This is a genomic window from Ruegeria sp. AN6 (assembly GCF_056540425.1).
Genome location: NZ_JBQFWR010000024.1, coordinates 1 through 41,277, shown reverse-complemented (window position 1 = coordinate 41,277; position 41,277 = coordinate 1). Strand labels below are relative to the sequence as shown.

The following is a 41,277-nucleotide window of genomic DNA, read 5'->3' as shown; positions in this document are numbered from 1 at the left end:
AATAGATTACTCATGTTATACCCCTGAAACTCAGGGGCTTGAATCATGCAGCCGAGATGACGGCAACCAAATTAATGGGTCCAGAACCTAATAGGTGAGTAAGAAACTGAGAAAATGCGTCCGGCTGTACAGCAAAAGTGTTCCCCAGTTTGAAATTAGCTTTGTCGAAAGAGGAAGAAATGACCAACACCACGACGGACACATTGGCCTCCGGCACGCCCACAACAACAGCTACGCTTGGATCACAGTTTCTTGGCTGGGGGCTCGGTATGTTTTTGCTGGGCTTTCTGGCCGGTTTCATTCCAATTCTGCACTACATGCATGGTGCAATCGCCGGTGATGTCGGCCACGCGTTTATGAAAAACATGACGCTTTGGTGGGGATGCCCGGCGGTTCTTATGGAATACGCCATGAAAACTGGGGGCCTCGGTATGGCCGTGATCGGGCTTTGTTATCTCGTCTTACCCCGCGCTCAAAACGCTGAACCCATTTCCAACAGCGAACGACTGGCTCCAACGCTTTGCGCTATAGGGCTGATCGGTGCAGCAATCTACGCTGCTGTTGGTTATGTTGTTTGTAACATGATCTGGCCGAATTTTTACTTTGCCCACGACGAGATGGGCAAGGACGTTTGGCTTGCGGGGCAGCTCGTAGGTATCTCCGTTTATGTTTATGCGATTTACGTGGCGTTTCGGGCGATCAAGCAGAACCACATCCAAGCAGCCGAGTAAAGACAGCAGTTCGGTTGCAAACTTTGGAAGCGGCTGTGTTCTGTCCGGGCACAGCCAAACCTTCTCTTCGAACGGCAACTTTGTCCGCAGAGCAGACGTTCGTTGCAGCTTGCTCCAATGTCCGCTTTGCGGACAATCCCGCCGTTCACACGCCAGGATCCGAGGCCCAACTTGACCGAGTTCATGACGCGGTTATGCCAACCATTTTTTGCAGGTTGCGCATCGGAGCTGAGAATTTCCCGGCGTCTCCGCTAACTAGCGAAAGCGTGTGTCATGACTGTTCCCAGTCGCTTTGCGAACTCGGATGGGTCGCTTGGGGTTTCGCCTTCGACGATTCGCGCCTGATCCAGCAGGAGGTGAGCTGCGTCCCTCAGAAGGCCATCGTCGCCAGCAGCCTCTGCCTTCGCCCGTTCTGCCAAGGTGGTGATAATCGGGTGGTTTGGGTTTAGCTCGAGTACCCGCGGCATACCATGCTCCAGTTGACCATGACGTTTGAGTAGGCGTTCCAGATTGACATCCATGTCACCTTCATCAGCGATGAGGCAGACCGGGCTGTCTGTCAGGCGTTTCGACGGGCGCACGTCTTTGACTGACTCGCCCAGTTCCACTTTGATCGCGGCGATCAAGGCAGCGAGATCCGCGTCCTCCGTCTTATCTTCGTCTGGATTTGCCTCTTCGGTTTTGACATTATCCAGGTCTGCTGCGCCACGAGTGATTGACTTGAGCGGTTTGCCATCGAACTCGGTAATGTGCTGCAGCCAAAACTCGTCTACGTGGTCGGACAGGAGCAGCACCTCGACGCCCTTAGCCGTGAAGCCCTCCAAATGGGGTGATTGCGCGAGCTTAGCGGCGTTCTCTCCCGCGATGTAGAAAATTGCTTCCTGCCCTTCTTTCATTCGTGAAACGTAGTCAACGAAGCTAGTGAGAGCATCCTCCCCCGTGGAGGCGAAACGGCAAACCTCAAGAATGCGCTCGCGCAAGCTAGGATCTTCAACCAGACCCTCTTTCAACACTGCGCCAAAATTACCCCAAAACTTCGCGTAGTCTTCCGGCGCCTTGGTAGCCTTTTTCTTCAACTCACTGAGGACTTTCTTTGTGACCTGGGACTTAATCTTGGCTAGCTTCGGGTCGGTTTGAAGCATCTCGCGGGAGACGTTTAGAGAGAGGTCTTGGCTATCTACGATACCGCGCAAGAAACGGAGGTATGCTGGGACAAGATCCTTTGTCGTTTCGGAGATGAAGACGCGGTTTACATAAAGCTTCACGTGGCTTTTGCGCTCGGCGTCGAAAAGATCAAAAGGTTGGGTGGAGGGCACAAAAAGCAAGCTGGTGTGATTGAGCGTCCCCTCCACCTTATTGTGGATCACATGCCAGGGGGCGTCGTAAGCATGTGAGCTGTGGCGATAGAATTCGGTATACTGCTCTTCTGATATGTCTTTAGCCGGACGGGTCCAGAGCGCTTCCGCAGCGTTGAGCGCTTCCTCCCCCAGCTTCACAGGAAAACTGATATGCTCGGAATATGTCTTGATAATATGTCTAATGCGGGCTTCTTCAGCGAATTCCTTGGCGTCTTTTTTGAGGTGCAAGGTGACCGTGGTTCCGTTGGTGTCGCGCTGCGCCGCCTCGATCGTGAAAGACCCTTTGCCGTCGGAGGACCAGAGCCAGGCCTCATCCTCGCCGGCCCTACGGGTCAGCACTTCAACTTTGGCGGCGACCATGAAGGCCGAGTAGAAACCAACACCAAACTGACCGATTAGACCTGGGGCATCTTTTTCTTCAGCCTTTAGCGCCTCGATGAAAGCACCAGTGCCGGACTTGGCTATGGTTCCTAGTGTTTCCAACAAGTCAGCATGGTTCATGCCAATCCCGTTGTCAGAGATAGACAACGTCTTGGCTTTTGTGTCGAACTCAAGCGTTATTGCGAAATCCTGTGATGGCGCCAGCTTCGCATCCGTCAGGGCTGCGTAGCGCAGCTTGTCACAAGCATCAGAGGCGTTAGAGACGAGCTCCCGTAGAAACACTTCGCGGTTGGAATAAAGCGAGCCCGCAACAATTTCCAAAAGTTGACCGACTTCTGTCTGAAAGGAAAACGTTTCTTTCTCGATGGTCCCTGCCATTTGAACCTCCTCATTCTACAAGCGGCGCTGATGTAGGTGACTCGCGCGTTGGTTTCAACGCAACAGATACAAAGAAAACCCAACTCTCCAGTTAAGGTGGAGCAAAAGAGCGACACAAGTAGCCTAAGTACTATGTGCCCAGCTTGGTATTCTGAATTGCTGCTGCGCAGTACTTAAAGGCAACAGATGTCACATTTCGGCGCAGTGTCACCATTTATCGCGCTATTCGGATTTCCGCTTTGGGCTCAAAGCGGACATAAGCTGCACCAGGCCTGAATGTCGGCACTGCGGACAAACCTGCCGTTGGCGCACGGGGCCTGAATGTCTGGTTCAGCTTCAATTGCTGCCTTAGGCGCTCTATCGGCCTCGTGCCAAGAGTCGCCCGTACGACTGATGCGACCTGACGGCAGCTTCCTGCCCGTTTCCGGACTCTCCAGAGGGCATCAGACGGCAGCGGGTTTAGCCCTAAAACTCACCGTAAGCCAAGAGGCTGCTCTTGTGCCGAAGCGACTACACCCCGGACTCTCGCCAGAAAGCTTCACCGAAGCGATGCGTGCCAGTTGCAGCTGTGCTAGCTTTCCAACTCAGGGAGGAACGTCAAATGGCAAATCTGACTCTTTACGGACCAAGTTACAGCACATACACCCGCTCGGTACGCCTTGTTATGGAAGAAAAAGGGGTCGACTATGACCATGTCGAGGTTGATTTCATGGAAGGCATGCCAGCTGAACAGATTGCTAGACAACCGTTCGGCAAAGTTCCGGCATTTGAGCACAATGGATTTCACCTTTATGAGACCAGCGCGATTGAGCGTTACATCGACGAAGGGTTCGATGGCACAGCATTGCAGCCCGGTAGCTTGAAACAGCGCGCCCGCATGGCGCAGATGATAAGCATTGTCGACAACTATACATATGGCCCGGTCATTGGTTTGTGCGAGCAAAGAATTTTTGCACCGATGATGGGTGGCGAGACCGACGAAGCTGCCTGCCAAGCCCTTATGCCCGAGATCCAAAAAGCCCTCGGCACTCTTGAGGACTTGCAAGATGGAAATCCCTATTTGGTTGGGGGCGATCTGAGCCTTGCCGATCTCCACTTGGCCCCCGTGTTCTGGTACTTTGTGCAAACGCCAGATGCAGAACCCATTCTTTCGGACAAACCTGGATTGCACACATGGTGGGAAAGCATGGAGTCGAGGGAAAGCATGTCTAAGACAGAGCCGAAGTTCGAATAGTTCGCGGCATGTGCAAATATGTGTGAGCAGACAAACGCGCTGTCACTTTGAACGCGAAACTGACACCACCTCTGTCATTCCAAGCCCTCTAACTATTGTCCGACGCGTTTGCCTGGCATGTGTTCGTTGTCGGGTCGCAAGTCCAAACCGACACGTTTGCGAATCCCGAGTTGTTCCGCGGATTCCCCTTTGCACTCGACTCCGGACGCTCAATACAGTCGAGGACAATGATCGGTCATGGCGCAAAGCGGTCATTAATGCACTACCCAGCGAATGCCCGTTTTGCGGACGAAGCTGCCGTTGCCACAAGGTCCGCTTTGCGAGCAAAGCCTGAGACCAATAAATTCTGATTTGATTATACATAATGTTGGAGTATCTTCCGATGGAGAAACAATATATAGATTGAAGGTGGCGGAGCGGATGATGAAAGGTCTTAAATCAGTAGTTGCAACTGCACTGACTGCAACGCTGATGACATGCCCCAATTTAGGCGCAGCAGACCAAGTCTCGGAACAGATAGAAGCGCTTCTACGGTCAAATACGAATGCGAGTACTACACTTTCAAACAGCAAGAGTTTGGACGCAGAAATCCTTGTACCTCGTTTCTATGCGGCTAGAAAATTTAGGCCAGCTTGGACCAGTATTGAATTGGTTGACGAGCTTTTTGAGGAGTTGGGTGGAGCAATTGATCAGGGCTTAACGCCGAGTGACTTCAAACTAGAGGAGCTTCGATCCGCGTTCAAAGCTTCACAGGGTGGCGATGCCTCCAGTCGAGCATTATTCGATATTCTGGCGACTGACGCGGCCGTGAAACTCGTACACCATTTGGTGTTTGGAAAAGTCGATCCAAATGCGCTAGACGACGATTGGAATTTCTCAAAGCCAGTAATTCAACAAGACCCTTCCGTTGTATTGAGCCAATATCTTCAGGGTGAAGGCTTCAGCGCTTTGATTGAACGCATCGATATCGACAATGCGCAATATACTATGCTCGTTGATGCATTGAGCAAATACAGAGCTATCGCATCAAAGGGAGGCTGGAACACAGTCCCCGAAGAAACGGTTCTGAAGCCGGAAATCGTGGATCCTGCCGTCGCCGAACTGCGCAAAAGGCTAGCGACAGAAGGCTACGATGGAACAAATGAATTTCCAGAAATCAGCCACAACGGTATGAATCCAGCTTGGGTTTATGACGATAATTTGGTGCAACAGGTAAAAACCTTTCAAAATCGTCATGGCTTGGAAGCAGATGGCGTCGTTGGTGGTAAGACTTTCGCGTCTCTCAACAAACCTGTCGAAGATCGCATAAATAAGTTGCGCCTCAGCCTGGAGCGAGGCCGCTGGCTCATGCGGGAAATCGACGAAGAATTCGTGCTAGTAAACATTGCAGGAGCCCGTACTTACTTAGTCACGTCCGATGGGACGGTTTGGACCACTCGGTCGATCACAGGATCAGCCTACCGAAAAACCCCAGTGTTCCGGGATGAAATTGAATATATGGAATTCAATCCAACTTGGACTGTTCCCGCCTCGATTTTTCGGAAAGACAAGCTTTCGCGCATCCGCAAGGATCCAGCCTATCTTGCACGTAACAATTACGTCGTTCGAAACAAAGATGGGCAGACAATTCCTGCCAACGCTGTGAACTGGAGGGCAAAGAACCCCAGCGTTACTCTGGTTCAGCAACCGGGTCCAGACAATGCGTTAGGATTAGTCAAATTCATGTTTCCCAACAAATACGCAGTGTACTTGCATGATACCAACGACCGCAGCCTCTTCGACCGAAATGAGCGAAACCTAAGTTCAGGCTGCGTGCGTCTTGAGTATCCATTCGAATTTGCCAGCCTTTTGATGGAGGGAGTGCCGGACTGGAGCCGGCAAAAGATGCAATCCATTCTGGATAGCGGGAAGACAACGCGCGTTAACCTACCCGAGCCCATGCCGGTTCTTTTGACCTATTGGACTGCGTGGGTTGAAGATGGGGCCGTTCATTTCCGCGAAGACCCATACGAACGAGATGCTCGAATACTTGCAGCTTTGGACCGATGAACACGTCATCCTCAAAGGGATGCGCAATTTTAAGCGTGTTAAAATGCTAGTAGGATTGGTGACTTCCAATTGGCGGAAATTCGAAGCAGTGTGAGCTGCAATAGGGGAGCATATGAGGGTTTGGCTAATTAGAATAATTGGGCTTGTCGCAATTCTCGCTTTCACAACTGTCGCATTTGTTTGGTTGTTGCTTGCTGCTCCGATGTTCTCGGATATGCGGCGCGACCTTGTAGAAAGAATTCTTTCGGAACAAATCGGCCGACCACTTTTGGTCAACGATGATGTAAGCGTCGCGCTTGGCCGCAGCAGTCACATTTACGTTGGTGGAGTCGTCATCCCGAGCCTGACAATGCCGGACGCACCTCTTGTGGAATTGAACCTGCTGGAACTGGAGCTGGACATTGCCGCTTTGACCAGCGGGCGTCTGCACTTTGACAATCTGGTAGTGGAAGGCCTCCAAGCGAATATTCTTACAGCCGCAGACGGCACCACAAGTTGGCGAAAAGATAGGCCAACACCCAAGCCCGTGTCCGTGGAACCGGTATCAGCGGATGATCAAAAAGACGTCGCTAGCGCTGATAGTATCGATGAAAGCAACACCGAAAGCAGTGGGATCCTGAACTTCCTGAGCGACAAGAACGTCAGTTTCACGTCAATCGGGTTAAACATCGACGACAAGGTCTCAGGCTTCTCGTTTGTGTTTGACCTAAAATCGCTCGCTCTTGAACAAGCGGATAATGAAAAAAGAACGAAGGTCTCTGGTTCCGGCTCCGTCAACGGTCAGGGTTTCCAAATCGAAGGCGACTACCCACACGCCGCACCGTTTACGACACGCGCCAGTTTCGGGGAAATGACCGTAAGCTACGATGGCGAGCCGTTCTCGGAAAACGAAGGGGGTGGTTATCGAGCTGTATTGGAGATGGACACCGGTGAATTTGGTGATTTTCTAGATGTCATTGGATTGGAACGCGTATTGGAAGGCAATGGCCAGTTGCAGGCTGAACTCGTGTCTCAGGACGCCCTGAAGATCGAGGCGTTTACAACCACGGTAAGCCTGGAGGATGGACAGAGACTCGAAGCTGAAGGTTCAATAGATGACCTCTACACCGCTCAGGGCGTCGATCTGCTTTTCAACGCGCGGCTTCATCCCAAAGGACAGCCGCCGCCAGCAGCCAAAAGTATCCAGGATCTGAAGTTCACGGGCTTTGAAATGCATATGGTCGGATCCCTGGCTTCCTTCGAATTCGAGAAGTTGCTGTTCCAAACCAATGCATTTGACCAGGGGTTAGACGTAATCGGTCCAGCCTCTATCGAAAGCATTCGCCGCATGCCAGATGGCCGCTTGGCCATGCTGGGCATCGCGCTGCAAGCTGGGCCAACTGAGAAACCGATCCTGAAAGCCGAAGGGGAAATTCTCGATCTGCTTCAGCTTCAAGACGTAACATTCGATGGTGTGCTCGACGGGCCCGCAAAGTTGATTCTGCCCAACCTCGATGAAGACTATGTCGATCAGTTCGGCGGCATCAAAGCCGATTTCAACATAACCAATGCGGGTGGGCCGGTTTCACTCAACAGGTTTAACGCGACCACCTACGGGACCGATCTCTTGGCGCTCGATCTCGCACTATCTGTCAACGAGCTAAAAGGGCTTGCCGGTCTCGATTTCGACGTGAAATTGGACGTCGACGACAGCGCCGAGTTTCTAACCGCAGTGAATCTGCAACCTGTCGAGATCGGAGCACTAGCTATCGATGCTGAAACCTCCAAACAGGGCGAGGACTTTGATGCCGCAATCCAGTTTGAAGCCGGGTCTTCGCATCTTCTTGCGGCTTTAGACGCTGATTTCCCCGAGGGCGCTACTGTTGTTCGGGGCAACATCACGAGCGAAAGGCTCGATCTCAACGAACTGAAGAACCTGACTGCCGTGCTGGACCAACTGAAAAGCTTGGTAGGGGAGACCACAAAGGAACCTGAAGCCGAAGTTCAGCCTTTGGTTTTGCCGAAGGAGACGGACGTCCAGCCATTGGTGTTGCCAAAAGAAAAAGGGAAACCTGCCGATCTTCTGGATGTACAACGTGTACTGCGAGAAGCTGACGTCGAGGTGCAGATCGAGTTCAAAGAGATTGTAGGCCAGCAAGGTGTAACATCTGTTTCAAGCCAATTATCAGCTAAAGAAGGAAGCGTGGATTTCGGCCCCCTTCAGATGGCTTACGGTGGCGGAAACTTCAGCGTCAGAGCGGTCATGGATCTGATAGACTCTCCTGATTGGCTTTCATTATCAGGATCGACTTCAGGATGGGAATTCGGCGAAATCCTTGATGAACTGGGAATTGGTATTGATGCCTATGGGCGTTTGAGCGGTGAGTTCAACGTTTCTGGCAGTACCGCCTCGGGCAAGGCCTTCGTCAACTCGATGCGCGGCAATGCGTCTTTGTCGATGTCGCAAGGTTACATTAGTACTAGTCTACTGGAGCTGGCCGGGCTAGGTATTTTCCCTTGGCTGTTTTCAGAAGAGTTCAGACAGGGCTACACTGACATCACTTGCGTGGTTGCTCCGGTTGAAATTCAGGCCGGGCGAGTCAGTTCAAACTCCATCGTCATTGAAACGGGATCGGTTCAATTGGTGGCCAGAGGACAAGTGGACTGGCTGAACGATAGTATCGCATTAAGAGCGGAGCCCCGTCGCGTCGGCAAACCGCTATCCCGGAGTGCTTGGCCCTTTGATGTGACTGGCCAGCTTTCGTCGCCAAAGTTCAAGCTGGATGTGGGTGGGTCGAGAAACAAGGCCCCGGAAGGCGCTGATGCCATGCCTGTCGACAGGCAACCCTGTGTACCAGACATCAATCAATTGCAATAATACCTAATTCTTCAGTGGTTCTGGTTGTTCGGCCTGGCACTCCAGAACGGCCTCAATGGCTTTGGCAGACCCGCTGAGGTCAAGTTCCACCTCGGCCCCGCTTTCGCCAATAATCGTAACTCTCTCGCGTTTTCCAAACTCGGTCACAAACGCCGGGTTGTCGAAAAAGGCGTAGCCACCGGGGACGCCATTCTTGAAGACCCCAACCGCTTCGCCTTCGAATTTCGCATCACCAAAGTCGAACTTTATGATGCCTGTCGCGCCATCCTCGATTTGCGCCCAGGTCGGGTTAAACGCTGCAAAAAAGCCACCTTCCTGATTGGGTGCCGCGCCAATTTCAACGGTCATTTCATTTTCAAAGGGTTTCCAAGCTAGACAGCCGTTGCCCTTTTCGGGGTCAATCAGGATTGTCCAGTCCCCGGATTCGCCCCACCGCTCCATACCGGCGGCATGAAGTAAGCTTGCACAACACAAAGCCAGTATTGTCAGTACATACCTGTACATTTTTAACCCCGAATTAGGTTTGAAGGTTTACACATCCTACCGATCAAGGAAGATCAATCAAACGATACAAAAAGAAGCTTCATCAGGACATAAGTTATCGGGGCGCAACCGTGAAGTCTGCTTCCAGCTCAAAGCCGCATACGCTGCTATTGGAAGGAATGCCCGCTTTGAGCAGTCTACTGCACTTTGCAAAGTCCGCTTTCTGCTCAGTGCTGACATTTGTGCCGAACACAACATCGGTCACTTTGGGCTCTCCGGACACTTTCGCCGCACGATCCACTAAAGGCTTGTTCAGGAAACACTGCCGTTCGCTGTATGCTGTCCGAATTCAAAAGATGCGGACCTTTCTGCCATTGTTGCTCCCAATTCGAACAGCAGCTTAGTGTCGACGCTTCGTGACAACCCCTTCCAGCACCTCGCCTTCGTGATCCACAGCCCGCCAAAGATAATGCCGTTTGCCATTCACCTTCACAAAGACCTCTTCCAGGTGCCACTTCCATTTCGAGAACGTGCGCAGCTGCTGCACACGCTTTCTTCGGATCTCCGCAGCAAACATCGGGCCAAACCTGCTCCACCAATATCGGACAGTTTCATGGCTCACGTCGATGCCTCGCTCGTGCAGCAGATCTTCGACATTCCGAAGCAAGAGTGGGAAACGGATGTACAGCATCACCGCAAGGCGGATGATTTCGGGGCTGGTTTTGAAGTTTTTGAAGGAGGCAGGTTTGGTCATTCCTAAATGCCATGCATCCGCCCTGCCCCGCTCAAGCAAAGCTCTTCTGACAAGACCAGTCGAGACACCTTCAAGCTGACCCGCGCCGCCGCTCTTGCCGAATGGTGTCAACTTTGTTCCGGATAGGTTCGCAGTTTCCGCAGCAAACTGAGACTGGTTCGAATTAGTCTGACAGCACCCGTGATACGTCCATCAGACAATGGCCCGGAGATCATCACTCTGCTTCTCTAAGTATTGTACAGTCTTACCTCGAAGAACGTCATATGAAATGACGATGCTGCAAAGCGCAGCGAAGAAACACCACACCGAAGGTAGAACAAACAATTCATAACCGAAGAGCGTGACGAGAAACGACGCTGTAAGCGCTAGGCCAAACTTGAAAGCGGTGGGGTTCGATGAGGCTGCTAGCGCAGTACATGCAGTAAAGAAGTAAATGTATTGGATGTTTGGGATAAGGGTCATACCTTGTAGGTACAAAATATGCCCTCCCCATTCATCGCTAGAGGTGGGAAGTACGGGGTTATTGATTGCTTTTAGCATAAGGTAAGTTCCCACAGCCAAACCACCAATGATAAGTCCACCGAATAAGTGTTTACGCCACTTTCGCTTTTCGATCAGAAAACCTGCAGTTGGGCCAGCAACAGGCCAATAGAAAAACGCGAAAAAAATGAAGCCATAGTTTACTATCGTTAAAAGTCTCAAAGACAATTGGTCGGATATCCCGAGCCAGACCAAACCCTCAAGACTTTGTTGTAAACCGAAAACTAACGGAAAAGATGACAGGAATATTAGGCCACGCCCCAACTTCTGTCTGCATGCAGAAATCATGGTAGCTGCACCGGCAACGGACAATATTCCCCCCGCGACAAAACTTGCCGTAGCTGAAAAGCACATCTTTAACTCCATTCAGTACATATATCTTTAGCCAGCATCATATGTCGGTGATTGTAGCAGCCAAGCTTTTCATCTCACTATAGGCACACAAGGTCGTCTTTTTGCGGCCTTTTGACTTTGCAGATTCCGAATTTGGTATTCCGGAAACAGCGGCAGCAGGGGGAATGTCGGTTCGGACCCTGCAATCCGGGTTGCGAAATGCGGGCACAAACCTGTCGGATACTCGGCAGGAAATTAGAAGGATGCTTGCCACAGAATGGTTGCAGACCACCGATATGAAGATCGCGGAGATCGCGGCTTCGCTTGGATACACAAGCAGTTCGAACTTCACCCGAGCGTTTCGCGCTCAGACTGGCCAAACGCCAGGTGAGTTTCGAATGGCAAAAAGGGGTGATCATTGCTGATATCAACTCGAACTGACAGGGAACGCCTTGCAGTTGTTGGTTGAAGCCAATTTTGAATGAAAATTGATGCTAGCGGCACCATCGGTCATTTGGGGCAAAACCATCCAACGGTTCAGCGAAACGCGAATGCCAACAATGGGTCACAAGCCTAGCTTTGCAAAGTCGGCTTTCTGCGCATTGCCGTCCTTAGCGCGGACTGCAGCACCCGGTAACTTTGGGCTCGAAACCGCCATTCGCTGCACTTACCGCGAACGTCAGCTTTGCGGTCAAGAACGAATATCGTTTCTTTCCTAATAGGCGTTGGATAGCTATAATCCTCGCATGTCAAAGCGGGACAAACTTAAGCGTAACCGTATGAAACGGTACGAAGATTTAGCATCGCGTAGAAACTACGTTGAACCGATGCAATACTTGTTTGGGCAGCTGAAAGGCGCGGTTGATAAGGGCAATCATGACAAGGCTATCAAGATTGCGATGTTTCTCATTCCATTTGGGCATGCCAAAGCTTTGCCGCGGAAACAGGATGGTGATGAGGTGGGTCACGACCGCCTTATAGTCAACTTCACGTTGGACTGATTAAATCTGAGACATCCGATGCTTTAGATTCTTTAGGATCGAGCGGCTCATCCATCACAAATCGTATGGGGGACTAATTGGGGGACTTAGGGCTAAAAAATATCCCAATGGATTGATTATATGAAATTATTTTGGAAATAGTGGTGCCCAGGAGAGGACTCGAACCTCCACGTCCATACGGACACTAGCACCTGAAGCTAGCGCGTCTACCAATTCCGCCACCTGGGCAGGTGTCGTGGAGGGGCGTTTAAGCCGACTGGCGGTAGGCGTCAACCGGATTCGGGGCGTTTTTCGAAAGTTTTTTAGTGTCTCGCCCTGACGGGGATACACGCATTGGATTTTCGCGGATGCGCGGCGTTATTGCGCCTTGTCCGTCGGGCGGTTGGGCGGTAGATCAGATCAGAACCAGACAGCAGGAGCGCCATCATGTCCAAACTGGTCACGATTTTCGGTGGATCGGGCTTTGTCGGCCGATATATCGCTCGGCGCATGGCAGCCGAAGGCTGGCGTGTTCGTGTCGCTGTGCGGCGACCCAATGAGGCGATGTTTGTGCGACCGTATGGCGCAGTCGGGCAGGTTGAGCCCATCCTGTGCAATATCCGCGACGATGCTTCGGTCGCTTCGGTGATGCATGGTGTCGATGCTGTGGTGAACTGCGTCGGTGTCCTGAATGAGCTGGGCAAAAATGCGTTTGACGCGGTGCAGGCCGACGGGGCCGAGCGGATCGCCCGTCTGGCTGCGTCGAACGATGTCGATCGCATGATTCATATCTCAGCCATTGGCGCCGATCTGGATTCTGATAGCGAGTACGCACGCACCAAAGCCCAGGGCGAGGCGAATGTTCTGCAACATATGCCGGGGGCTGTTATTCTGCGCCCTTCGATAATCTTCGGGACCGAGGATCAGTTCTTTAACCGATTTGCAGGAATGACGCGCATGAGCCCATTCCTGCCTCTTGTCGGAGCCGACACCAAGTTTCAGCCGGTCTATGTGGATGATGTAGCACAGGCCGCTGTTCAGGGTGTTTTGGGCAAGGCCTCTGCAGGGGTTTATGAGCTTGGCGGTCCCGAGGTTAAGAGCTTTCGTGGCTTGATGCAGCAGATGCTCGAAGTGATCCATCGTCGTCGGATCATCATAGGCATGCCATTCCTCGCAGCCAAAATCATGGCGGGCGTACTGGATATCGTAAAGTTTGTTAGTTTTCAGTTGTTCCCAAACAATATCCTAACCCGCGATCAGGTCAGAAACCTGCGGCGCGATAACGTCGTGGCAGAAGATGCCAAGGGGTTTGTGGATCTTGGGATTGAGCCCGCAACACTGGATTCGATATTGCCGGAATATCTCTGGAAATTCCGCCCATCGGGTCAATATGACGATATTCAGAACTCAGCCAAGAATCTGCGTATCTGATCAGGAGTAGGCGATAACTAACAGGATCGCCCCAAGGATCACGCGATAGATTACATAAGGTGTGAAACTGACGCTGCGCAACAGGCGCATCATCAGGCTCAACGCCAGCAGTGCGGCAACAAATGCAAACGCTGCCGCGATGACTCCGTCCTTCGCCAAATCCCAGTTAGCATCCTGGATGACGTCAACCGACAAAAGGGCTCCCGAGGCTAATATAGTTGGAATAGACATCAGCATGGCAATCCGGGCCCCATCTTCCCGTGTATACCCGAGTTGTCGCGCACCGGTGATGGTAATCCCCGACCGTGAGGTCCCCGGGACCAGCGCCAGCACCTGCCATAGCCCCATTATCACAGCATCTCTTATGTCCCAATCTGAGGCATGTTTGGTTTGCGCGCCTTTCTGATCCATCCAGTACAGCAGCAATCCGAATCCCAGCATCGTCCAGCCGATGACCGCGATTGAGCGCAGGGATTGCTGAAGCCCTGACAGGTACAGAATCGCGCCGACAATTACGGTTGGAATTGTGGCTACGACTAATCCGAAGGCCAGCTGTGCCTTGGGAGTATCAAGTCGCCCGGTCAAAACTTCTGGCAGACCGGCCAACGCCTGCTTCACATCTGACCAGAAATACAGAATCACGGCACCAAGCGTGCCCAGATGAACAGCGACATCGATCGCCAGGCCTTGGTCACTTGCGCCGGACAGACCCGGAAGCAGGATCAGATGGCCCGAGGATGAGACCGGCAAGAACTCGGTGACGCCTTGGATAATCGCCACAAGAATCAAGTGAAAAAGACTCATCTGCTCTGCCGGTGTTGTGGTCTGCTTGTTGTGATCAATGGGTATAAGCGTGTTGCGAGAAAGGAAAGCGCATAGATAGGTCCGAATCGGGACTATTTTCCGGACAAAATTTCGCCCCAACACGCCAAATCGCCAAAATTTTCTAATAATAGGTCAGTACATTTGACTTTTCATCCCCAATGACTTCCCTTAAAGAGACCCAAGCAAGCCAATTCATGGAGTCTGACCCGTGGCCAAGCAACCGATGCTGAAATTTGTGCAGATCGATCGCGTCATGCCTGAAAAGCGTGCCGCTGGTGACCGCAAAGAGGACTTTGATGAAATCTATGCGGAGTTTGCCGCCGAAAAAGCGGCCGAGCAAGCGAGTCGTTGCAGCCAGTGTGGTGTGCCTTATTGCCAATCGCATTGCCCACTACACAACAACATTCCGGACTGGCTGCGCCTGACCGCTACAGGACGGCTGGAAGAGGCCTATGTGACCAGCCAGGCGACCAACACGTTCCCCGAGATCTGTGGTCGTATTTGTCCGCAGGACCGACTTTGTGAAGGTAACTGCGTAATCGAACAATCGGGTCACGGGACGGTCACCATTGGAACGATCGAGAAATACATAACCGATACCGCCTGGGACAAAGGTTGGGTGAAGCCCGTCGCACCAGCGGCGGAGCGTGGCGAAAGCGTTGGCATCATTGGTGGCGGCCCCGGCGGACTGGCCGCGGCCGATATGCTGCGTCAGGCGGGCATCCAGGTCACGGTCTATGATCGCTATGACCGCGCAGGGGGTCTGCTGATGTATGGTATTCCGGGCTTCAAACTGGAAAAAGACATTGTCCAGCGTCGCAATGACTTGCTGGCCGAAGGCGGCGTAGAATTTGTTCTGAATTGCAATGTGGATGCTGCCAAGTTCGAAGAAATCCGAGCAAAACATGATGCAGTAATTATTGCGACCGGTGTCTACAAATCCCGCGATCTGTCCATGCCGGGCAGCGGTCTGACCGGGATCGAAAAGGCAATCGATTTCCTGACCGCCTCGAACCGTAAGAGTTTTGGAGATGCCGTTGAAGATTTTGATAGTGGCCGCCTGAACGCTGAAGGTAAGAAAGTTGTCGTCATTGGCGGCGGTGACACCGCGATGGACTGTGTACGGACGTCAATCCGGCAGGGGGCAACTTCGGTCAAATGTCTCTATCGCCGTGACCGGGCGAATATGCCGGGGTCAAAGCGTGAAACCCAAAATGCCGAGGAAGAAGGTGTCATCTTTGAATGGCTCAGTGCGCCCAAAGGCTTTACCGGCGACGACAAGGTTTCAGGTGTCATGGTGCAGAAGATGCGCCTGGGTCAGCCCGACGCATCAGGCCGCCAATCGCCAGAAGTGATCGAAGGCGCAGATTATGTCGAAGACGCCGATCTTGTCATCAAGGCGCTGGGTTTTGAACCCGAAGACCTACCCACCCTGTTTGGTCAGCCCGACCTGCCGGTGACTCGGTGGGGCACTATCAAGGCCGCATTCGAGACTGGTGAGACCGAAATGGAAGGCGTTTACGCGATCGGAGACATCGTGCGCGGGGCGTCTCTTGTGGTTTGGGCAATCCGCGATGGGCGCGATTGTGCTGACGCGATTATCGGCAGGTTAAACGCCAAAGCCGCAGTCGCAGCCGAATGATACAAAAAGCGGCGGATCACCTGCTGCAATCATAATATCAACTACCCGAAGGACAGGCGTTACTAAATGAACGCCCGCAAAGGTTCAGAAACCTTGGAGTGCCGACGGAAGAAGGAGACAGCCAATGACCAAGTTTGACGCAGATTGGGTGCAGGCCGAAGAAACCAAACGTCAGTGGATGGCTGAGAATGGTCTTTATTCCGAAGAAGATGAACATTCATCCTGCGGCGTGGGTCTGGTTGTTTCTGTTGACGGCAAGAAAAGCCGCAAAGTTGTTGACGCCGGGATCGATGCGCTCAAGGCGATCTGGCACCGGGGGGCTGTGGATGCTGACGGCAAAACCGGTGATGGAGCTGGTATCCATGTGCAAATCCCCGTTCCGTTTTTCTATGACCAGATCCGTCGCACCGGGCATGAGCCCAATATGGACGAACTCATCGCAGTTGGTCAGGTGTTCTTGCCCCGGACTGATTTTGGTGCGCAGGAAAGCTGCCGGACCATCGTCGAAACCGAAGTGCTACGCATGGGGTATTATATCTACGGCTGGCGGCATGTGCCGGTCGATGTGACCTGTCTGGGTGAAAAGGCCAACGCAACCCGGCCAGAGATTGAACAAATCCTGATCTCGAACTCCAAAGGCGTGGATGAAGAGACCTTCGAGCGTGAGCTTTACGTCATCCGCCGCCGCATCGAAAAGGCCGCCGCCGCCGCGGGGATCTCAGGGTTGTATCTGGCCTCGCTGTCCTGCCGGTCGATCATTTACAAGGGTATGATGCTGGCCGAACAAGTGGCGGTGTTCTATCCCGACCTGATGGACGAACGCTTTGAATCCGCGTTCGCGATCTACCATCAGCGCTATTCGACCAACACATTCCCGCAATGGTGGCTGGCCCAGCCGTTCCGTATGCTGGCCCATAACGGTGAAATCAACACACTCAAGGGCAACGTCAATTGGATGAAAAGCCATGAGATTCGCATGGCCAGCGCGACCTTTGGTGACCATGCCGAGGACATCAAGCCGATCATCGCAGGTGGATCCTCGGATTCGGCCGCATTAGACTCGGTTTTTGAGGTTTTGGTGCGCGCCGGACGTTCAGCCCCGATGGCAAAAACCATGCTGGTGCCGGAAAGCTGGTCCAAGCAGGCAGTCGAACTGCCTCAGGCTTGGCGCGACATGTATTCTTATTGCAACTCAGTCATGGAGCCGTGGGACGGACCCGCCGCGTTGGCGATGACCGATGGACGTTGGGTATGTGCCGGACTGGACCGAAACGGCCTGCGCCCCATGCGATATGTTGTAACGGGTGACGGTCTGGTCATCGCGGGTTCCGAGGCCGGGATGGTCCCAATTGACGAGGCGTCGGTGAAGGAAAAAGGCGCGCTTGGACCGGGGCAGTTGCTGGCCGTGGATATGAAGAAGGGCAAGCTGTACCGTGACACCCAGATCAAGGACAAGCTATCGCGCGCCTTGCCGTTTGGCGATTGGGTCAGCAAGATTAACGATCTGGATACAACGCTTGCAGGCGTAACCGAAGCGCCCATGTTCTCGGGCGAAGAACTGCGTAAGCGCCAGATTGCTGCGGGATACTCGGTTGAAGACCTCGAACAGATCCTGGCCCCTATGGCGGAAGATGGCAAAGAAGCGCTTGCTTCGATGGGGGATGACACGCCTTCGGCTGTTCTGTCGAAACAGTATCGCCCGCTCAGCCATTTCTTCCGTCAGAACTTTAGCCAGGTAACAAACCCGCCAATCGACAGTTTGCGCGAGTATCGCGTCATGTCGCTGAAAACTAGATTTGGTAACCTGAAGAACGTTCTGGACGAAGATAGCAGCCAGACTGAGATTGTGGTTCTGGAAAGCCCCTTTGTCGGCAATGCGCAATGGGAGTTGCTGGTCGGGCAGTTCAACTCTCCTTTGGCCGAGATCGATTGCAGTTTTGCCCCGGGTGAGGGTCAGTTGGACTTGGCTCTGGCCCGCATCCGCGCCGAGGCGGAAGAAGCGGTGCGTTCGGGTGCAGGACATCTGGTGCTGACCGATCACCTTTCCGGGCCAGACAAGGTGGCGATGCCGATGATTCTGGCCACCAGCGCCGTACACAGTCATCTGACACGGCAAGGGCTACGGACCTTCTGCTCGCTCAACGTGCGGTCGGCAGAATGCGTCGATCCGCACTATTTCGCGGTGCTGATCGGGTGCGGTGCAACCGTTGTGAACGCGTATCTGGCCGAGGATTCTCTGGCAGACCGGATCGAACGTGGCCTGTTGGACGGCACCCTGACCGAGAATGTGGCGCGATATCGCGAAGCCATCGATCAGGGCCTGCTCAAGATCATGGCAAAGATGGGTATTTCTGTCGTGTCTTCTTATCGCGGCGGCCTGAATTTCGAGGCCGTCGGCCTCAGCCGCGCCATGGTGGCCGAGTATTTCCCCGGCATGACGAGCCGGATTTCCGGCATTGGTATCCACGGCATTCGAGTCAAGGTCGAAGAGATTCACGCCAAGGGCTGGGCAAGCGGTCTGGACGTGCTGCCCATCGGCGGTTTCTACAAGGCGCGTAAATCAGGTGAGACCCATGCCTGGGAAGCGACCTCGATGCACATGATGCAAATGGCCTGTAATAGAGCCTCATATGAGCTGTGGAAGCAGTACTCGGCCAAGATGCAGTCGAACCCGCCGATCCATTTGCGCGACCTGATGGACTTCAAACCGCTGGGCAAGCCGGTGCCAATTGAAGAGGTCGAGTCGATCACATCGATCCGCAAGCGTTTTGTCACCCCGGGTATGTCGCTGGGCGCGCTGTCACCAGAGGCACATAAGACGCTGAATGTGGCGATGAACCGGATCGGTGCGAAATCCGACTCGGGTGAGGGTGGTGAAGACCCTGCACACTTCGTGCCGGAGCCTAATGGCGATAACCCCTCGGCCAAGATCAAACAAGTGGCTTCAGGCCGGTTCGGTGTGACCGCCGAATACCTGAACCAATGCGAAGAGCTTGAAATCAAGGTCGCTCAGGGTGCGAAACCGGGTGAGGGTGGTCAGCTTCCGGGTATGAAGGTCACCGACCTGATCGCGCGTCTGCGGCACTCGACTAAGGGTGTGACACTGATCTCACCGCCGCCGCATCACGACATCTACTCGATTGAGGATCTGGCGCAGCTGATCTATGACCTCAAGCAGATCAACCCGCGTTGTAAGGTGACGGTGAAGCTTGTTGCGTCGTCGGGCGTTGGCACAATTGCTGCCGGTGTGGCCAAGGCGAAAGCGGATATAATCCTTATTTCGGGCCACAATGGCGGTACAGGTGCCTCGCCCGCGACATCAATCAAATATGCTGGTCTGCCATGGGAAATGGGCCTGACAGAAGCGCATCAGGTTTTGGCTATGAACAACCTGCGCGACCGCGTGACCCTTCGCACTGACGGGGGCCTGCGCACCGGGCGTGACATAGTCATGGCCGCCATGATGGGGGCCGAGGAATACGGTATCGGCACCGCTGCATTGATCGCGATGGGCTGTATCATGGTGCGTCAGTGCCAGTCGAACACCTGCCCAGTTGGCGTCTGTACGCAAGACGAATCCCTGCGTGCAAAGTTCACCGGCAACGCGGACAAAGTCGTAAACCTGATCACCTTCTACGCGCAGGAAGTGCGCGAACTTCTGGCCAGCCTAGGGGCGCGTTCGGTTGATGAGATTATCGGTCGCGCAGACCTGCTGGCTCAGGTAAGCCGGGGCTCTGCGCATCTGGACGATCTGGACCTCAATCCGCTGCTGATCACCGTCGATGGAGCGCATAACATCGTGTACAACCGCGATAAGGATCGAAATGCGGTGCCTGATACGCTGGACGCTGAGATCGTGCGCGATGCCGCCCGGTTCTTGAAAGACGGTGAAAAGATGCAGCTGTCATATGCCGTCCAGAACACGCATCGGACCGTGGGAACCCGTGTCTCCAGCCATATCGTCCAGAACTTTGGGATGCGGAACACGTTCCAGGACGACCACTTGCATGTCAAACTGCAAGGTTCGGCCGGTCAATCGCTTGGGGCCTTTGCTGCTCCGGGATTGAAGCTGGAAGTCTCAGGTGATGCCAATGATTATGTAGGCAAAGGCCTTTCGGGTGGCACAATCGTCGTGCGTCCACCGCAGGTCAGCCCGTTGAAGGCGGATGACAACACCATCGTTGGCAATACCGTCCTGTATGGTGCGACCGACGGACATCTGTTCGCGGCAGGTCGCGCGGGTGAGCGGTTCGCGGTTCGGAACTCGGGCGCAACTGTTGTGGTCGAAGGCTGTGGCTCGAACGGGTGTGAATACATGACCGGCGGTGTTGCGGTAATCCTGGGTGACATTGGAGCGAACTTTGGCGCGGGTATGACAGGCGGCATGGCCTATCTGTACAATCCCGAGGGCAAGGCCGAAGCGCTGTTGAACAACGAGACCCTGGTCACCTGTCCAGTCACGGTAGAGCATTGGTTGGATCAACTGAAAACGCTGATCCAACGCCATGTCGACGAAACCAATAGCCGCAAGGCTGCAGACATTTTGCAGCACTGGGAAGTCGAAAAGACGCATTTCCTGCAGGTCTGCCCCAAGGAGATGCTGAACAAGCTAAGCCACCCCCTGACCACCGAAGTCGCAGCGGTTCCTGCAGAATAGGATCTGCGATATCAAAAACGGTTTACCCGGCGTGTCGAATCCAACACGCCGGGTTCTCTTTTGCATATGCGCAGGGCTTCTAATCCTTGTGCAATTCGGTCCGGAACGCCTAGCTTTGGTCATTGTTTGTTCGGGAAATGCGGGCATGATCCTAAATCAATGATGTGAGAGAGGCGGAGTTTTGGTGTGCCGATAACCTATACAGACCAGTTTTATTCCTTCGATCCGGCAAACCCACCCCCCGTCGGATCCGCGATCACGGTCGATACATTTGATCTGGTTGATCAGGACGAAAATGGCGAGATTGAGGACTTTGGCGGTGACACTGTCGCCGGGCAAACGGTATCAGATTCCTGGCCCGGAGACACCGTGACGATAAATGTTCCCGGTGTCGGAGACGTCACCTATGTGGGTATTACATTCTATCTTTCGGACGGCGTCACGCGGGTTTTCACACCTACAGACGGTCAGGTTCTTCAGGCAGGCACGCTGGTATCGACGACATTTGTGAATGTTGAAGGCCCCCTGATTGTCCCGGGCGAACTTGGCCCACCTTGTTTTACGCCTGGAACACTGATCGATACGCCAGATGGGCCGCGTCTGGCTGAAGACCTGAAACCCGGAGATCTTGTTACAACAGCAGACAGCGGTGCAGAACCGGTGCTTTGGGTTGGCCGGACGACCGTAGCGGCAGAGGGTAATCTGGCACCGGTTCGGTTTGAGGCCGGGATGTTTGGCCTTGTCGAGCCGCTGGTTGTTTCTCCTCAACACCGAATGCTTATTGACGATTGGCGTGCGCAATACCTGTTTGGACATGATGAAGTTCTGATCGCAGCGCATTGTCTCGTGAACGGTGATACGGTGACACGGGTGGAAGGGGGCGAGGTCGACTATATCCATCTCTTGTTCCGCCGGCATGAGATCGTGTTCGCCAATGGGGCCAAAAGCGAAAGTTACTATCCGGGACATGCGCTGACCCAGGCCGAACAACGAACACAAGGTGAAGTTCTGGCGCTGTTCCCTGAGTTGAGTGTGCGCGGTGTTGCATCAGTCAATACGGCGCGCCCGGTTGTTCGTCCGCGGGACGGGCAAATGTTGTCGAATTAATCCGTTTCAAATGCGTCCTCTGCGGCGTATAGCAAAGCATGGCAAAGAAAGCAGCGCGCAAGTCACGCGGTAAGAATAAAAAGGCATCAGGCTCAAAGAAATCGCAAGGCCTCATCGCGCGGATGCGGCGGTGGGGGCTGCGAATCGTCTTAGGTATTGCTGTCGCGTTTTTTGCGTTGATCCTGGTTTATTCGGTCGTGAACCCTCCGATCACACATACGATCTGGTCGGAATGGCGCCGGTTGGGAAAGATTGACCGTGACTGGGTCGCCATCGAAGAAATTTCACCCGTCATGTCCCGATCTGCAGTGGCTGCTGAAGATGCAAATTTTTGCCTGCATTGGGGTTTCGATGTTGAGGCCATTCGGGACGCGTTGGAAGATGGGGGCAATCGAGGCGCATCGACCATAACGCAGCAAGTGGTGAAGAATGTCTTCCTTTGGCAAGGGCGCAGTTGGGTGCGCAAGGCCCTTGAGACCTCGATAACCCCGGTTGTCGAAATGGTCTGGAGCAAGCAGCGCATTCTAGAGGTCTATCTGAACGTCGCCGAAACCGGGACCGGTGTGTTTGGTGTCGAAGCGGCGGCACAGAAATACTATGGGGTGAGTGCGGCAAAGATGTCGCCGGTCCAAGCAGCGCGTATTGCAGCAATTCTGCCCTCGCCGCGAAACAGATCAGTTACCGATCCTTCGGTTCGAACCCGCAGGCGTGCAGCGTCCATTCTTGATGGAGCGGCCACCATCCGCGCAGATGGACGCGCCAAGTGTTTCGAGGATTGAATCTCAAGCCGGTCAGAGGCTAAAGCTGAGGTGTATTCTCTGGTTCGATTGGAAGCTCATGGCGCGTCTGTTTCACGTTCCCCTCTCTCCCTACTGCCGCAAAGTCCGCTTATCCCTGGCTGAAAAGAAGATCGAGGTTGAGCTGGTCGAAGAACGATATTGGGAACAAGACCCGGACTTTTTGCGCCGCAATCCGGCGGGCAAGGTCCCCGTGTTGCGATTGGATGGTCAGATCATGGCCGAGAGTGCCGCGATTTGTGAATATATCGAAGAGACTCGTCCAGAGCCGCCCCTGATGCCTAAAAAGCCCGAGGCGCGTTACGAAGTCAGGCGTCTTGTTGGCTGGTTCGATGACAAGTTTCATCACGAGGTAACCTCAAAACTGCTTTATGAACGGGTGAACAAAAAGGTCACCGGGCAGGGTTATCCGGACAGCAAGAACGTCAAGGAAGGTGCAAAAGCGATCAAGTATCATTTGGATTACATGGCCTGGCTGCTGGACCATCGCCGCTGGTTGGCCGGGGATCAGATGACACTGGCCGATTTTGCTGCTGCGGCGCATCTGTCGGCGCTGGACTATATCTCGGACGTGGATTGGAACCGGAGCGCTGCGGTGAAGGACTGGTATGCGAAGATCAAGTCTCGCCCTGCATTTCGCTCGATTCTGGCGGATCAGGTGCCTGGATTCCGGCCACCGCCTCATTACGCTGATCTGGATTTCTGATAGGTTGGGGAAGGGGGCTGTCTGCCCCCTCTTGGCCTATTGGGCCAATTCACCCCCGAAGAAAATTAGGGCCAGATGAAGAACGTATCGGAATTGAAGGCACGATTGGTGGAGCAGGCCCTTGCCGAGGGGTTTGTGGCTTGCCGGGTTTGCCGTCCTTGGGACGTGCCGCAGGTGCCAGAGCGGTTAGAGGCATTTCTGCAGGCCGGATATCATGGTCAGATGGGGTGGATGGCGGAGCGGAGCCATTGGCGCGGGGATCCGTCAGCGCTCTGGCCCGAGGCACGATCCGTGATCATGCTGGCCGAGAGTTATACGCCTGAGCATGATCCCACAGAAGTGCTGTCGTATCCCGAATTGGGTGCAATTTCGGTCTATGCACAGAACAAGGATTATCATGATTTGGTCAAGAAACGCCTGAAGCGATTGGCGCGCTGGCTGATTGCTGAGGGCGGGGGTGAAGTGAAGGTGTTTGTCGACACGGCGCCAGTGCCAGAGAAATCTTTGGGAGAGGCAGCTGGGTTAGGTTGGCAGGGTAAACACACCAATCTGGTAAGCCAGGATTGGGGCAATTGGGCCTTCTTAGGGTCTGTATTCACGACATTGGACCTGCCTTCGGACGTGGCTGAGGTCGACCATTGCGGGTCGTGCAGGGCTTGTTTGAATGCATGTCCAACAAACGCTTTTCCAGCGCCGTATCAACTGGATGCGCGTCGTTGTATTTCGTATTTAACCATCGAGCATAAGGGGCCGGTGGATGAAGAATTGCGGGGGCTACTGGGGAACCGGATATATGGCTGCGATGATTGTCTTGCAGCCTGCCCCTGGAACAAGTTCGCAGTCGCTGCCAGCGATATTAGATATGCAGCGCGTGAGGAATTGAAGGCGCCGTCGTTGGCAGAGTTGGCGATGTTGGATGACACGGCTTTCAGAGCGATGTTTTCGGGCTCACCGATCAAGCGGATCGGGCGGGACCGGTTTGTGCGGAATGTGCTTTATGCGATTGGGAACTCGGCGGTACCGGCGTTGCTGCGGGTTGCTCAGGCGCTGACCGATGATCCTGATCCGACGGTGGCTGATGCTGCGCGCTGGGCGGCGTCTAGGTTGTCGTAAACAGGCTGGACGCGCCGTAGGAAAACGCTACACCCGATGCTGGCGAACAGATGGAGGACCCGATGGCGCTGGCTTTGGGTGTGGATACGGGCGGAACCTATACAGATGCGGTGCTGGTTCGGGATGAGCGTGAGGTGATTGCCTCGGCTAAGTCTCTGACCACACGCGCAGATTTGGCGATTGGGGTTGGCCGGGCCATCTCGGCGGTGCTTGCAGAAGCTGAGATCGCGCCAGATCAGATCGGATTGGCATCGCTTTCAACGACTCTGGCCACCAATGCGCTGGTCGAAGGCCAGGGTGGGCGTATCGCGCTGATTTATGTCGGGTTTCGGGAAAGTGATCTGGAAAAGCATGGGTTGCGGGATGCGCTGAAAGGAGACCCGGCGTTGGTTCTGTCCGGTGGGCACAATCACGCAGGCGGTGAGAAAGAGCCGTTGGATACAGAGGCACTTAAGGCCTTCTTGAAGTCTCATGAAGGCATATCTGGCTACGCGGTTGCGGCACAATTTGCCACCCGAAACCCGGCGCATGAGCTTGAAGTTGCACGGGTGGTTGCGGAAAGAACCGGTATTCCGGTGACCTGCTCGCACCATTTGTCAGCCAAATTGAATGGACCAAAACGGGCTGTGACTGCGGTTTTGAACGCGCGATTGATAGGCATGATTGATCGTTTGATCGGGCGGGCGCAGGACCAACTGAAAGAACAAGGTATTTCAGCGCCTATGATGGTCGTGCGTGGGGACGGGGCTTTAATGAGTGCCGAACAGGCGCGTGAACGCCCGATCGAGACGATCCTTAGCGGTCCGGCGGCATCGATTGTGGGCGCGCGTTGGTTGACGAATGCCGATAACGCGTTGGTTTCCGATATCGGTGGAACTACGACCGACGTCGCGTTGATACGGGATGGAAAGCCCGCGATTGATCCCGCAGGTGCGCAAGTTGGTGGTTTCCGTACTATGGTCGAAGCCGTTGCGATGCGTACCCACGGTCTGGGTGGGGACAGCCAAGTACATGTTTTGACCGAAGGATTGCAGGGTGGTGTCTTTCTTGGCCCGCGGCGTGTGCTTCCGGTCTCGTTGATCGCTGCCGAAGCACCAGAGGTTGTTCACGCAGAGTTGGATGAACAATTGCGCGCTACAACGGTGGGTGAACACGATACCCGTTTTGCGCGGCGGGTGGCGGGTATCCCGGCTGAAGGCGTGGGCCCGCGTGAAGCTGTCTTGCTGGACCGGCTGGGCGATGGGGTGCAGGCGCTGAGTAAACTGCTGCAGACACGGATGGAACATGGCGCGCTGACGCGTTTGATCGATCGTGGGATTGTTCAGGTTTCCGGTGTCACGCCCTCAGACGCGAGCCATGTTCTGGGTCGTCTGGACGACTGGGATGCTAAGGCGGCACACAAGGCACTGGAGCTAATGGCACGCAAGCGGGTTGGATCTGGAGAAACGCTGGCGAGATCACCTGAGGCGCTGGCGCAGATGATCGTTGATCAATTGACCGAACAAACCTCATTGACTTTGTTAGAGGCTGCTTTTGCGGAAGAGGTCGACGGTTTTGGTCTTGCACCGCAGGAACTCGCGCGGCACGTACTAACCCATCGTGGTCTTGCCAAACACCGAGGATTGATCGCGCTGGATACCGCAATGAATGTCGATGTGGTGGGCCTAGGGGCCTCGGCACCCAGCTATTACCCTGCCGTAGGTGAGCGGTTGCATTGCAATATGATCCTGCCTGAACACGCTGGTGTTGCGAATGCTATCGGAGCGGTCGTTGGTCGGATGACCCTGCGCCGGTCAGGCACTGTCACGTCTCCCGCTGAAGGCCGCTATCGGGTGCATCTGGAAGAAGGGCCACAAGATTTCTCGGATTCAAGCGCTGCCCTGAAGGTACTTGAAACAGCTTTGCGTGGTGAGGCTGAAGGTGCTGTGCGCGAAGCAGGGGCCGAGGATATTCGAGTGACGGTCGAGCGCGACATCCGCACTGCAAAAATTGAGGCGCAGGAGGTGTTTGTCGAGGCGTTGGTCACGGTCGAGGCCAGCGGACGGCCTCGGGTCGCGGTGGGGTAGCCCCCGCAGGGGCTACCGGTATCCTTATTCTGCTGCGCTGGAGCGTTTGGGCAGCACCCAATCCGGGCGCGGGAAGTGGCAAGTGTAACCGTTCGGGATACGTTCCAGATAATCCTGGTGTTCTGGCTCGGCTTCCCAGAAATCTCCGACAGGCTCGACCTCGGTCACGACTTTGCCGGGCCAGATGCCGCTGGCATTCACATCGGCAATCGTGTCTTCTGCCACCTGTTTTTGGGCATTGTCCACGTAATAGATCGCTGAGCGATAGCTCATCCCGCGATCATTGCCCTGACGGTTCAAGGTGGTGGGGTCGTGAATCTGGAAGAAGAACTCCAACATTTCACGATAGGTGATCTGTGCCGGGTCGAACCAAATCTCGATTCCCTCTGCATGGGTGCCATGGTTTCGATAGGTGGCGTTGGGTACGTCACCGCCGGTGTATCCGACACGGGTGCGGGACACGCCCGGCAATTTGCGGATCAGGTCCTGCATGCCCCAAAAGCAGCCTCCGGCCAGAACGGCGCGTTCATCGGTCATCTGATTTCCTCCACATGGATCAGGAATTCGCCATAGCCCTCGTCCTCCATATCGTCGCGATGGATGAACCGCAGCGAGGCGGAATTGATGCAATAGCGTAGCCCACCATGTTCGCGCGGGCCATCGGGGAAGACATGGCCCAGGTGGCTATCGCCGTGTTTCGAGCGGACCTCGGTCCGGATCATGCCATGGGTGGTGTCGCGAAACTCTTCGACATGCTCATGCACGATGGGTTTGGTAAAGCTGGGCCAGCCGCAGCCAGATTCGTACTTATGGGTCGATGCGAACAATGGTTCGCCCGAGACGATATCAACATAGATGCCGGGCTCCTTGTTGTTCAACAGTTTGCCTGTGCCCGGGCGTTCCGTCCCGCTGCATTGAGTGACGTGGAACTCTTCTGGTGAGAGGGCCGCAATGACCTCGGGGTCTTTGGTATATCGGGACATGGATCCTCCGGTGTTTGGGTGATGATGTCCTATTTGGGCATAGATGCGCAGAAATCAAAACCATATTACAGCCCGCTCGCGGGTCTGTGCAGTTGATCCAAACGAACGCAAAGCGCGTATGCTTTGTAGCAGGAGGTGAATAGATGTTCCGTATGGCGTTGTTGACTGTCTTGATCTTGTTGGGCAAAGCCGTTCAGGCGGCACCACTGACGGGTGAATTCTCATCAATCGACGGGGGAACGTTGTCGTTGGAAGACTGGCGCGGACAGCCCGTGCTTGTGGTCAACACGGCGTCGCTTTGTAGCTTTACCGGTCAATACGCGGCGTTGCAGGAGCTGCACGAAACATATGAAGAACGCGGGCTGGTGGTACTGGCTGTCCCGTCGAATTCGTTCAAACAGGAGCTGGCGTCGTCGGAAGAGGTCAAGAGTTTTTGTGAGTTAAATTATGATCTTACGCTTCCGATGACGGATGTCACTCCAGTGAAAGGTTCCGATGCCCATCCGTTTTATCGGGCCGTTGCTGCGCAGACCGGCTTTGTCCCGAAATGGAATTTCAACAAAGTGCTCATTGGACCAGAGGGTGAGGTCGTCGCAACCTATGGGTCAAGCACCAAGCCAAACGCGCCCAAACTGATAGATCAAGTTGAGGCGCTGCTGCGCTGACCGGGTTCTCGCGACAGCTGTACGGCAAGAATTCCCAGCGTTGTGATCAGAACCCCCACCGCATCCAGCGGGCCCAGCTTCTCACCCAGCAGAATGGCGGCGATGGTGACGCCGAAAACCGGGTTGAGGAAGTGGAACGTCGCCGCACGGATCGGGCCGATGCGATCCAGAAGCAGGAACCAGATGAAAGTCGCCAGCAGTCCCGGGAACAGCGTGGTGTAGGTGAAGGCCAGCACAAAAGGCAGTGTGGCGTGGATATAGATCGTCTCGAATACTGGGGCGGCGAGAAACAGCGCCGCTGATCCGATCAGCATCTGTAGCCCGACCACCATCATGAAATTCCCACCCGAAGTAGCCCCCCGAACAGCCAAGGTGGCAAAGGTCAGCGCCAGCGCCCCGATTCCGCAGAGCAAAACCCCGAACAGATCGACACCTGCGCTGATCCGGCTACCCATGATCAGGGCGACACCAACGAAACCCGCAAGCAAGCCGAAGATGCCCAGCGGGCGCATCCGCTCACCCAGCAGCAGCCAGCCGGCCAGCGCTACCAGCAGGGGCATAGTCGAGGCGATGATCGCCGCGACGGAGGCTTCGACCGTCTGCATCGCGTAGAAATTCAGACCCAGATAAAGGGCATTCTGGCAGATTCCGAATAGGATTGTGGCGCGCCATTGGGTAGGCGTCAGATTCCAGCTCTGTCCCATGGCGCGCGCGATCGCCACGCCGAGCATTCCGGAAATGAGAAACCGCAGCGCAAGCGAGAACAGGGGTGAGGCATCGGCAACAATGATCCGTGCCGAGGTAAAGGCCGATGACCAGATCAGGGCAAACACAAGCCCCATAGCGATGGCGCGCAGATCCATTTCGGCCTCCTTGGGAAATTGGGGCGACTGTCACCGGTTTTCGCGACAACCGCAAGGAAAAGGGGCCGCCCGGTGGCGACCCCTTCGATCTTGTGATCTGTCTACGGTGATTTAGCCGTTGACGCTGTCCTTCAGGGCTTTCGCGATGGTCATCTTGACCACTTTGTCGGCCTCTTTCTTGAACTGCTCACCGGTCGCAGGGTTGCGCACCATGCGCTCGGGGCGCTCGCGGCAGTAGATTTTGCCAACGCCGGGCAGGGTCACGGCACCACCGGCGGATACTTCGCGGGTGATCAGGCCGGTCATGGCCTCCAGCGCAGCGTTTGCGGATTTCTTGTCAGTTCCCATTTCCTCAGCGAGAGCAGCCACCAGCTGAGTCTTTGTCATAGGCTTTGCCATTTCTTGGTCTCCTTAACGTGCCCGATCTATAGGGCCTCACCGCGTAACTGTAACGGGATATTGTGGCCGAACACAACGAATAGTAGCACCAGAAACCTCAAAAATAGGGGGAATTCGTTGCTTTTTTGCTTCAGAGAAAGGCCGTTTCGTCGAACGAACGCAATTTCCGGCTGTGCAAGCGTTCTAGCGGCATGCCGCGTAAGTGTTCCATCGCCCGGATTCCAATGGCCAGATGGCGGCTGACCTGAGTTGTATAGAATGCCGAAGCCATGCCGGGAAGCTTTAATTCACCGTGCAGAGGTTTGTCCGAGACACAGAGCAATGTGCCGTAAGGCACCCGGAACCGGTAGCCATTTGCAGCAATAGTCGCGCTTTCCATATCTAGCGCAATCGCACGGGACTGGCTGAGCCGTTGCACCGGCCCGGACTGATCGCGAAGCTCCCAGTTGCGGTTATCGACGGAGGCGACGGTGCCTGTCCGCATGATGCGTTTCAGCTCGTAGCCTTCCAACTCAGTTACCTCGGCCACAGCCTGTTCCAGAGCGACCTGGACTTCGGCCAGCGGTGGGATCGGCACCCAGACGGGCAGGTCGTCGTCCAGCACCTTGTCCTCGCGCAGGTAGGCATGTGCCAGTACGAAATCTCCCAGTGCCTGCGTGTTGCGCAGACCGGCGCAGTGACCAACCATCAACCAGGCGTGCGGGCGCAGAACCGCTATGTGGTCGGTGGCCGTTTTGGCATTCGATGGTCCGACGCCGATATTGACCAGCGTGATCCCAGACCCATCCGAGCGTTTCAGGTGGTAGGTTGGCATTTGCGGCAGTTTCAACGGCTGTTCGATTGCCGCTTCTGGGTCAGCGATCTCGACATTTCCAGTCGAGACAAAGCTGGTATAGCCGCTGCCGGGATCGGACAATTGCGCGCGCGCATAGTTTTCGAATTCAGAGACGTAGAACTGATAGTTTGTGAACAGAACGTGGTTCTGGAAATGGCTCGGGTCCGTTGCGGTGTAATGCGACAGCCGAGCAAGAGAGTAATCTACGCGCTGGGCGGTGAATAGCGCCAGAGGCTCCGCATCGTTCTCAGGCTCGTTGATGCCATTTACGATGTCGTCATTGGTTGTGTTCAGATCGGGCACATCAAACGCATCACGCAACGTGAAACCGGCTGCGCCTTGGTGCGGAACCACCAGATCCGGGTTGTTGGCCACGGCGAAATGCACCGGGATCGGGGTCTCCGAGGCTCCAATTGTTACCGGCTGATCGTGATTCTTGATCAATAGTGCGATTTGCTGGGTCAGATATGACCGGAACAGATCGGGCCGGGTGACCGTTGTCGCATGCGTGCCCGGTTCGGATACATGGCCAAAGCTTAGTCGGCTGTCGACCTGTGCGTAAGAAGAGGTCCTGATCCGGATTTCAGGGTAGAACGCCCGGAATCTTTCGGTAGGAGCGCCATTTTTGAGAGCGTCAGCAAACTTGTCGCACAGGAACTTTGTCGCTTGTTCATAAAGCTCTTCCAATCGCGCGACAGCGGCCAGCGGGTCTGTAAATTTCTCGGGGTTGGGAACGTCAGGGGTTTGGATCGTTGTCATGCAAGGGGTTCCAGAAGGTCAATCTTTTCAAATGTGCGTACGTCTATCAGCCCAAGGTCTGAGATCCGCAGCTCAGGGATCACGACTAGGGCCAACAATGAATGCTGCATATATGCGTTGTTGAGTTCACAGCCACAGGCTTTCATCGCCTCGACCATCTGTTCGGCTTTGGCTGCAACTTCGGCGGCTGGGCTGTCGGACATCAGACCCGCTATGGGCAATTCAACCAGCGCCAGTTCTTCACCGTCTCGAAAGATTGTGATGCCGCCGCCCACTTCCGCTAGTCGGTTTGCAGCCAGAGCCATCTGCTCGCGGTCAGTGCCGACAACGATCATATGGTGGCTGTCATGCGCCACGGTCGAGGCCATGGCCATTTTGCCCTGATATCCAAAACCCGACACAAAGGCGTTGGTTACACCACCCGTGGCGCGGTGGCGTTCAACCAACGCGATCTGGCAAACCTGGCCTTCGCCCTCAACAAGCCCTTCGATAATAGGCAATTCTGACTTCAGCGCCTGCGTCGGGGCTTGATTCTCAACGACGCCGATCACATTAGCCATGACGCGGTTGGCGCCAGAGGGGGCTGTAATCTCAAAATCGGTCGAAGACAGCTCATGTCCCAGATGGACAGTGTTCCGTGCCTTGGCAGGCCAATCCAGATGCGGACAGTCGACTGTCACCGTTCCGTTTTCAGCCACGACCTGGCCCCGCGCAATAACTGTTTCGATTGGCAGGCTGGTCAGGTCAGAACTCAGAAAAATGTCGGCTCGCCGACCCGGCGTGATCGAGCCGATCTCACGTTCCAACCCAAAATGAGTCGCGGTGTTAATGGTAGCCATTTGAAGCGCGACCAGAGGATCACATCCGCACGAGATTGCATGGCGCACCACACGGTTCATATGACCATCATTGACCAGAGTACCCGAATGGCAGTCGTCAGTACACAGAATGAAGTTGCGCGGATCCAGCCCCTTTTCGGTCACGGCAGTGATCTGGCTTTCCACATCATACCAGGCAGACCCCAGCCGCATCATCGACCGCATCCCCTGACGGACCCGAGCAATGGCATCGTCCTCGCAGGTGCCTTCATGGTCATCAGCGGGGCCACCAGCGACGTATGCTGCAAAATCAGACCCTAAATCAGGCGATGCATAGTGCCCGCCCACTGTTTTTCCCGCTCGCTGCGTGGCAGCAATTTCCGCAAGCATCTTCGGGTCGCTATGTATGACCCCGGGAAAGTTCATCATCTCTCCCAACCCAATAATGCCGGGCCACGACATCGCTTCAGCCACATCCTCGGCTGTAATCTCATATCCTGTGGTCTCCAGGCCCGGTGCCGAAGGTGCGCAGGACGGCATCTGGGTAAAGATATTCACGGGCTGCATAAGCGCTTCGTCATGCATCAGGCGCACGCCTTCAAGGCCAAGCACATTGGCGATCTCATGCGGGTCGGTGAACATCGAGGTGGTGCCATGTGGAATGACTGCGCGGGCAAACTCTGCAGGCGTCAGCATGCCCGATTCGATATGCATATGCGCGTCGCAAAGTCCGGGAATCATATACCGGCCGTCTGCCTCGATGACCTGAGTTTCAGGACCGATGCAATAGGAGGCATCCGGACCCACAAAGGCCACGCGTCCCGCAGCGATGGCGACATCATGATCCGGCAGGGCTTCTCGGCTGTGTACATTCACCCAGATACCGCCGCGGATCACCATATCGGCAGCTTCGCGGCCTGCAGCAACAGCGATAAGACGAGGGGTGGTATCGGGCCAATTTGGGAAGGGAGTGTATTCCATGGCCCAACTTTCACGAATGAAGCAAAAGGTGCAACCCCCACCGGTAAGGTATCATCCAATCATCACAATTCATGCCAACCGCAGCGCGCCAGCGCTGCTACGCCCAACCAGAGGAAATGCCCAAAGGGCATTGAGGATGGGCGGGAGCGTCCCGGTCTAGCTTTGAGTGTCGGCTGCGATTTCGGAGCGCAGCCAGTCAACAAAAACCAATGCGCCGGGGGTTTCCTCAGCTTGAGGTGACAGCAGCAAATAATATGCCTCGGGCATGGCGGCACGGTGAGAGAACGGCGCAATTAGGCGACCTTCGTCAAGTAGGCGTTTGGCGATCATGTCATGGGCCAGGCACAACCCGCCTCCAGCCATCGCGACTGACAGGCTGACCAGATAGGTTGTTGAATAGGTAACCTGCGGTTTCTCCCAAGTTAGACCCTGTTCCGTGATCCAGCTCTCCCAATTCGACAGCAAGTTCGAACAATCAAAAAGAGGCTGCCTTTGCAAGGTTTCAAGTGTTACCTTGAAGCCCGGAGCACAGACGGGATAATAGTGATCGGTCTGCAATAGTTCTGTGCGCACCGTGTCGGCCGGACGCAGCGAATATCGAATTTCGACCGCCGCACCCTCAGCCATTTCGCGTGGCTCCCACAGCTCGGTGAAGATGTTCAAATGCACATCCGGGTGCAGTTTCCGAAACCGGGGAAGACGCGGCGCCAGCCAGTTGACGGCAAATGTTATGTTGCTCTGCACTTGAACCGCGTTTTGTTGCGCCCCCGTGACGGCCTGAGTGCCCCTTACAAGCGTCCGAAAAGCTTCGCGCACAACCGGCAGATAGGTGATGCCTGCTTCGGTCAGTTCCAGTGCGCGCGGGCGACGCAGGAACAACGGCTGGCCCAGATACCCCTCCAGCGATTTGACCTGCTGACTAACCGCACTTTGCGTCATATTCAGATCCCGTGCCGCACCTGTAAACGACAGGTGACGGGCTGCTGCTTCAAATGTGCGCAGCCAACCCAGAGGAGGAAGTGGTTTCCGCATATGCATAACTCCGCCAGTAGTTTTACTTATGAATTAGGTGTGTTTTTTTCGTTGGTCAAACTTTTGCAGTGCAGGCACGATTTACCCAATGCCCCAATCGCCCCACGAAGGAGTCCGGTATGAGCGTCACCAACCTGCGCCCCAACATTGATCATTGGTCCGAACGTGTTGATATGGCCGCAGCCTTCCGCTGGACCGAGCGTCTCAACATGCATGAAGGGGTGGCGAACCATTTTAGCCTGGCGGTCAATGCAGACGGCACGCAGTTTCTGATGAATGCCAACCAGATGCATTTCTCGCGGATCAAAGCGTCAAATCTGCTGCTACTGGATGCCAACGACAATAATGTCATGGATCAGCCCGGAGCGCCGGACCCGACGGCATGGGGGTTGCACGGATCAATCCACCGCCATTGCCCCCATGCGCGTTGTGTGATGCACGTGCATTCGATTTTTGCGACGGTTCTGGCCTCACTGGCGGACAGCACCCTGCCGCCGATTGATCAAAATACCGCAACCTTCTTCAATCGCTATGTGATCGATGAGGAATTCGGCGGTCTGGCGTTCGAAAGCGAGGGTGAACGATGTGCTTCGATGCTGTCAGACCCGAAGAAAAAGGTTATGATCATGGGCAATCATGGGGTTCTGGTGATCGGTGACAGCCCTGCAGATGCCTTTAATAGACTCTACTATTTTGAACGCGCCGCCGAAACTTACATCCGTGCGCTTCAAACTGGCCAGCCCTTGCGCATTCTGTCCGACGAAATTGCGGAAAAGACCGCACAGGAATTGGATGACTATCCCGGTCAGGCCGAGGCGCATCTGCGCGAAATTAAAGCAGTCTTGGATGCCGAAGGCTCGGACTACGCAACCTAAATACCCCCTCTAAGGAGTTTCAGCCATGACTGACGTTCATGATGCAGAAGCCGCCCGCTGGAATTACCGCCCCGACGGTCCGGTCGGTCTGAATCCTTTGTTCAACTGGCCGCCGCGCCCCGCAGAGATCCTGCGTTGGTACAGAGGGGCTTGGCTGCCGCTTACGTCGCTGACTCTGTGCATGGCCTTGGCAATGGTTGCATATCTTGCGTTTTTGCCTGCATTAGAGACTATGCAATCCTTCGCGCCTGGTTGGATGTTCCGCGTTTGGCTATTGAACATGCTCCCTCAGATCCTGGTTGCTGGAGGCCTGCATTGGTGGCTTTACATGCGCAAAGCGCAGGGCATGTATAAAAAGTTTGACCGTCGGGACCTGACTCGGAGCAACGGTTCATTCACTTTTCGAAACCAGGTTTTGGATAATATCTGGTGGACCTTGGGCAGCGCGATGACTGTGGCCACGGTCTATCAATGGATAATCTATTGGGCGATGGCGAACGGCTACGTGCCAGTCATAACTTGGGCCGCAGCGCCGGTCTGGTTCGTGATCTGGATGCTGCTGATTCCGATGTGGTCCGGGCTGCATTTCTACTGGGTCCATCGGTTGGAGCATCACCCGAAACTCTATAAACACGTCCATGCCGTGCATCACCGCAACGTCAATATCGGGCCGTGGTCAGGGATATCGAACCACTGGTATGAAAACCTGCTTTATTTTTCGACCTACTTCATCCATCTGATCGTGCCCTCGCACCCGCTGCATCTGTTGTTTCATGTTTACTTTCAGCAGATCAGCCCGGTTCTGTCCCATTCGGGCTTTGAAAAGCTAAAGGCTGGCGAGACGGACGCAGCGCGGGCAGGAGATTTCTTCCATCAGCTTCATCACCGGTATTTCGAGTGCAACTATGGCACTTCTGAGATTCCGTTCGACAAGTGGTTCGGGACCTATCACGACGGCTCAGCTGAGGCGACAACACGGACTCGGGCGTATAAGAAGCAGATGTATACCTAGGTGTCTAATGCTGCGAAGGTCCGGACATAGTCAAAATCGCGGTGATTAGTGTCTGATCAGCCCTTTTCGAACAGCGCGATTAAAGCAATGTCATCCTTGTTGGGGCCGGCGGCTAGCTCACCATATATACGCACCTCGGCAAATGACAGATTGCTGATTTGTTCAGCCTCGAGAGCGCCGAATGCATAGGAAAACCCCAGTGCCTCAAAGTGCTTTGCGTTGATTGACAGTGCGAATTGTGCGCCGGGACGCGCGACCCGCAAGAGCGCGGGCAAAGCCTCGGGCCCCAGATGGCCATGTGTGAACGTTCCGGAGGAAACCACGCCTGCATAGCTGTCACGCGGGACGGGCAGGCCCTGATTCAGATCGGCCTCGATCGCGTCTCGGTAGATATCCTTGCGCATCGCCTGATCCAGCATTTCAGCACTTATATCAGTGGCGTCAATCGGGCCAACGCCCAGCCCCGCCAAAACTGCACCACATAACCCCGTTCCCGCTCCAACATCCAATACCGGCCCCTGACCACCGGCAGCAACGAAAGCGCGCGCTGTGTGGATGTGGAGTTGATAGTCTTCCAGTGCGGCAAAATTGTCGTCGTAGTCTCCGGCCCATTCAGCGTAGAGACGCTTGTTCTCTTCAGGCGACTTCAAGGAATAGGCGGCGCGTAGATCGGGTGTTTTGTTGCTCATACATCAATGAAGGCGCATCAGAGGATTCGAATCAAGTGCGTCCATCCGGCGCTTGCATCCCCGGGCCGGGCGGATCATCAAAGTAGCTATGACTCAGACACTTTTTTCATTCGGCCACGGCTATTCTGCCCGAGCGACATCGAAGCGACTTGATCCAGCATCCTGGCGGATCATCGGAACCTCGCGCGATCCAAAGCAAATTGAGACCATTCGCGCGTCGGGAGCCGAGCCGATTGTCTGGCCGGGGGAACGGCCTGACCTGGAAGGTGTCACACATGTATTGATCTCAACCGCGCCTACAGCAGATGGTGACCCTGTATTGGCAGAGTTGCGCGATGAGATTGCCGTCCGCGCCGGGCAATTCAAATGGGTTGGGTATCTGTCGACCACTGCGGTTTATGGTGATCACGATGGGGGTTGGGTGGATGAGACCACCGCGCCCGAACCTACCGCCGAACGAGGTCGGTGGCGCGTGCGTGCCGAAACGCAGTGGGCAGATATCCCGGACCTCCCGTTACATACATTCCGATTGGCTGGGATTTATGGGCCGGGGCGTGGACCGTTTTCCAAGCTCAAGAGAGGTGGCCTGAGACGGATCATTAAGCCGGGACAGGTATTCTCGCGTATTCACGTTGATGATATCGCGCAGGTGTTGATCGCATCGATGGCCAAACCCAATCCGGGCGCGGTCTACAATGTCTGCGATGATGAACCGGTGCCACCGCAGGATGTGATCGGCTATGCGGCCGAGCTGCAGGGACTGCCGTTACCGCCTGCTGTGCCGTTTGATGAGGCTGATCTGACTCCGATGGCCCGTAGTTTTTACGATGAAAACAAACGCGTTCGGAATGATCGGATTAAAGAAGAGTTGGGTATCTCACTGCTCTACCCAAATTACCGGGTTGGGTTAGAAGCGTTGATGGAACCCTCGTGATCACTGCGCCTTGTCAAGAAACAGATGCAGGTAGTATGGGGATGCGATGAAGGATCGCTCAGCCACCCTGAAGATTACGGTTTCTACTCTCACCCGGCAGCGCCCCGAAATGCTGGCTGCATTGATCGAGAGCTGGGGCGAGATGAAGCTGCCGCCTGATTGCTCAGTGCGATGCCTTGTGGTCGAAAACGACAGTTCACCTCTTAGCGAGGATACCGTGCGGGCAGCGGGGGCTGTTCTGCCCAACGGGGCGGGTCTGGATTATGTCCTTGAAACCGAGCCTGGCATTCCTTTCGGGCGCAACCGTGCAGCGCGCGAGGCGCTTGAACAGGGTTCGGATCTACTCTGTTTTGTTGATGATGATGAAGTGGTGGCATCCGATTGGCTTGAGAGTTTGGTTGCCGGTTATCGCAAGAGTTCCTCTGTGTTGTTGGGTGCGCCGCTCCGCGCCGCAGGGCCGACTGGGCAGGAAACCGCAATGCAGCGGCTGATGCTGCGCAACATCAGCAATCGATATCTCGACAAGGAAAACGCCGCCGCCAGGAAGGCGACATTGAACGATACCGGCGGTGTTACCATCGTGACCAACAACTGGCTGGGCGAGACGAGGTTGTTCAGCGAAACCGGGCTTTGGTTCGATGAGACCATGCGGATGACGGGCGGAACGGACGCAAAGTTCTACGCCGAGACCGTTGCCGCCGGATTACCTGTGGGCTGGGTGCATGATGCGTTCGTGTATGAAACCATTCCACCCGAGCGTCTCTCGTTCTGGTATCAGGCAGCTCGGGGGCGGGACCAGTCCAACACGCATATGCGGCGCAAGCTTGACCAAAAGCCAACAAAGGCGATCTTGGGCTTCCTGAGCGCCCCCTTGCGGCTGGTGGCACTGCTGGTGGCAATCCTGTTGTTTCCGTTCCAACCGGATCGACGGTTGATCCAGATCGCCCGCACGGCTGGGTGGCTGGTCGGCGTATTGGGAATTCCCTTTGGCTACAAATCAGCCCTTTATAAGAAAGTCAGTGGCCACTGAACCTGTGTCGACAGACAACTTGACGCTGGCGCCAGTCAGGCAATTCACAGCAGTCAGCATCGTAGATCCATTTGCGTCGCCACCCCCACGTGCTCAAATTGCGAGTCAAGCTGAAGCCCAACGGTGAAAATGCAATCGCGTGCTTTAGCGTCCGGCTGCGCGAAGACGTTCAAGTGATAGTTTTGAGTTATCGATATCATCGAAAAACAAAACTTATGTGAATGGCTTGGATTTGCTAAATCTAAATCCAAACAGAAAGAACGAGTCGTTAATGCTATTTCCAACAATGAAGGCAGGGCCGATCCGCGCGATCCCGCGGAATGCCCATGCCAAGGACGAGCGCAAAAACACTCAAGACCCCTGTTTCTCGTTTCAAATTTAACCGCGCGACGCACACATCTAGCCAGTACTGGAGATCGATATGGACGGAAGTGATACCCCCAATATGGGCAAATGCCCGGTAATGCATGGCGCCGAGGCCCGGTCCAACCGGGATTGGTGGCCGAACCAACTGAACCTGTCGATTCTGCATCAGCATAGCCCTGCATCGAACCCGATGGGCGAGACATTCGACTATGCCGAAGAATTCAAAAAGCTCGACCTGAAGGCGCTGAAGGAAGACCTTTACGCGCTGATGACAGATTCGCAGGACTGGTGGCCTGCGGACTATGGTCACTATGGCGGCTTGTTTATCCGCATGGCGTGGCACGCGGCTGGCACCTATCGGACGGCGGATGGCCGCGGCGGCGCTTCGACAGGGAATCAGCGGTTCGCGCCACTGAACAGCTGGCCGGACAATGGCAACCTGGACAAAGCGCGCCGTCTGCTGTGGCCGATCAAGCAGAAATACGGCAACCAGATTTCCTGGGCTGACCTTTATATTCTGGCGGGCAACTGCGCGATTGAATCCATGGGTGGAACGACCTTTGGCTTCTCGGGTGGCCGCGAAGACATCTGGGCACCCGAAGAAGACATCTATTGGGGTGCCGAGACCGAATGGCTGGCCCCAACCGAGAACCCGCACAGCCGCTATTCGGGTGAGCGTGATCTGGAAAACCCGTTGGCCGCCGTTCAGATGGGTCTGATCTATGTGAACCCCGAAGGTCCCGATGGTGAGCCGAACGTTCTGGCCTCGGGCCGCGACATCCGTGACACCTTTGGTCGGATGGCAATGAACGACGAGGAAACCGTCGCTCTGGTCGCGGGTGGCCACACTTTTGGCAAGGCGCATGGTGCGGGCGACCCCAACCTGGTCGGCCCCGAACCCGAAGCCGCCCCGATCGAGGATATGGGCTTTGGCTGGATCAACGACTTCGGAACCGGCAAGGGTGACGACACGACCACCTCGGGCATTGAAGGCGCGTGGACCGCGAACCCGATCAAGTGGGACAATGGCTATTTCGATCTGTTGTTCGGCTATGATTGGAACCTGACCAAAAGTCCCTCGGGCGCTTGGATCTGGGAACCGGTCGGCGTGAAAGTCGAAGACATGGCGCCGGCGGCGCATGATCCGTCCAAGAAGGTCAAGACCATGATGACCACCGCCGACATGGCGATGCGCATGGATCCGATCTACGGCCCGATCTCGAAACGCTTCCACGAAAACCCGGAAGAGTTCGCCGACGCCTTCGCTCGCGCCTGGTTCAAACTGACCCACCGCGACATGGGTCCACGTGCGCGTTATCTGGGAGCAGAAGCTCCGAGCGAAGAGCTCATATGGCAAGACAATGTCCCTGCCGTCGATCATGCGCTTATTGACGACGCCGATGTGGCCGATCTCAAAGCAAAGATACTCGCAACCGGGTTGTCGGTTTCGGATCTGGTGTCGACCGCGTGGGCTTCGGCTTCAACCTTCCGCGGATCGGACATGCGTGGCGGTGCCAACGGTGCGCGTATTCGCCTGGCCCCGCAGAAAGATTGGGAGGTCAACGAGCCGCTGAAACTGTCTAACGCGCTGGGTGCGCTGGAAGGGGTTCAGGCTGCGTTCAATGATGGACAGTCTGGTGGCAAGAAAGTTTCCTTGGCAGATATTATTGTCCTAGGTGGCGCTGCAGCCATCGAACAGGCAGCCAAAGCCGCAGGCCATGACGTTGACGTGCCCTTTACCCCGGGCCGCACCGATGCCGCGCAAGAGCAGACGGATGTGGACAGCTTTGCAGTGATGGAACCCATCGCCGATGGTTTCCGCAACTACCTGCACAAGGAATACTCGATTCCGGCCGAGGCTCTGCTGGTGGACAAGGCGCAATTGCTGACACTGTCCGCGCCTGAGATGACGGCACTTGTCGGTGGGATGCGGGTGCTGGGCGCAAACTTCGGTGGTACCTCTCATGGAGTGCTCACCGACCGGGTTGGTACGCTCAGCACTGATTTCTTTGTGAATCTTTTGGATATGGGTACCGAGTGGAAGCCGTCAGGTGATGGCGTCTACGAGGGTCGTGATCGGGCGAGCGGCGAAGTGAAGTGGACAGGTACCCGCGCGGATCTGGTTTTTGGGTCGAACTCGCAGTTGCGGGCGCTGGCCGAGGTCTATGGTCAGGACGATGCGGGCGGTAAATTTGTCTGTGACTTCGTTTCGGCCTGGAACAAGGTGATGAACGCGGATCGATATGATTTGAACTAACCCTGTGACAACCGCGGTGAATTGCGCCGCCCGAGGAGACTCGGGCGGCGTTTTCATTCGCCCGAGTTTAGGTTGCCTACCGAGCATTGGGTATGATTCCGCTGAAAGGTCGTCCACTTCGTTGCTGTGAGTTTCTTTTTAGCAGGTTTGTGGGGTAAATTATGAAGCTAACATATTGTTTTCATTAAGATGGAGAAGAAACCGAGCGGAAATGTGAAGTTTTTTCAAAATGGGGGTTGCAGGTCTTAGACCTAATCCGTAAATACCCCTTCACCGGCGCTGCTGAGGCGGTTGCTGGGACGCTGGGAACGGCGGAGACGGGCCGGAGAGACGGTTGAGACGCATCGGAGAGACGGT

General features: G+C 55.0%; 32 protein-coding genes, 1 tRNA gene and 1 pseudogene. 20 read left to right on the top strand and 14 right to left on the bottom strand.

Features of this window, described 5'->3' with window-relative positions:
- The first annotated feature begins 179 nt into the window (after positions 1 to 179).
- A complete protein-coding gene (locus ACR0MQ_RS21660) occupies positions 180 to 731 on the top strand; it encodes a hypothetical protein (RefSeq protein ID WP_480610798.1) in 552 nt (183 codons plus the stop codon).
- A 251-nt stretch (positions 732 to 982) separates the two neighbouring features.
- Here the strand turns inward: ACR0MQ_RS21660 and htpG are convergent, their stop codons facing one another.
- Positions 983 to 2,848 carry a molecular chaperone HtpG gene (gene htpG, locus ACR0MQ_RS21655; protein WP_480610794.1) on the bottom strand — a complete coding sequence of 622 codons (1,866 nt, stop codon included), beginning with the start codon at positions 2,846 to 2,848 and terminating at the stop codon, positions 983 to 985.
- 601 nt (positions 2,849 to 3,449) lie between these two features.
- Between htpG and ACR0MQ_RS21650 the strand changes: the two genes are divergently transcribed.
- The 3 genes from ACR0MQ_RS21650 (at position 3,450) to ACR0MQ_RS21640 (ending at position 8,988) form a co-directional block, all read left to right on the top strand.
- Positions 3,450 to 4,082, top strand: coding sequence for a glutathione S-transferase family protein (locus ACR0MQ_RS21650; protein WP_480610791.1), 633 nt, complete (start codon positions 3,450 to 3,452; stop codon positions 4,080 to 4,082).
- Positions 4,083 to 4,505: 423 nt separating this feature from the next.
- Positions 4,506 to 6,131 carry a L,D-transpeptidase family protein gene (locus tag ACR0MQ_RS21645; RefSeq protein WP_480610789.1) on the top strand — a complete coding sequence of 542 codons (1,626 nt, stop codon included), beginning with the start codon at positions 4,506 to 4,508 and terminating at the stop codon, positions 6,129 to 6,131.
- A gap of 112 nt (positions 6,132 to 6,243) precedes the next feature.
- On the top strand, positions 6,244 to 8,988 hold the full coding sequence (locus ACR0MQ_RS21640) for an AsmA family protein (protein ID WP_480610785.1): 2,745 nt from the start codon (positions 6,244 to 6,246) through the stop codon (positions 8,986 to 8,988).
- A 3-nt stretch (positions 8,989 to 8,991) separates the two neighbouring features.
- Here ACR0MQ_RS21640 and ACR0MQ_RS21635 read toward each other — a convergent pair whose 3' ends face one another.
- The 3 genes and pseudogenes from ACR0MQ_RS21635 to ACR0MQ_RS21625 all read right to left on the bottom strand — a co-directional run bounded on the left by ACR0MQ_RS21635 (position 8,992) and on the right by ACR0MQ_RS21625 (position 11,119).
- The gene (locus tag ACR0MQ_RS21635; protein WP_480610782.1) at positions 8,992 to 9,492 is read right to left on the bottom strand and encodes a hypothetical protein; all 501 of its coding nucleotides are present in this window, start codon (positions 9,490 to 9,492) and stop codon (positions 8,992 to 8,994) included.
- Positions 9,493 to 9,874: 382 nt separating this feature from the next.
- Positions 9,875 to 10,225 (bottom strand): annotated as a pseudogene (locus tag ACR0MQ_RS21630) (IS6 family transposase); the annotation flags it as partial.
- A gap of 192 nt (positions 10,226 to 10,417) precedes the next feature.
- Positions 10,418 to 11,119, bottom strand: a complete 702-nt coding sequence (locus ACR0MQ_RS21625; RefSeq protein WP_480610779.1) for a DUF6629 family protein — start codon at positions 11,117 to 11,119, stop codon at positions 10,418 to 10,420.
- 101 nt (positions 11,120 to 11,220) lie between these two features.
- On the opposite strand from ACR0MQ_RS21625, the gene ACR0MQ_RS21620 reads away from it, so the two are divergent.
- Both ACR0MQ_RS21620 and ACR0MQ_RS21615 read left to right on the top strand, forming a co-directional pair.
- The gene (locus ACR0MQ_RS21620) at positions 11,221 to 11,523 is read left to right on the top strand and encodes a helix-turn-helix domain-containing protein (RefSeq protein ID WP_480610776.1); all 303 of its coding nucleotides are present in this window, start codon (positions 11,221 to 11,223) and stop codon (positions 11,521 to 11,523) included.
- 354 nt (positions 11,524 to 11,877) lie between these two features.
- Positions 11,878 to 12,099, top strand: coding sequence for a hypothetical protein (locus ACR0MQ_RS21615; RefSeq protein WP_170773764.1), 222 nt, complete (start codon positions 11,878 to 11,880; stop codon positions 12,097 to 12,099).
- A gap of 141 nt (positions 12,100 to 12,240) precedes the next feature.
- Here the strand turns inward: ACR0MQ_RS21615 and ACR0MQ_RS21610 are convergent.
- Positions 12,241 to 12,327 (bottom strand) — tRNA-Leu (locus tag ACR0MQ_RS21610).
- 198 nt (positions 12,328 to 12,525) lie between these two features.
- Between ACR0MQ_RS21610 and ACR0MQ_RS21605 the strand changes: the two genes are divergently transcribed.
- Complete coding sequence (locus tag ACR0MQ_RS21605) at positions 12,526 to 13,509, top strand: complex I NDUFA9 subunit family protein (RefSeq protein WP_170773766.1); 984 nt, start codon at positions 12,526 to 12,528, stop codon at positions 13,507 to 13,509.
- Here ACR0MQ_RS21605 and ACR0MQ_RS21600 read toward each other — a convergent pair whose 3' ends face one another.
- Positions 13,510 to 14,313 (bottom strand): undecaprenyl-diphosphate phosphatase, encoded by an 804-nt coding sequence (locus ACR0MQ_RS21600; RefSeq protein ID WP_480610773.1) that lies wholly within the window; start codon positions 14,311 to 14,313, stop codon positions 13,510 to 13,512.
- A 229-nt stretch (positions 14,314 to 14,542) separates the two neighbouring features.
- Here ACR0MQ_RS21600 and ACR0MQ_RS21595 point away from each other — a divergent pair, with 229 nt between their 5' ends.
- The 7 genes from ACR0MQ_RS21595 (at position 14,543) to ACR0MQ_RS21565 (ending at position 26,422) form a co-directional block, all read left to right on the top strand.
- The gene (locus tag ACR0MQ_RS21595; RefSeq protein ID WP_010442911.1) at positions 14,543 to 15,976 is read left to right on the top strand and encodes an NAD(P)-dependent oxidoreductase; all 1,434 of its coding nucleotides are present in this window, start codon (positions 14,543 to 14,545) and stop codon (positions 15,974 to 15,976) included.
- 124 nt (positions 15,977 to 16,100) lie between these two features.
- Positions 16,101 to 20,633: a glutamate synthase large subunit gene (gene gltB, locus ACR0MQ_RS21590; protein ID WP_480610769.1), complete on the top strand. Its 4,533-nt coding sequence runs from the start codon at positions 16,101 to 16,103 to the stop codon at positions 20,631 to 20,633.
- A gap of 186 nt (positions 20,634 to 20,819) precedes the next feature.
- Positions 20,820 to 21,740, top strand: a complete 921-nt coding sequence (locus ACR0MQ_RS21585; RefSeq protein ID WP_480610766.1) for a Hint domain-containing protein — start codon at positions 20,820 to 20,822, stop codon at positions 21,738 to 21,740.
- Between the two features lie 38 nt (positions 21,741 to 21,778).
- Entirely contained in the window at positions 21,779 to 22,519 is a 741-nt protein-coding gene (mtgA, locus tag ACR0MQ_RS21580) for a monofunctional biosynthetic peptidoglycan transglycosylase (RefSeq protein ID WP_170773776.1), read from the top strand.
- A 58-nt stretch (positions 22,520 to 22,577) separates the two neighbouring features.
- Positions 22,578 to 23,243: an FtsZ-binding protein FzlA gene (fzlA, locus tag ACR0MQ_RS21575; protein ID WP_170470958.1), complete on the top strand. Its 666-nt coding sequence runs from the start codon at positions 22,578 to 22,580 to the stop codon at positions 23,241 to 23,243.
- 75 nt (positions 23,244 to 23,318) lie between these two features.
- A complete protein-coding gene (gene queG / locus ACR0MQ_RS21570) occupies positions 23,319 to 24,356 on the top strand; it encodes a tRNA epoxyqueuosine(34) reductase QueG (protein ID WP_480610762.1) in 1,038 nt (345 codons plus the stop codon).
- A 62-nt stretch (positions 24,357 to 24,418) separates the two neighbouring features.
- Positions 24,419 to 26,422 (top strand): hydantoinase/oxoprolinase family protein, encoded by a 2,004-nt coding sequence (locus tag ACR0MQ_RS21565; RefSeq protein ID WP_480610759.1) that lies wholly within the window; start codon positions 24,419 to 24,421, stop codon positions 26,420 to 26,422.
- 24 nt (positions 26,423 to 26,446) lie between these two features.
- On the opposite strand, the gene msrA is transcribed toward ACR0MQ_RS21565, so the two are convergent.
- Positions 26,447 to 26,959, bottom strand: coding sequence for a peptide-methionine (S)-S-oxide reductase MsrA (gene msrA / locus ACR0MQ_RS21560; protein ID WP_170773782.1), 513 nt, complete (start codon positions 26,957 to 26,959; stop codon positions 26,447 to 26,449).
- Entirely contained in the window at positions 26,956 to 27,405 is a 450-nt protein-coding gene (gene msrB, locus ACR0MQ_RS21555) for a peptide-methionine (R)-S-oxide reductase MsrB (RefSeq protein WP_480610756.1), read from the bottom strand. The genes msrA and msrB overlap by 4 nt, the downstream gene beginning before the upstream one ends.
- 143 nt (positions 27,406 to 27,548) lie before the next feature.
- On the opposite strand from msrB, the gene ACR0MQ_RS21550 reads away from it, so the two are divergent.
- Positions 27,549 to 28,070, top strand: coding sequence for a glutathione peroxidase (locus ACR0MQ_RS21550; protein WP_480610754.1), 522 nt, complete (start codon positions 27,549 to 27,551; stop codon positions 28,068 to 28,070).
- Here the strand turns inward: ACR0MQ_RS21550 and ACR0MQ_RS21545 are convergent.
- The 5 genes from ACR0MQ_RS21545 to ACR0MQ_RS21525 form a co-directional block, all read right to left on the bottom strand.
- Positions 28,046 to 28,933, bottom strand: coding sequence for a DMT family transporter (locus ACR0MQ_RS21545; protein WP_480610751.1), 888 nt, complete (start codon positions 28,931 to 28,933; stop codon positions 28,046 to 28,048). The genes ACR0MQ_RS21550 and ACR0MQ_RS21545 overlap by 25 nt on opposite strands.
- 111 nt (positions 28,934 to 29,044) lie before the next feature.
- On the bottom strand, positions 29,045 to 29,332 hold the full coding sequence (locus ACR0MQ_RS21540) for an HU family DNA-binding protein (RefSeq protein ID WP_010442901.1): 288 nt from the start codon (positions 29,330 to 29,332) through the stop codon (positions 29,045 to 29,047).
- A gap of 130 nt (positions 29,333 to 29,462) precedes the next feature.
- Positions 29,463 to 30,926: an AMP nucleosidase gene (locus ACR0MQ_RS21535; RefSeq protein WP_480610748.1), complete on the bottom strand. Its 1,464-nt coding sequence runs from the start codon at positions 30,924 to 30,926 to the stop codon at positions 29,463 to 29,465.
- Entirely contained in the window at positions 30,923 to 32,725 is a 1,803-nt protein-coding gene (ade, locus tag ACR0MQ_RS21530) for an adenine deaminase (protein ID WP_480610745.1), read from the bottom strand. Before ade ends, ACR0MQ_RS21535 begins: the two co-directional genes overlap by 4 nt.
- Before the next feature lie 156 nt (positions 32,726 to 32,881).
- Entirely contained in the window at positions 32,882 to 33,757 is an 876-nt protein-coding gene (locus tag ACR0MQ_RS21525) for a LysR family transcriptional regulator (protein WP_170773794.1), read from the bottom strand.
- A 119-nt stretch (positions 33,758 to 33,876) separates the two neighbouring features.
- Here ACR0MQ_RS21525 and ACR0MQ_RS21520 point away from each other — a divergent pair, with 119 nt between their 5' ends.
- Together ACR0MQ_RS21520 and ACR0MQ_RS21515 are read left to right on the top strand one after the other, a co-directional pair.
- A complete protein-coding gene (locus ACR0MQ_RS21520) occupies positions 33,877 to 34,632 on the top strand; it encodes a class II aldolase and adducin N-terminal domain-containing protein (protein WP_480610742.1) in 756 nt (251 codons plus the stop codon).
- Positions 34,633 to 34,657: 25 nt separating this feature from the next.
- A complete protein-coding gene (locus ACR0MQ_RS21515; RefSeq protein WP_480610739.1) occupies positions 34,658 to 35,644 on the top strand; it encodes a sterol desaturase family protein in 987 nt (328 codons plus the stop codon).
- A gap of 56 nt (positions 35,645 to 35,700) precedes the next feature.
- On the opposite strand, the gene ACR0MQ_RS21510 is transcribed toward ACR0MQ_RS21515, so the two are convergent.
- Positions 35,701 to 36,333, bottom strand: coding sequence for a class I SAM-dependent methyltransferase (locus ACR0MQ_RS21510; RefSeq protein WP_170470938.1), 633 nt, complete (start codon positions 36,331 to 36,333; stop codon positions 35,701 to 35,703).
- 88 nt (positions 36,334 to 36,421) lie between these two features.
- Here ACR0MQ_RS21510 and ACR0MQ_RS21505 point away from each other — a divergent pair, with 88 nt between their 5' ends.
- From ACR0MQ_RS21505 to katG, 3 genes are all read left to right on the top strand, one after another.
- Positions 36,422 to 37,267, top strand: coding sequence for an SDR family oxidoreductase (locus ACR0MQ_RS21505; protein WP_480610735.1), 846 nt, complete (start codon positions 36,422 to 36,424; stop codon positions 37,265 to 37,267).
- Between the two features lie 46 nt (positions 37,268 to 37,313).
- The gene (locus tag ACR0MQ_RS21500) at positions 37,314 to 38,297 is read left to right on the top strand and encodes a glycosyltransferase (protein ID WP_170773801.1); all 984 of its coding nucleotides are present in this window, start codon (positions 37,314 to 37,316) and stop codon (positions 38,295 to 38,297) included.
- A gap of 421 nt (positions 38,298 to 38,718) precedes the next feature.
- Entirely contained in the window at positions 38,719 to 40,920 is a 2,202-nt protein-coding gene (katG, locus tag ACR0MQ_RS21495; protein ID WP_170773803.1) for a catalase/peroxidase HPI, read from the top strand.
- Positions 40,921 to 41,277 lie beyond the last annotated feature (357 nt).

Excerpts from the sequence above, each read along its gene's own strand:
- msrB (WP_480610756.1), bottom strand. The coding sequence starts at position 27,405 with ATGTCCCGATATACCAAAGACCCCGAGGTCATTGCGGCCCTCTCACCA.
- ACR0MQ_RS21615 (WP_170773764.1), top strand. The coding sequence starts at position 11,878 with ATGAAACGGTACGAAGATTTAGCATCGCGTAGAAACTACGTTGAACCG.
- ACR0MQ_RS21510 (WP_170470938.1), bottom strand. The coding sequence starts at position 36,333 with ATGAGCAACAAAACACCCGATCTACGCGCCGCCTATTCCTTGAAGTCG.
- mtgA (WP_170773776.1), top strand. The coding sequence starts at position 21,779 with ATGGCAAAGAAAGCAGCGCGCAAGTCACGCGGTAAGAATAAAAAGGCA.
- ACR0MQ_RS21650 (WP_480610791.1), top strand. The coding sequence starts at position 3,450 with ATGGCAAATCTGACTCTTTACGGACCAAGTTACAGCACATACACCCGC.
- msrA (WP_170773782.1), bottom strand. The coding sequence starts at position 26,959 with ATGACCGATGAACGCGCCGTTCTGGCCGGAGGCTGCTTTTGGGGCATG.
- ACR0MQ_RS21645 (WP_480610789.1), top strand. The coding sequence starts at position 4,506 with ATGAAAGGTCTTAAATCAGTAGTTGCAACTGCACTGACTGCAACGCTG.
- ACR0MQ_RS21535 (WP_480610748.1), bottom strand. The coding sequence starts at position 30,926 with ATGACAACGATCCAAACCCCTGACGTTCCCAACCCCGAGAAATTTACA.
- ACR0MQ_RS21515 (WP_480610739.1), top strand. The coding sequence starts at position 34,658 with ATGACTGACGTTCATGATGCAGAAGCCGCCCGCTGGAATTACCGCCCC.
- ACR0MQ_RS21605 (WP_170773766.1), top strand. The coding sequence starts at position 12,526 with ATGTCCAAACTGGTCACGATTTTCGGTGGATCGGGCTTTGTCGGCCGA.
- queG (WP_480610762.1), top strand. The coding sequence starts at position 23,319 with ATGAAGAACGTATCGGAATTGAAGGCACGATTGGTGGAGCAGGCCCTT.
- ACR0MQ_RS21505 (WP_480610735.1), top strand. The coding sequence starts at position 36,422 with ATGACTCAGACACTTTTTTCATTCGGCCACGGCTATTCTGCCCGAGCG.
- ACR0MQ_RS21520 (WP_480610742.1), top strand. The coding sequence starts at position 33,877 with ATGAGCGTCACCAACCTGCGCCCCAACATTGATCATTGGTCCGAACGT.
- ACR0MQ_RS21635 (WP_480610782.1), bottom strand. The coding sequence starts at position 9,492 with ATGTACAGGTATGTACTGACAATACTGGCTTTGTGTTGTGCAAGCTTA.
- gltB (WP_480610769.1), top strand. The coding sequence starts at position 16,101 with ATGACCAAGTTTGACGCAGATTGGGTGCAGGCCGAAGAAACCAAACGT.
- ade (WP_480610745.1), bottom strand. The coding sequence starts at position 32,725 with ATGGAATACACTCCCTTCCCAAATTGGCCCGATACCACCCCTCGTCTT.
- ACR0MQ_RS21625 (WP_480610779.1), bottom strand. The coding sequence starts at position 11,119 with ATGTGCTTTTCAGCTACGGCAAGTTTTGTCGCGGGGGGAATATTGTCC.
- fzlA (WP_170470958.1), top strand. The coding sequence starts at position 22,578 with ATGGCGCGTCTGTTTCACGTTCCCCTCTCTCCCTACTGCCGCAAAGTC.
- ACR0MQ_RS21525 (WP_170773794.1), bottom strand. The coding sequence starts at position 33,757 with ATGCGGAAACCACTTCCTCCTCTGGGTTGGCTGCGCACATTTGAAGCA.
- htpG (WP_480610794.1), bottom strand. The coding sequence starts at position 2,848 with ATGGCAGGGACCATCGAGAAAGAAACGTTTTCCTTTCAGACAGAAGTC.
- ACR0MQ_RS21500 (WP_170773801.1), top strand. The coding sequence starts at position 37,314 with ATGAAGGATCGCTCAGCCACCCTGAAGATTACGGTTTCTACTCTCACC.
- ACR0MQ_RS21540 (WP_010442901.1), bottom strand. The coding sequence starts at position 29,332 with ATGGCAAAGCCTATGACAAAGACTCAGCTGGTGGCTGCTCTCGCTGAG.
- ACR0MQ_RS21565 (WP_480610759.1), top strand. The coding sequence starts at position 24,419 with ATGGCGCTGGCTTTGGGTGTGGATACGGGCGGAACCTATACAGATGCG.
- ACR0MQ_RS21545 (WP_480610751.1), bottom strand. The coding sequence starts at position 28,933 with ATGGATCTGCGCGCCATCGCTATGGGGCTTGTGTTTGCCCTGATCTGG.
- ACR0MQ_RS21600 (WP_480610773.1), bottom strand. The coding sequence starts at position 14,313 with ATGAGTCTTTTTCACTTGATTCTTGTGGCGATTATCCAAGGCGTCACC.
- ACR0MQ_RS21640 (WP_480610785.1), top strand. The coding sequence starts at position 6,244 with ATGAGGGTTTGGCTAATTAGAATAATTGGGCTTGTCGCAATTCTCGCT.
- ACR0MQ_RS21550 (WP_480610754.1), top strand. The coding sequence starts at position 27,549 with ATGTTCCGTATGGCGTTGTTGACTGTCTTGATCTTGTTGGGCAAAGCC.
- ACR0MQ_RS21660 (WP_480610798.1), top strand. The coding sequence starts at position 180 with ATGACCAACACCACGACGGACACATTGGCCTCCGGCACGCCCACAACA.
- katG (WP_170773803.1), top strand. The coding sequence starts at position 38,719 with ATGGACGGAAGTGATACCCCCAATATGGGCAAATGCCCGGTAATGCAT.